Source organism: Atlanticothrix silvestris CENA357 (genome assembly GCF_016056295.1).
GTDB lineage: Bacteria > Cyanobacteriota > Cyanobacteriia > Cyanobacteriales > Nostocaceae > Atlanticothrix > Atlanticothrix silvestris.
Window position 1 is genome coordinate 1 of the sequence record NZ_JAECZB010000005.1, and the last position, 57,671, is coordinate 57,671.

Sequence of the window (57,671 nt, forward strand, 5' to 3'; positions counted from 1 at the left end):
GGGGAAAGGGGAAGGGTTAAAGGGTTGGTTTTTTCATCCTTTACCCTTTACCCCTCTTGATGCTCCCCTGCTCCCCTGCTCCCTTGCTCCCTTGCTTTCTTTACTCCCTACTCCCCAATTATTATGAGTATCACAATTACAGGCACAATCGAACGGCGTGAACTTGGCATGGGCACTTGGGCATTAGTCTCCGATGAGGGCGTTACTTACGAAATCCTCAAAGGTGCTGACAAAAATTTACTTAAAGCCGGACAAAAAGCAAAAGTTAAAGGACAGGTGCGTGAAGATATCATGACAACTGCCATGATTGGCCCTGTCCTAGAAGTCAAATCTTTTGATGTGATTAGTTCTGATTAGCTGCGGAATTTAGAACCTCTTGTAGACGGCTTCTAAATTCTCCTTTGGGATGACCTCCTTTAACTTCACCAATAATCTGAAATTCTCCTTCTGGAGCATCACAGACAATGTAGGTAGGCCATCCCATGTCTGATTTATCGGGATATTGAGTCAGCAATACTTTACGATACTTGCGGTAGGTAGCCGTGTCTTGCATTTTCACATCAATAAATTGCAAACCCAGCTCTTCAGCCACTTTTTGGTCATAAAAAGACATTTTGTGGCAGATGCCGCACTCTTCGGAAGAAAACTTAATGACAGCTAAACTCATCTGGCTCTGCGCCTCTCTTGCATGTAGGCGATATATTTTAGCATGGCTCTTGGGAGCTAATACTTATATTGTTAGAAGTCTAAAATATGGACATTAAGCATTTTAGACGCAAAGATTATAGAAAAAATGAATAACTTGAGCAAATATTTGGGGGAATCATTCCTACATGAGTTTTCTGGTTGATCAGGAAATAAAAATTAATCAGGAATAGACTATGGAAAATTAACCAAAATCAATGATATGATTAGCTGACTTGCAAATTTTATATGGTGTAAACCCTGTAAAACTTCTGAGTAATGCCTACGGCAAATACTCCTTACGATGCAGAAAAACCAATATCTTTAAATAATTAGTGATTTGGCCAATACTACGACTTAAAGAACCTAAACTGATTTCATAGCACCAAGAGTAACCTGAAAAACCTATCGGTGAAGACGATACTTGTGCGAGTTCAAAGCAAAATTGTGTCAGCAAATTGTGACACTGGAAAAATGGTACATTATCTACGCTAGAATATTGTTCTAAACTTGCGCTAGAATATTGCCCTAAGCACCTACCAAGTGGGCAAGACATACAAGCAAAATATTTACCAAAAAAATCCCCCAGAGGGTGTTAGCCAACCAGGGGAGTTAATTATCAGGGTGCATCTACCAATTAATTGTTCTAAGATTAAATGCAATTCTCCGGATTAATCTATACAAACCGAGATTGTTTTTTTCTAGAAATAAAAAATTCCCTAGTGGTGGCAGCCAACCAGGGAAGTTAGTTATAAGGGTGCATCTACTAATTTAATGTTCTAGTTTTGGGCAGCATATTCCGGATAAAATTGTCACAATTAGTGGTGCTGTTTGTTCGGCATAAAAAAATCCCCTAGTGGTGGCAGCCAGCCAGGGGAGTTAGTTATCAGGGTGCATTTATTAATAAATAGTTCTAGGATTGGATAGCATGTTCCGGATAGAATTGTCACAATTAATGGTGCTGTTTGCTCAGCATAAAAAAATCCCCCGGTGGTGGCAGCCGATTCCGATTAGGAGAGTTAATTATCAGGGTTACGTTTATCAGTAATTGATTTGTTAAAGGCGCAATCAGCATCTTCCAGATAGAATTTTTATCAATGGAGTTGCTGTTTGCCCTAAAAAAAATCCCCCAACCAGTGTTAGCCAGTCAGGGGAGTTAGTTATCAGGGTGCATCTACCAATTAAATGTTCACGGTGCAATCATCATTTTCCGGATCAATGTCTGGTAATTGTGGTTTTGGCATTGCATAAATGCGGGATGAATTGCCGGGCTACGCCCCGCTTTGCTAACACGCAGAGGCAAGCCAGTGCGTTGGGCGGTAGTCCAGTGCTGCGGGAGGGTTAGCCCGACCCAGGCAACTGGCAAATCCGAAGGGCTATGCCGACTTGTTCGCGCAGCGTCTCCCCTTGGGAGAAGCAACTGGTGTGCAGAGAAAATAAGGAGTTTTAGATTTCAATACATAAATTTCATCCCTTAATTCAGCAATGCCGTAGTTTTTGGTCAGACTTCACAAAAAAAATCCCCAAACCAGTGTTAGCCAGTTAGGGGAGTTAGTTATCAGGGTGCATCTACCAATTAAATGTTCGCGGCATAATCGTCATTTTCCGGATAAATGTCTGATAATTATGGTTGTTGCTGTTTGCCAATAAAAAACCCCCAGTGGGCATTAGCCGACTAGGGGAATTGAAGATCAAGGTGCATCTACCAATAAAGTGTTCTATGCGGATGCTAACCAATCCGGATAAAGTTGGAGAAGCCCATAAGGCAAAAGAACTTGGTTCAGAAACATTCAGTAACGGGATGCATCTAAATTATCAAAAGGAGCGAAAAATCGACTTGAAACTTTCGCGTTTCAAACTAGATTTAGGAGGCGAACAGGAGAAATTGTGACCCAGGAATTTCATGTTTCTGTAACGCCAGTAGGGCAAAATGACTACTTGGTGCGGACGGAACGAGTCGCGCCTGGGGTGCCATTGGCAGAAGAACTGGTGACATGGCCTGTAGCTGAATGGTTAGCGGCGGCTGGACATTTAATGAATGACCCATTGAAGTCGGTGTTGCAAGGGGACGTGTTCGCCAGAAACTCTGTCAACTTGGTGGCGTTGGGTCAGCAATTTTATAACGCACTGTTTCAAGGCACTCTCAGAGATAGTTGGATTACCGCCCAAGGTATTGCCCAAAATCACCAACAAGTCCTACGCCTGCGTCTGGGGTTAAAAGATATAAGGTTAGCACGTTTGCCGTGGGAAGTCATGCACGCAGGCGATCGCCCCCTAGCTACTGGCCCTTATGTGGCTTTTTCTCGCTACCAAAGTGGGATTTTAGCGGCTTCTCGTTTTCCGTCGAGAAACATTTCAAACACATCTGAAGAAGGTGGCGTAAGAGTTTTGATGGTACTGGCATCACCCCCAGATCAAGTCCGGCTTGACCTGCTTAAACAAGAATCTATTAGATTACAAGCTGAACTGCGCCGACGAATATCACGAACTGCTGAAGGTAACGATCATCTGCCTGAAATTGAACTTACCCTACTTGACCAACCAGGACGGGAAGAATTAACCCAAGCTTTAGAACAAGGAAGATATCAAGTTCTGCACTACTCCGGTCATAGTAGCTTAGGGCCAAACGGCGGCGAAATTTATCTAGTTAGTAGCAGAACTGGCTTAACAGAAACTCTCAGTGGGGACGATTTGGCAGGCTTGCTTGTCAATAATAATATCCAAATGGCAGTGTTTAATTCCTGCTGGGGAACGTACACAGCTACTTCCGATAGTGTTGATGATACAGGTGAACGCAACCTTTCAGAAAGCTTGGTCAAACGCGGTATCAGGGGTGTTTTGGCAATGTCAGAACGGATTCCTGATGAAGTAGCACTAACCCTCACACAATTGTTTTATCGCAATCTTAGCCAGGGATATCCTGTAGATTTGTGTGTGAGTCGAGTGCGTCAGGGATTAATTTCTGCCTATGGTTCTCATCAGATGTATTGGGCGTTACCGATTTTGTATCTCCAGCCAGAGTTTGACGGTTTTCTTTGCCCGGAAATATCTTTAAATGCAAATACGGAATCGCTGAACAATTACAGACCGCCTTTGAAGATAAATCCCAACATGATGTACTCTGCTATGGCAGAGAACGATGAGATGCATTTACCAATCGAGGATATGATCCCCTCTGGTTTGCCTCATGATCCTTCTGGGCTGGATTGGCTGGGTGAAGAAACCTGGGGTGATCTTGTTGATGAAATTGAATATGATGATCCCATTTACACAGATGACCCAAGTTATGCAGAAGATTCTGCTTTAGTTTCAGATTTATTTCGCCAGTTAGATAACCAAAAAGCAACCAATCAGCAACCCCCTGTGAATGGGGAATTTCTGCAACAAGCAAGAGAAAATCATCTTCAGGGAAAAAAAGCTTCTGGGGAAATTGCTTCCCTTAATCAGCAAGTAGGGTCATGGGAAGAAGTGCCAGAAGCCCTAACCGAAACTACCCGGAATTTCGCAGGAAACGGAGAAAATTTCCATATAGCCTCAGCGCAACCAGCCCCATCGAAACCCCGCACCCGTCGTCAACGGCAGGTTATTTTGGGTATTGTAGGCGCAAGTGCGATCGCAGGAGTTATCGGTTTGGGTTGGTGGTGGCAAAATCGCCAGATGTTAATATCGTCTGACATACCGACAATTCCAACTACACAATCTCAACCCACCCAAAATAACCCTAAAATAAACTTACAGAAGGCTCCTACTGAAATTGTTACTGCCACTGCTACGGAAAAATTGAGCCAAGGCGATTTGCAACCTGGGCTTGTAGCTGTGGAAGAACTCCTCAATCGTGGCGCGCTTACTGCTGCTCAAACAGCTCTAAATTTGATTCCGCAAAAGCAAGCCGATGAGCCATCTGTGAACTTTTTCAAAGGGCGATTAGCTTGGCAGTTAGTTCAAACTGGAGACGATAAATACAGTATTGATGATGCCCGCCGTTATTGGGAAAATGCTGTTAAAGCTCAGCCAGACTCCTTTTTGTATAAAAATGCTTTAGGTTTTGCTTATTACGCAGAAGGCAATGTTAATCGAGCCAATGACTCTTGGTTAACAGCGTTGGATTTAGCGCTGAGACAACAAAACACAGCTTCTAACGCAGTTGTATCCTTCAAAGGATCAGTGCCTAGAGATGCTTTAACTTCTTATGCTGGCTTAGCTATTGGTTTGTATAAATCTGCACTGAATCAACCTGCGGCTAAACAAGCACAATATATGAAAGAAGCGATCAAACTACGCCAAATGGTGCTAAAGGATGATCCTGTAAATTTTCAAATCAATAAATTAAGTAACAATTGGTTATGGACAGAAAAGGCAATTGCTGACTGGCGATCGCTTTTACAGGAAAAGAGCTAACACCATTTCACGAAAAATTTGATACAGATATAAACCTTGAAAGGTTTACTGTATCTAAGTTCTTTAATTGCGAATTGCGAATTGCGAATTGCGAATTGTGAATTGGTATCACTTACTGACAAATATAAATCCACGCGTCTTGCCTGAGGTTGTATCAGTGGTTGCCATAGCTTTCCATAAATCTTTCGCTTTGACCCAAACAGGCGGATATTTATAACGAGAAACATCCATAATTAAAAATCTTTCTGTCTGCTCATTGTAGGCAGCTAGGGGGGAGATATGTCCACCTTTTTCTTGACCAATTTCTTTGCGTAAGTAATTAACTACAACATAGTTTCCTGGTTGTTTTAAATTTTCTGCTGTGAGTTTGCGAAACTCTTCAAAATTGGTATCAGCAGCATGATAAATCTTCACTTTGACATCATAGCTGGCGATTAATCCTCCTAACTGTTCTAAAGTCATACCTTGACGAGCAACAGCTTCAGCAGTTAGTACCTTTTTAGTTTGTTCATTACTAAAAAAATTATCTTGGGTAAAAACTCGATAGGGCTTATATTGTGGTACTTCTGGGGCTGGAATTTGCAAACTATTGAGGATCATTACCATACTGGCAACTCCACAATAAGCTTGGTTGTTTTGCGTCACAAACTGTGTGCTGAGAGGAAAAAAATCTTCTCTAGAACGACTTTCAATCAATAAATTTTCACCTTCGTCTGAGTTGAAATTAATTAAGCGAGGAGCAAGAGGTAAAGTTTGAGCTAAAACACTTCCACCAGTCAAACTAACACCAAGCAATAGAAATTTAATAAATGTTTTAATAGTCTTGATTTTGAAATTTTTCATGGTAATATCCCAAAGTTAAGTGATTTTACATAGTGTACCTCGTTATAATTATCTATATAAAAATGTTGCAACCTCTATTCCTAAGATTATTTTTAGTTGGTAGTGCGATCGCCTTTAGTTTCCCACCAATCCAACCACTCTTTGCTTCAACATTACCAAAGCAAAATTCTCAACAACCTTCTAAATCTAGACCTCACAATACAAATCAAGCACAGTTAAAACTCTACGGGGGGCCGAAAACGCGAACCCCAATAGTACAGTGGTACTTGGAAGAATTAAACGTTAACTACGACTATATTTCTCTTGACATAAGTGCTAATGAGCAGCTTAAACCTGAGTTTTTAGCTATTAATCCTACAGGTAAAGTGCCTGCGATTGTGGATGGCGATCTGAAACTGTGGGAATCTGGAGCTATTTTGCTTTATTTGGCAGAAAAATATCAGCAAATGCCTAACTTGCTAGCAGAACGTGCCAAAATTACGCAATGGGTTATTTTTGCCAATGCTACCCTTTCTCCTGCTTTATTTTCACCAGATAAACGCCAGAAAGAAATGCCCGTATTGCTAACGCCAATCAATCAAATTTTGCAAAAACAATCTTTTATTTTAGGTGAAAAATTGAGCGTGGCAGATGTTGCCATTGCTTCGTATTTATACTATGCAAAATCAGTTTTACCACTTGATTTTAGTGAATATCCTGAAGTTGTAAAATATCTGGATAGAATAGCTGCCAGACCAGCTTTTAAAAAGACTATGGATAAGCGTTAATTTTGAATGATAGTGAATCTATAACTATAGATTTTTTGTTTTGCGAAACTCCTGCACAACATCTTTAATCTTACGAAATTCTCCCTCAACTAAATAATTTAATTGCCGCATTTCATCTGCTGAAATCTGCCCAGAAAGTTGGGCGATCGCTGTTTTTAATTGGGGATATTTTTTTAAAGTTTCTTCTCGAACAATTGGTGCTGCTTCATAAGGAGGAAAATACTGTTTGTTATCTTTTAGCACTACCAAACCCAAACGAGAAATTTGCCCATCAGTGGAATTACCCGCTATCATATCTACTTGCTTTTGAACTAAAGCCCTATATATTAAACCTAAATCCATAATTTGGGGTGGTTTAGCAAAACGTAAATTATAGGTTTGAGCTAATCCGGGAAAACCATCGTTGCGTTCTAGAAATTCATAGCCGAAGCCACCGCGCCATTGGGGCGTATATTTAGCAGCTTCTGAAAGAGTTTGAATATTGTAACCCTTAGCATCTTCACCCCGAACAATCATTGCAAATGTATTTTCAAAACCCAAGCTGGGCATTACTTCTAAATTGAATTGTTGAGCATATTCTTGTTTTAATTTCTTATAAAGTACTTGTGGGTCATTAATGACTTTTTGTTTTAAAATACCAGTAAATGCTGTACCAGTATATTCAATATAAGCATCAATTTTGCCAGCTAGAATAGCATTGTGACAGACAAAAGAACCACCCAAACGAGGGCGACGAGTTACTTTTAAATTAGTGGTAGCTTCAATCTGTTGTGCTAAAAGTTCGCCTAAGATATCTTGTTCAGTAAAATCTTTAGAAGCAACAACAATATCACCAACATTACTACTATTTGAATTGAAGTTACAACTAGCGATCGCTACTACCAAGATAAAACCTAGCAAACAAAGTACCAAAAATCTTTTCATGATTTTCCATTAATTTAAATTCTCTATAGTAATCCTAAATGAGTCATGAAAATCTCCGATTACTCTCTCTGCGGTCTCTGAACCTCTGCGGTTAATTTCTTTTTCCAAATGATTTGGAACTGCTATATATATTAGCTTTCATATAAAACTTTTAATTTTTAACCTTTAATTTTTTCTCCAGCCAACCAATTCCTAAATCAGCAATTAACGCAATCACCGCCGCCGGAACAGCCCCAGCTAAAATCAATTGATTATTTACTACAGCGATACCACGAAAAATAAACACTCCTAAACCACCAGCACCAATTGCCGCTGCAATAGTTGCAATCCCAATGGCAATCACTGTGGCTAACCGCACCCCCGCTAAAATCACACTCATTGCTAAGGGAATCTCTACTTGCAACAACAATTGCCTATCTGTCATTCCCATCCCCTTCCCAACTTCTTTGATAGCTGGATCTACACCAATGATCCCGGTATAGGTGTTGCGTATAATCGGCAGGAATGAGTACAAAGTCAGAGCAACAATTGCTGGCACTACACCAATACCGCCAATTATAGGTACTGGTATCAGTAAACCAAACAGTGCCAAACTAGGGATTGTTTGCAGCACATTCGCAATACCTAAAATAGGCTGACGGAGGTTAGGTTTGCGTGTAATTAGTATACCTAATGGGATACCTACAATTATAGCGATTCCAATAGCAATACCTACTAAAAACAAGTGTTCCAGCGTATGTTGGAAAATTTCTGAGGCGTACTTAACGAGGAAAAAGTCTTTCATAAATTGTCTTGCACTGAACGCAGACATTGAAGAAAAGCAATGCTTTCTGGATGCTGGGATTCCACAAATTCATTCTTTGTAGCTAATACAACCAACTCTCCTCCATACATTAAACCAATTCTTGACGCTAAAACAAAAGCTTCTTGAATATCGTGGGTGACAAATACCACTGTCTTGCCTAATTCTTGTTGTAACCGTCGAAACTCTTGTTGCAGTTCTAACCGTGTAATCGGATCAAGTGCGCCAAAAGGTTCATCCATCAATAACATTGGCGGATCTGCTGCTAACGCCCTCGCTACCCCTACCCGTTGTCTTTGTCCTCCCGAAAGTTCATGGGGATAACGTCCAGCGAATTGTGCCGGCTCTAAGCCTACCAAGTGCAACAATTCATAAACCCGTGTTTTAATTTGTTTAGGTTGCCAAGCTTCTAAAGTTGGAACTAAACCTACATTGCGTTCCACAGTGAAATGGGGAAATAAACCAGTTTCTTGAATTACATACCCAATCTTGCGCCGCAGTTTAATTTCATCCCACTGCGTTGTAGAAATGCCGTTAAATAATACTTCACCTTGGGTAGGTGTGAAGAGGCGATTAATTAATTTCATTGTTGTAGTTTTGCCACTTCCACTGCGGCCGAGTAATACCAAGGCTTCTCCCTGGCGGATGGAAAAGTTGAGATTTGATACTAAAGGGCGGCGATCGCGGCTAAATGTGACATCACGAAATTCTACAGTGATTTGCTTATCTTGTTGCATAGTTTACTGGCTAGTACTCTTTGGATTTATTGCAGGTTATGCTTTCAATTTTTTAAATGGTATCGAAATCTTTCCTGTAGTGAGTATTGGCAATCATCTGATTGGCGGACTTTTAGGAGGTATTTCTGGTGCGTTAGGCGCTTACTTTGTTGGTGGTGGTGTAGTGTAGGTTTAACTGTAGGTAGTGGCGATGCCCTGCCTTATCGAATCGCCTGAATCAAGGTAAATATTTGATTGTGGTTAAAGGTACTGACGAACTAATTCGTCAGGCAACTCGTGTGTTGCGCCAATTTGAACCTGAAAATATTCAAGGTTACACAGAACCAACAGGTGCATAGATAACACGATTAATATAGCGATTTTCATAAACATGAAATACACCACTTTCATCTCTAGCCCCTTTTCCCCACCAAAGTGTACTGCACACAACCTAGAAGCGCTATGTTAAACGAGTGTTTTTAACCAAGCATTCCATAATTTAAAAGCTTGAATTTCTAGCCTAGAAGCATAACGTTTTGTATCTAATCTTAGTTGATTGACACTTACATCAGGTGTGGAAGCAATTTCACTAGCATGACCAATGAACCAACGTTCTAAACCACGAGCAGTTACCTCTGGGTGAAACTGTAATGCTAGGCAATGTTTACCCCATGAAAACGCTTGATTTGGATATTTTGAGGTAGAAGCTAAAAGAGTAGAGCCATTTGGCAAGTCGAAAGTATCTCCATGCCAATGCAATACAGATGTTTCATCAGGCGCTAAATGAGCTAGGGGGCTATGTTTACCTGCTTCACTCAAATCTATGGGTGCCCAACCAACTTCTTTACCCTGAGTGCCAGGATAAACTTTTGCACCCAATGCACTCGCTATTAGTTGTCCACCTAAGCAAAGTCCTAGAGTTGGCAAATCTAGATTTAGCCGTGATTCCAAAAAATTTAGCTCGTCCGACAAGAAAGGATAGTCAGATTCATCATATACACCAATTGGCCCTCCTAAAACAACAACAAGATCAGCAACCAAAGGATCAATCTGCATGATATCGTCATAACCCGCTTCAATATAAGTTACAGCATAGTCATGTTGCTTTAGAGCAGGTGCGAGATTTCCTAAATCTTCAAAGGCAATGTGTCGAATAATAATTGCTGTTTTCATATATCACAAATCAAATTTGAATTTACTAACTTTACGCATACTTACGTACTACAACTTCAAAATAATCACATAATTTATTGACCAAATCTTCCATTTCCTTGAAAAAATAATCTCCGACTTTCTGCCGATTTAAGATTTTGTATTTACGGTATATTTTGGCAAAATCATTATAAATTTCATCTTCTAAAACATTTGATTTAATTTTAATCATCAACCGTTTACCCTCATCGCTATTTCGCACATAGTCAAACAAGGCGCTAATTTTTAATTCAAACTCTTGAATACGTTCTCCCTTTAGGTTTTCTTGCTCGTTACGGACTTCAATGATAGCTAAAATATCAAATTGATAGTCATTGCTGCTTGGTTCTTTGCCTTGGGCAACTTTAGTTATTTTCTTTTTCTTCGGTTCTGGCTCTTGGGTTTTGACTTCGATAATACCAATTTGATTATCAAAATAAACCTCGATTGCATCTTTGATATCATCAGTACGGTGCAGCCTATTATAGATTTTATTATTTGCCTTAATATACATCCGGTTATCGATGTTCATGTTTAACATTTTGGAGTCGATTTGGCTGCGGAGTAAGCGATCGACCACAATCATGATTTTGTCATAATGGATAACTGTAGGCTAGATGGGATGGATTTAAAGTTGCGTTAGCGAACTGCAGGTTATCGCTTGGGTGCGTAAGGCATGACTTTTTTACCTCTGGCTGTGGTCGGTGAGGCGGATTATCTGGTGACGGGCGATCGCGATTTACTCAGAGCCTATTTATAAAGTAAGGGTTTGGATTTAGAGATTAAAATAAAGTTAGCAAAGAGAGGGTTTACTTAATTAGAAGGTTCTATGATGACTTTACAAGAAATTATTAATTATATTGAAAGTTTGCCTACAAAAGAACGGGATTATTTGTTTGAGTTTCTCCGTAAAAAAAAGGAGGAATCTAGAGAAGATAATTTTTGGCAAGGATTACAAAAATTTAGAAGTGTAATTCAAAGCGGGGGGATTATCTTTACTGATGATGATAATTAGGGTTTTGCGGAGTTCTTTGAGTTTTTCAATTTGGGTGTTGATGGTTTGGATTATTTGGTCAATTTGGGCGGTTTTGGTGTTGAGGTAGTCTGCGATCGCTTTTTGTTCGGTGAGTGGGGGAAGCTTACCTTCTGTTGCATCCACCCCCAACAGGTCTTTTGTTTCCCCATCAAAACCCCGCAGGTAAACTTCAAAGTCCACCTCAAAGGATTTATCATTTTTGCAGATATCCTTCAAGGTTTGGTTCTTCTCGAAAATATAAACATTATAGCCCTACCCTTTATCCACAATTAGCTCGGTCAAATCTGACGGTGCAATCTTTGCTCATGCCGCTTCGCCAATCTCCGCCTTTAATTCATCAAACATCCTCACCAAGCGGCTTTCAATCATCACCAGGGCAAAAAACGGCATCATACAGGATGGCCATTCCGATTCCTTGATGCCACTACCCCGCAGCAAATCAGCAGTTGCCCAGATAGTTGATTCGTATTGGAGAATATTGTTGACACTCATGCAGCAGTTTTTAGCTCAAGGGTAGAAATCAGTATATCGCGGGTTTCCCTCATAAATGACTGCCGCGCAGAGAGGATAAGGAGTTTTAAATTTCAATACGTACAATTTCATCTCATGATTTAGTAACGCCGAAAAAACTAAATTAGTTGATAGCATTCTAAATGTTTCATGTCTGTAAAAATGAACACAAAAAATTGAATATTATGCATCAATAAAAAATATCCAAATCAAGTCAAGTTTGATAACTGTAATTTTCTAAAACTGTTGTTATTACTAAGACAATAAAGTAATCTATATAGCCTAGACGGTAAGGAAACAGGGGGTTATATCTGTGTTGTTATTGATTATTGATCTCGTAATTTTAATGCGCGATCGCTCTATTTACTTCTACCACTAACTGCAAGACCAATCTGTTTTATAATCTGTAAATGCCCGCATATTTTTTTACTAATCTGTAGCGGTCAACAGCCATGTGTATGAGAAGCTGTGCCTAGGCTGTAATACACTAACGTTGAGGAATGCACAATGTTAAATAGCTCAGGGTTGTATATTCTACTAGTCAGCATTCACGGCTTAATTAGGGGTAAAAATTTAGAATTAGGACGAGATGCCGACACAGGCGGACAAACGAAATATGTGGTAGAACTCGCTCAAGCCTTAGCCGCAAACCCACAAGTAGAACGTGTAGATTTAATAACTCGTTTAGTTAATGATCCAAAAGTTAGCTCCGACTACGCTCAACCTGTAGAAGCTCTTTGTGACAAAGCCCAAATTATTCGCTTGAACTGCGGCCCGCGTCGCTATCTTCGCAAAGAAGTTCTCTGGCCACATTTAGATAACTTTGCAGATGAATTACTTAAGCACCTACGCCTAGTAGGAAAATTACCCCATGTAATTCATAGCCATTACGCCGACGCTGGATATGTAGGTTGTCGGGTTGCTGGCTGGTTAGGTGTACCACTCATACATACTGGTCATTCCCTCGGACGGGTAAAACATCTACGAATGTTAGAGCAGGGAGCCAAACCAGAAACTATTGAAAACAATTTTCATATTAGTACACGAATTGAAGCTGAAGAAACCACTCTCGCAAGTGCAGCGTTAGTCATCGCCAGTACCAATCAAGAAGTAACCCAACAGTACGGCATTTACGATCATTATCAACCACAACGAATGGTTGTAATTCCTCCTGGTGTAGTACTTGAGCGCTTTTACCCAGTCCCTCAAAATTGGCAGGAACCACCAATCTATGAGGAATTAAAACGATTTCTCATAGACCCTCAAAAGCCAATTGTGATGGCCTTATCTCGTCCGGCAATGCGTAAAAATGTCAATACACTTGTCAAAGCATACGGTGAAGACCCACAGTTGCGGCACTTAGCAAACCTAGTTTTAGTGTTAGGCAACCGAGATGACATTACGACGATGGAATCAGGCCCACGTCAGGTACTTACAGAAATCTTTCAGTTAATAGACCGCTACGACCTTTACGGTTACATTGCTTATCCCAAACACCACAGTGCAGATGAGGTTCCTGAACTATATAGATTGCTGGCAAAAACACGGGGAGTCTTTATTAATCCGGCATTAACCGAGCCATTTGGTCTCACTTTAATCGAAGCTACAGCTTGCGGTGTGCCAATTATCGCTACATCTGACGGTGGCCCACGAGATATTCTGGCAGCTTGCCATAATGGGATGCTAATTGACCCTCTCGACATTAAACAAATCCAAGATGCTCTACGAACGGCATTAACTGATACCGAACAATGGCAACGTTGGTCTACAAATGGTTTAAATAACGTCCGACAACATTTTTCTTGGGATAGTCACGTAGAACAATATCTCGAACAGGTGCAGCAGTTGCCGCAACGAAGAGTTCAATCTCTGCTTAGTCCTTTGCCGCAAGCACCATCCAGCCGTTTGCCTGATTGGAACATACCCGAAAAAAACCGCTTACCAACCGCAGATCGTTTTCTTGTTTGCGAAATCGATAACACTTTATTAGGCGACCAAGAAGCCCTGCAAAAATTAATTGAGCGACTGCATAGTGAAGGTCATACAACCGGGGTAGGAATTGCTACTGGACGAAACTTGGCAAGTTCACTACAGATGCTGGAAGAATGGCGGTTTCCAATGCCAGACTTGATGATTGTATCAACAGGTAGCGAAATTTACTATGGGCCTCAAGTAGTCACAGATACAAACTGGCAAAGACACATTAGCTATCGTTGGCAAGTTGATGAGGTTCGCAAAGCTATGGAAGAACTACCAGGAGTAATGCTGCAACCTCCAGAAGTTCAAGGTAAGTTTAAAGTTAGCTACTTTATTGATGAAGAGAAATCTATGAGTTTCAAGGAGATCATGCGTCATTTACGACGGCGGCGGCTCCACGTCAAAGGAATTTATAGCCATAATATGTATCTTGATCTGTTACCAATCCGCGCTTCTAAAGGAGATGCAATTCGTTATTGTGCTTTGAAGTGGGGACTACCAATCAAAAGATTTTTAGTGGCAGGTGCATCGGGTAATGATGAATCAATGCTAGCTGGGAATACGTTAGGTGTGGTTGTGGGCAACTACAGCAAAGAAATTGAAAAATTGCGTGCTTATCCACAAGTTTATTTTTCTGAAGGACAGTATGCCTGGGGAATTTTGGAAGCACTTGATCGTTATGACTTTTTTGGTAATTTATATGCGACAGAAGCGGAAATGATGGCAGTATGAACTTTCAATTTTTAAGTTAAATCTAGGTAAAATTAGTGTTCAGCGAACAATAATAACTGAACACTGATTGACAAGTTTACCAATGCAAAAAGCTCCTGAACCACCTAATCGCCTCACTTGTTGTTTGTTCGTTTGCAATTTGGAGGCGTTGCCGCACAACTTCTGAAACATTAGGAAAATACCTGCTTTCTGTAATTACATAATTTTCACCCTGCAAGCCATAAACTAATAGTTGCTTTTTATGCGAGGTGAACTGCGATCGCCTAGTTGCTGACTCAGCACTTGATAGTCTTGCCAAGATCCCAACATCCTTACGACTGTGCCAGGTGGCAACTCGATTCTTTCAGGTGTAATTACAGTATGCATATTCGCCTGCCTTGAGAAACTTTACTTTGGCTATACCAAAACGGTAGATTATTTTTGGAGTCATCGTACCGAAACAGTTAAAACCGTGTTTGATACTCCACTACTGCACGACTGTCATCCTCTAAATTAGTAGAAGCACGCACACGAACTTGATTGTTGATGCGGTAATTGAGACCCCACTGGAAGGGATCATCTGCTGTTAAAATTTTGATGCTAGAAACAGAAACTTTGGGAGAAAGATCAACTCCCGCTTCTGCTGCTAATTCTAAGGTTGAATTACTCCTGCCTGCTTCAGGATTATCAGAGATGATGGTAGGAAATATCCGAAACTCACTTAAACCAAAGGCATTACCAATTTGGTTAAAAGCTGATTGAAAATTATTGAATACTGCTGAACCTGCGATGTTAATTAAACCTAATGTACTGTCACCACGTCCTTCGTTATCTACAAAACCACCTCCCAACAGAGCCACAATTTCTGTTTCACTCCGTGAAGGACTGCTTGTAAGTTCTAGATTTTCGTTCAGTTTACTGGCAAGACCTTTAACAGTGGCTTCGACTCGAACGCTCTCTAAGGCTCCTAAACCAGCAGTAGTTGACCTACTAATATCAGTACTTTGAACTACATCCACAACTTTAGCAAAAAGCTGAACATCTAAGATGGGATCACGGGGTTGATTAGGCCTAAAAGTTGCCGTATTTTTGCTATTAGCAAGTTTAAATTGGGTAGTAAATAAATTCACTCCACCTTGCTTGAGCCGGATAGTACCATCTGGTATGGGATCAGCAAAAGAACCATTAACTGTGAGGTTTCCAGTTGCTTGGAAGCTGAGAATAGGTGGACGAGTGACTTCTACATTTTTACCTAACTCTATTTCTAAATCATTAAATCTGGCGTTAGCATTATTGTTTTCAGTTTTGTTTTGTTTGTTGGCTGGTGTGGGTATTGAGCCGATATTGCGATCGCTATCTGTCACAGAATTGGTAGATTCTGCCAACAACACTTGACCATTAAATAAATTTACTTTACCGCCAACTATGGGGTTGAGGGCAGAACCAGTAATTTGTAAATTACCACTAGCGCCTCCTTGGTACAGTCCCTTAAGATTCAAAGCTAACTGTTCGGCGTTGACACTCAAAGGATTTTCAATATTTGTTTGCCCATTATTGAATATGGGAATTGCTCCAGCAGCCTCTAATTTACCTTGACTAAATTTACCTTGGAGACTTTCTACAAAGATGCGGTCAAAATCAAAATTAACCTGACCTGTGACATCTGTAAGTTTTCCTGGCACAGCCTGGGCTGAAAAAGTGGCATTATTAACAGTTGCAGTTCCTGTCACTTGCGGCTGTTGTCTTGTCCCACGTACCTTGAGGTCTACTGCTCCTTCACCGTTTTCAAATGCCACTTGGCTAGTAAACAAATTTAACAATCCTAATCCCTGATCTTTGACGTTGACATCCAGACTGATTTGATCGCTTTGGGGCGCTACCGAAGCAAAGGGCAACTGGTAGGGTATGCTGCCTGTAATATTTACAGGTTCCGGCCCAGCAACTGATACGTTACTGCCAAAGTTCAAGCGTCCATCTGCATAACTGAAACTGGCTGTGGCTGACTCTATAGGATTTTGGTTGAGTGTTCCTTCTGTGATTTGCAATTCCCCTTTAGCTTGGGGATTAGCAATGCTACCTGCTAAAGCTGCTGTAGCGTTGAGATTACCTGTAATACCCACTGGCAGTCTAACAAAATTATTCAATAACTCTATGGGAAAATTTCTCACCCGTAACTGACCAGATTGATCATTACCGCCAATATTACCTGCAAAAGCTAGGATGCCATCTTGAGACACAATCCGCAAAGGCCGTAACTGCAAAACGCCGTTTTCAAAGCTGCCTTCAGCAATAATGTTGTTGGCACTATAAAAGCGACTGGGTTCTTCTTCTCTACCCCAGACAAAGTTTTGACCATTCAAATCAAATTGCACTGATAAACCGTTGGCTGTAGCTGTATCCACAGCCACTTCTCCGTTAAAAGTGCCTTGCAGGTCTACTAAATCTGGTATGGGATTAGCATCAATCTGCTGTTGTTCTTGTTGTGCTACCAGGGCTTCAATTTCATAAAAGCGCTGGAGTTGAGTTAATAATGGTTGATCTGGTAAACCTCGACCGTAGGTGGTGAGGTCTGCTGCACTTCCATAGGTTGGTTCGGCTGCACCGCGTTGGAAATCTTGTAATTCAAATATCTGTGCAACCGTCAAAACATCTTGGATATTACCTTGGGTGACGCTTAGCTTACCTTGTAATTGCGGCCCTTGGGAGGTTTGACCAAAATTACCAGCAAAGGCGTAGATACTGTTACCTTTGACAAATTCGCTACTGGTTAGTATGGCTTTACCATTTTCATAACGGAATTGAGCTGCTAAACGATCGCCTCTGATGCGTCCAAATCTCGGATCAGCGATCGCCACATTTCCACTAGCTGCCAATGTCTGCTGATTAATCTGCAAATTCCCAGTTAATAAGCCAGCTACCTTACCACCACCCAAACGCAGATTTGGCGGTGGAGTCAAATTTAAGACTTGCAAGGGTAAGTTTTCTAGTTGCAGCGCTAACTCATTTCCTTGTAATTTACCTGTAGCTAACGCTTGTTGCCAACGAATTAAGAAGGATTCCGGGCGATTATTGGCATCTAAACTCACAGCAATGCGATCTCTGTTACCTGTCAAGTCCAAATTTAAACCTTGTCCCGGCGCTGATTGAATATTTCCACTTAACGAAGGCTCAAAAGCCAAGCCTTGAACTACCAAGCCTTGTAACTTAATTTGTCCGTTGACATTCGGTAAGGGCAGTTTACCAGTCACTTGACCATCAAAATCAACTTTCCCCGCCAAAGCCACCTGATTAGGAAGATTGATTGGTAATTGTGTGAGGTCGTAATTTTGGGCTTGGATATTGAGATTTAACTGGGTGATCTCTGGTAGACCTACTTGGTTAGCATTGGCTAGTATTTCACCACTAACATTTAAACCAGGAGCAGTGGCTTGATTAATAGTTAGTTTTTCACCATTCCAGGCGATCGCTGCCCTCAAAGGTCGCTCAATACCAGCCAGACCTTGAGATAACTGCACCTGACCAGCAGCACGCACATCAGCTAATTGAGCAGATCCTAAAGCGCCAGCCACTTGCAATTGACCACCCAATTGACCCCGTAACTGCTGATTGAGTTGATTTAATGCCACACCACTAGCATCAACTACAGCCTGATAGCGACCATTAGCTAATTGAATATTAGATGCTGCGATCGTCCCTCCAGCAACATTCACCCGTGCTTGACCACTTGCTTGGATCGCTTGCGGTTGAAAAGATTCAACTGAACCAGCTACATTCAATTGACCGTTTAACCTGCCTTGAAACTGTGGCGGTACTGCTGCCAACTGCTGCAAAGGTACTTTATTCGCCTGGACTTGCGCTTGATAACGACCATTAGCTAGTTGAATATTAGATGCTGTAATCGTTCCTCCGGCAACATTCACCCTTGCTTGACCACTAGCTTGGATAGCTTGCGGTTGGAAAGATTCAACTGAACCAGCTACATTCAATTGACCATTTAATCTACCTTGAAACTGGGGTGGTACTGTTGCTAACTGCTGCACAGCAACATTATTGGCTTGGAGTTGTGCCTGATATGCACCATTAGCTAATTGAATATTTTTAGCTGTGACTGTGCCGCCTGCAACCTCAAGTTGTGCTTGACCAGTACCACGTAGAGTTTTTAAACTAAAATTCTCTCTGTTGCCTGCTATTTGGAACGTACCCACTAATGGGTTGTTTAAAGCTGGGGGAGCATTTTTCAATATGCGTCCCAACCGCACACCATTAGCTATTAATTGCGCGGAAAAACCTTCGTCTTGTAATTGAACTTGAGAAATGGCAATTCTACCACCTGCAATTTGCACACCTGCTCCCTCAGTGCGAACAGCAGCAACTTGAAATGGTGCTGTTGTCCCTGAGAGGATGAGACGGCCGTTAAACTCTGCCCCCGCTAAAGAGACATTTTGCAGTTGATTTTGATCTACAAAACGCTGCACCTGAATATCAGAGGCATTGGCAACAGCTTGCCAACGTTCATTAGCATAACTGCCATTAGCTCGTACTATGCCACCGCCGACGTTGAGAGCTACATTGCGGAAAGAGACGGTGCGGTCTGAATTGACAACAACTTCACCAGTACCGGGATAGGTAGCTGCCGGAGCTTGCCACTTGACTACAGTTTTGGCATCGTCGGGAGTGCCTGTCACTTGGGCTGTAGCGGAGAGAGTACCGATTTGGAAGTCAGGTTGAATGTTATAAACTTGAGCGATCGCTCCTCCAGGAACATTCTTCGCAGCAAAATTTAAGTTCACTGCAGGGGTATCCCCTAGTTCGATTGTGCCAGCCCCAGTAATTTCTCCACCAACTGCGGCTTTACCCTGAATATTTCTCAAGGTAATTAAAGAATCACTTGTAGCAAATTCAAACTGACTACTAATACTTTTAAAATCAACTTTGTCAATTTGGGCAGGTTTGATCGTCGCAACTGTGCCAGAGAGAATAGGTTTAGTGGTTGGGCCAACTAGCTGTAAATCAGCTTTTAATTGTCCAGTCACAGGCACAGGTAGTTTCAACTTCAAAGTTTCTTGGGCATTTGCCACACTCATTGCATTGACACGCGCTGCCAATTTAAAGCCTGTTTCAGTATCGATGATTCCCGTAGCCACCAGAGGAATTTTGCCATAACTGGTAGTAGCTTTGTCTAGTTGTATTTCCGTTCCCTGGAAGCGGAGATTGCCTTGGCTATTAAGGAATGGTTGTGTGACGCGGGGAACTTGAATTGTTACCCTTTGGAGGTCAGCACTACCAAATAATAAGGGTGGCTGCTCTTGTGTCAGTTTAATCTGTAAGTTGCCATCAACTCGGCCTGCTTGCAAATTTAGAGGTAACTTGACAAGGCGGGTAACATTAGTAGCTAAAAAGTTTTGTGCTTGTATATGAAAGTTACCTGCTAGTACCTTAGAAAGTGTCTCTCCCTGAATCGCAACATTGCCACCATCATCTGCTTGACCTGCCACTTCAAAGTTAATCACCTGATTGTTTTTCAACAGTTGAGCAGTGCCATTAAGTTGCGAAAATGTCACAGGAGGTAAGTTTACTTCCTCTACTTGCCTTGCCTGCCCTGCCCCCTGCTCCCTGCTCCCTGCCCTCCTCTGGGGTAGTAGTGCCAGCTTGCCATTACGGAAGTGTATTTTGTCCAAATCGGTTTTAATCGGCCCACCTTTACCTGGCGGCGCTATGCTAGTAGTGATCCAGCGCCCTTGTTCATCTTGCTCAATGTAAACGTCTGGGTTAACTAGAGTTACATCTAGCTTTAACTCACGATTAAAAATTAACTGCAATGGGTCAAAAGCTACCTCCACAGCATCGACCACGACCCGGTCTGGATCTGTGGATGTTGCAGGAATGGCTGAAGCCCCAAAACGCACTCCTTTTAGGGAAAAATCTGTCACTTTTCCCAGATTTACCGGACGGTTGAGTGTAGTTGTCAAATTTTGCTGCGCTAGTGGTGTTAAATCTTTTTGTACAAAAGTCCACAACCGCCAAACACCACCAACAACTCCAACTAGCAAAAGTCCGCCCAAGGCAATGCCACCACGACTCAACACCAGTAACCACAGACGCTTACGGGCGGGAGAATTAGAGTGAGGCTCTAGATTAGAAGAGTTAGTCATGGGAGGGGTTCACTTTTAATTGCTGGAGGTAGCTGGCACACTACTGGCACTAACTAGCACATGTATTTATAATGCCAATTCCAGCATACAAACCAATTTAAGATTTTGGATGAATTAGGTGTCTGTTGAAATAGTGTCCCTTGTGTGTGATTTCTCACCTCCCAGCGCAGAAAAGGCATATAAACCCTAAAATCCCCATATAATCTCAAATTGAGTTATGCGATTTGATTCAAAAGCAGAAAAAAAAGCTAGAGAAAATTCCCCCTGCTCCCTTGCCTTTTGACTAGCGCTGTTAGACAAATTTGAATAAAGTGAGAATTGTTGCTACGACTTTCCTTGGTGCATAACCTAGAACTTTAATATGAATAGACTTCAGAACAACAAGGACAGATGATTACACCAATGCGTGTTTTTGTGTTGATTTTTAATGCCCACACCGAAAATGAGGGGATTCACACGATTCGGGTAGGCGATCGCAATAAAATTCTGATGTTTGAGTCAGAAGACGATGCTCTACGCTTTGCCCTCTTGCTAGAAGCTCAAGATTTCCCCGTACCTACAGTAGATGCACTCGATGCTGAGGAAGTCAAGGAGTTTTGCGAAAGTGCTGGTTACGATTGGGAAATCGTCCCGGAAAACAGCGATTTAATTATTCCCCCAGAAATTAACTTGGAAGAAACCGACTGGCAAGCTGATGACCAGAAAGAGGATCTTGATGATTCCTTTCGTTTTAACCAAGTACCATCAGCCGAAGAACCAGAATTATCTGATTCTGAACTCGATAAAATTCGTCGCCAACTAGAAGGATTATTGTAATTAGTCAGTGGTCAGTGGTCAGTGGTCAGTGGTCAGTGGTCAGTGGTAATTAGCAGATGACCATTTGGGTGAAGCTCGTTCCTTGCTCTAAGCGTACCCTGCGCTTAAGCAAGCTACGCGTAAGCGTCTCGTAGAGAAGCTATGCCTACTCATGAGGGAAATCCCCCTACGTACCCGTTACTGGCTCACAACTAACAACTGACAACACTTCGACAAGCGGTAGTTGAGCGCACTTGTACTGAGCGAAGTCGAAGTAGTCGAAACTCAGTGCATTGCTGACAACTGACAACTGACAACTAACAACTAACAACTGACAACTAACTTATGACAAATTTGCAAGAACGCGGACATCTTTTGACCGAGCAAGTAAACCCGAATAGTCTGAACTTAGACCAGTTGAATTCTCTGGAATTAGTAGAGCTGTTTAATAGCGAGGATCAAAAGGCAGTTGAGGCGGTGGTTGCGGCTAAAATTCAGTTGGCCCAAGCAATTGAACGCACTGCGGAGCGTTTGCACCAAGGGGGACGCTTGTTTTATGTTGGTGCGGGAACAAGTGGCAGGTTAGGGGTGTTAGATGCCGCTGAATGTCCACCTACTTTTTGTACACCTCCTGAACTGGTGCAGGGAATAATTGCTGGTGGTGCTGGCGCACTGGTACGCAGTTCTGAGGATTTAGAAGATCGTGCTGAAGATGGAGAGGCGGCGATCGCTCAAAGACACATCACTCAACTAGATGTAGTAGTTGGTATTACTGCTGGCGGGACTACACCTTTTGTCCACGGTGCGCTCAATGCTGCTCGTCAGCGGGGCGCGATTACCATTTTTATTGCTTGTGTTCCAGAAGCACAAGTCAGCTTTGATGCCGATATTGACATTCGTTTGTTGACTGGCCCAGAAATTTTAGCTGGTTCAACTCGCTTGAAAGCTGGTACAGCCACAAAGTTAACTTTAAATATCCTTTCGACTGGAGTGATGGTTAAACTGGGTAAAGTCTATGGCAATCGGATGGTAGATGTAGCGGTAACAAATCAAAAGTTACGCGATCGCGCTTTGGGAATTTTACAAGATCTCACAGGTTTAAGTCGTGAAGCTGCTGGTTTTTTACTAGAACATAGCGGTAAATGGGTCAAACTAGCACTCTTAATGCACTGGACTGGTTTAACAAAAGACGAAGGCGATCGCTTGTTATCAGAACACAAAGGTAATCTCCGAACAGCTGTTGAAAGCTACAAAAACAACAAGCAAACCTAAAACTTTCTGATTACTAGTAGTCTGGCAAATTCATTTTAATGGTTGGCAAGATGCGATAAATCGCCGTCTCTACAGAAAATTTATTGACAGACTACTAACCTCTAACCTCTAGTCCCTAGTCCCTTTTCCTCACCAGAGTGTACTGCATACAACCAAGAAACGCTATAGTCGAACTCCAGCCAAAATTAAATTAATCGCTGCTTGAGTATGCTGTTCAATCATTTCTGGACTCAACAGTTGCAAATCGGGTCTAGTATGTTTGATATTTTCGTAAGCATTGAAGTATAAATTACAAATCCCAATAATATGGAGAGTGGTAAGAAACGGGTCAATTGGACGAAAACAACCCTCTGCCATCCCTCGCTCTAAAATTTTGATCAGATAGGCAAAATTTTCTTGCCAATTCCCCAACTTGAAATACTTTCCCTGATTTTGGTTGGCTTCTTGAAACCAAAGCATTCCTCGGTACGGGTGAGCTGCTTCGTAGGCGATCGCTTCTTTAACTAATATTTTTAAGGCTTCTTCTGGTGGAAACTGATCCAGATTTAGCTGCTCAAAGCCTTCGTGCATTTCCACCGCAGGACGTTGCAGAACAGCTTGATATAGTCCTTCCTTGCTCTCAAAGTAGTAGTAAATCATTGCTGTGGTGACACCTGCACCTTTAGCGATCGCCTCTGTTCGCGCCCCACTCAGTCCATATCTGGCGAACTCTGCTTCTGCTGCATCAAGAATCTGCTTTTTCGTCGCCTCTGCATCGCGCACTTGACGCGGTTTTTTTGATGAGAGTTTTGATTGTGTTGAACGACCCACGTTTTTCCATCATACTAACGAAAACAATCTTAACTAAAAAATTGGTTATAGCGGTTCCCGCATAGGTAAGGTACAAAAAAATAGTTAATCATAAAGAACATACATACTCGTAAAGATACGGTATTTCCGCGTACCTCGTTCAAATGAGAATCACTATAGTAGTTGACATAAAAGAGAAGATTGATTAAATTAATAACTAACTAATTTTTTAGTTAACTCATTTTTACCTAACTTAATAATGTAATGTGCGAAGTTAGCCGAGCAGTAGCTAGGTAGCTTTGCTAATTTCAGCTAGGTGAAATACTTTGAGATATTTCATCAATCAAATAATTTAATTTAGTTCTTTTGGAGTCAAAATGGAATCAATTTTACCAGGTGCGCCTTGGTTAATTGCTCACAAATCAATGCTGGGAGTCAATAAACCCTATAAAATTGCCTTAAATGGTCAAGATTATGTACTTTGGCAAAACCAAAAAGGTGAAATATTTGCTTTGAATAACATCTGTCCACACATGCAAGCACCTTTATCAGCAGGGTGGATTTGTCAAGAAAGAGATACTATTACTTGCCCTTTTCATGCACTAGAATTTGATGGTAAAGGTAGACTTAACCACAAAGATAAAAAAGATAACCAGCCAATTGCTAAACCCCTAGAGGTAATTGTTAGTAATAATTGCATTTGGACTTATGGTGGATTTGAGCCAAGATTACCTATTCCAGATTTACATGATCAAATTGTAGATAACTATGAATTTATTGGAGTAACTGGAGAAAAAAGTATTCAAGGTGATTTTTTAAGTAACCTAATGGTTAATTATGACTATAACCACCAAAATGGCACTCATAAAGAACTGTTTAAAATTACATACTGTAATGTAACTTCTTTTGAAGAAAAAGGATACTACGCCAAAGTCGAACAAGATATCAAACGTTCTGACAACACACTAAAAGAAATTATCACAAATCCTGTTTTAGGCATTTTTCCTAAAAACCTGAATAATACACTTGAATACGCTTTTCCTTCAACTACAGCTTTCTTTGCTAAAACGCCTATTGGTAAGATTGCTCAAGTTCATATCCTCTACCCTGAAACGGAAAAAAGAACTAAGACGTTTATTTTGATGTATGCTCAGGTAGGCAATCCTCTAATGAAGTTTCTGTTTAAAAACTCGGTCTTACAAGCAGCTGCTACAGTTATCGAACAAGATACAAGTGCAGTTGAAAGTTTATATCCTCGGCAAAAACCCCAAATTAAATTACCAAACGAAGAAATTATGTTCTATGCAGAAAAGCTTTACCGTGATTGGTAATTAAGAGGCTCAGATCCCCGATTTCTTAAAGAAGTCGGGGATCTTGTTAGATAATAGATAAATCTCTGATGATGATTTACTATTACCATGACATCTGAAATCTTAGCTGCTAATACAGCTTTTTACCGAGCTTTTGAAAAAAAAGATATTGAGGCCATGAGTGCTATCTGGTCACAAGGAACTGGTAGTTTTTGTATCCATCCAGGACGGAATGTAATACGAGGTTGGAAGGATATTCGTATTTCTTGGGAACAGATATTTAAAAGCACTGCTTACATAGAAATTAACACTGACATAATTACTACGGAAATGAACGATCGCACTGGGTATGTGGTACTTAGAGAAAATCTTTTGCAAGTTATTGGGGGTCAAAAGATGGAAGCACAATCAATGGCTACAAATATATTTCAACTGCTCGGTAGTAAGTGGTATTTAGTTCATCATCATGGCAGTCCAATTATGCGGTAAAGGTGATCGCTGCGATCATACAAAAAATTAGTCAAGTTTTAAAGCATTAACAGGAACTTCATCCCAAGAATTGACTGTCCGCAATTGTGCTACCCAACCAGTTGATTTTTGGTTCTCAGTCAAATTCTGCTGAAAGGATTCATGACAATCTTTGGCTTGAGATTCATTACAACAGGCAATACAGGCATAAATCATGCCAGACGGATCAATTTGCTCATTTACCCAAATGGTCATGGAATATCCTCTAAAAAAGCGATGGATTATTTTAAATATTATTAGCAATAGAAATTGTAGAGCAAATATTTCGGTAATAGGTAACGTAAAAATCAACTACAAATTACTAATTCCTCAATTAGGGTTTTTGAGTAGCGATCGCTAACTTAGCTCCTTGTACCCGACGCAAACGATCCATAACTGCCACTACCTGCCCGTGGTTAACTCGTTCATCAGCATTAATAATTACCAATCCTTCGGAGTTAGAGTCAATTAGTATACGTACCTCTTGTGCCAAATCGTCCAGAGGAACTTGTTTACGGTTGAGGCTGAGTATTCCAGCTTGGTCTAAAGTAACGGTAATTGGTGCAGATGATGCCTGCTGTTGTGCCATCGCTGCTTTAGGTAAATTGACTGGTAAACCTTCCGACCGAGTTAAAAACAGAGTCGACATGATAAAAAATGTCAAAATTGCAAATATCACATCAATCATCGGCACGATATTGATTTGGGCTGGGATATCTGGTTCATCTGGTAGACGCATAGGATTTATATTTTAATAAAGTTCTAGTCATCAGCCCTAGGAATTTTGTTATCTAACTGGAACTACTGAAGGTAGTTCCAAAATATTTGTAACCGCAGTAATTAATTTGTGGGGGTCAACAGGCTTCGATAAATGCTGTTGAAATCCAGATGATAGAATTTGGCGACGGTCTTCTTCTCGTGAGTATGCTGTTAAAGCGATCGCTGGGATACATCCTCCTTTTTCTGGTTCTAAAGAGCGCAATTTCCGAATCAGTGTGTAACCATCTTGTTCTGACATGCCGATGTCGCTAATCAAGACATCTGGTTGTGATTGTTCGAGAACTGCTAAGGCGGCATCAACTGATGCTACCGCAGTGACGATCGCCCCATACTCTTCAAACATAAAGGCGAGAAAGTTACGGGTATCCGCTTCATCATCTACAACCAGCATTTTTAGTCCGGTAAGGGGGGTGGAAGTATCACTAGCAACCGCAGAATTTTCTGCTTCTGCTGCTGCACAATTTCTATTGCCTTTCTCGTCTGGCATCAATGGTAGTTTGACAGTAAAGGTAGCCCCTTGTCCTTCTCCTGGACTTTCTGCAACGATTGTACCGCCGTGTAATTCCACTAAATGACGCACGATCGCAAGTCCCAATCCTAATCCATTGTGCGATCGCGTTGTTGTACTGTCTGCCTGCCGAAAACGCTCAAATACTTTAGGTAAAAAGTCTGACCCAATGCCAATGCCCGTATCAATAACTTGGATTTGAGCGTAATAAGATGTCGCTAAGTCCAGAGTTCCAGCAGTAGAGGAGAGCTTGGTTTCTGAATTGGGAAATATTGCTTGTGTTTGCTCGGTTTCTTGTTTGAGACTTTCTATGCGGACTTCTACCCTACCACCTTGAGGCGTAAACTTAATGGCGTTAGTTAGTAAATTCCAGACAATTTGCTGCAATCGAGCTGGATCGCCACAAACTGTGCCTAAGGTACTATCAAGAATAGTATTTAATTGGATACCTTTTGTATCGGCTAGGGGGCGTACTGCCTCTAAGGCTGCCTCCATTATAGAAACGAGATTGACAGCAGATAAATTTAGCCGTAACTGACCTCGGATTATCCGTGATACATCTAAGATATCTTCAATCAGTTGCACTTGAGTCGTGGCATTGCGTTCGATGGCTTCTAAGGCACGATTAGTGGCTGTTTCGTCTAGTTTTTTGGAACGAAGTATTTTTGACCAGCCCAGCATTGAGGTCAATGGTGTGCGGAGTTCATGAGAAAGAACTGCCAGAAACTCATCTTTCATTCGATTTGCGGCTTCTGCTTCCTGCCTAGCTGTCTGTTCTCGAATGACTTGAGCGCGGACTTCTTCTGCTTGCTTGCGTTCTGTGATGTCTTCGAGAGTGCCTACATACCCTAGTAAGTCACCCTGCCCAGAAAGCATCCGTGAAGTGCGAACTTCTACCCAGCGGATATTGCCATCAGGGGTTTGAAAGCGGAAATCTTCTGAGTATTCACGGCCTTCATTTAGATAAGCTGACCAAGAGGCGATCGCTTGTTCTTGGTCTTCTGGATGTACAGATTCCAACCACTTTCTTGTTAAACTTTCTGTCGCACTCAAGCCACAAATTGCCTGATAACAGGGATTAGTATACCTACAGTAACCTTCAGTATCAGTCTCAAAAATTCCTATAGGCGAGCAGGTACTTAGCGAACGAAATCGTTCTTCACTTTGCTTGAGTTCAGCATTGACAGCTGCGAGTTGGGCTGCTTGTCGTTGGATTGCGAGTGTTTTTTTAAATAATTCAACAAATACCGTAACTTTAGAAGTTAATATATCGCTATCTATGGGTTTAAGTAGATAGTCAACTGCACCTAAGGCATAACCTTTAAACTGCATTTGGTCACTAGTGCTAAAAGCAGTCAGAAAGATGATTGGAGTCTGACGCGATCGCCCACGGCTGCGAATCAAAGTAGCAGTTTCAAAGCCATCCATCCCTGGCATTTGCACATCTAGCAAAATTACCGCAAAGTCTTGATGCAACAGACACCGCAAAGCTTCCTCTCCTGAAGTGGCTCTGACTAGCTTTTCTCCTAGCCTCTCCAAAATAGCCTCTAATGCTAGCAAGTTTTCTAGTTTATCATCCACTAGGAGGATGTTTACTTTGGGTTCCAGCTGCATGAGTTCATTTCCGTATAGAATGACAAAGGTTGACTAGTAGGGGAGCAAGTTCTGAAAGGGACACAATCCAGTCTACTGCAACAGCAGAAATTGCAGCTTTGGGCATAATTGAACTTTCAGCTGTAGTTGGCTCTTGAACAATGGTAATTCCTCCCCGTGCTTTCACTTTTTTAAGACCTTGCTTACCATCTTCATTTGCTCCTGTCAATATTACACCAATGACTTGCTCGGCATAGATGTCTGCCGCCGACTCAAATAGCACATCAATAGATGGACGGGCATAAGAAACAGGCTCATCAGTAGAAAGAGCAAAATAATCTGGTTCTATTAACAAATGATAATCTGGGGGCGCTAAGTAGATCTGTCCTGGTAAAATTTTCTCTTTATCTTCCACCTCCCGGATGGGCAACAGTGTGTATTCTTGCAATAATTCTTGGAGTGTTTTGCCAGAATCTTTGTGACGATGTTGTACGATCGCGATTGGTGTGAGAAAGTCTGTTGGTAAGTTGATTAAGATTTTTTTGAGTGCTGATAACCCTCCCAATGAAGTTCCAATAACTATAATTTTAAAGGACATTAGTTTAGCCTCCGGTACAGTTTTTCACCCTGAGCTACCTCTTCGTAATAGCTTTCATAAGGAGAAAATCTGATCGATTCTTGCTTTCCTAAACCCAAGATCCCAAATGTGCATAGACTGTTATAAAACAGCGTGTGTACCCGCTTTTGTAGTACTTGATTAAAGTAAATGAGGACATTACGACAAAGGATGACATTAAATTCATTAAAAGAACTATCAGTTGCCAGATTATGCTGGGCAAAGATCACGTTTTCTCTCAAAGATGCTCGAAAAATGGCGTTGTCATAAGCTGCGGTGTAATATTCTGAAAAAGACTTTTGACCACCTGCTTTCAGGTAAAGCTGAGTATATTCTTGCATTAGTCTTAAAGAAAAAATACCATTTTTGGCATTTTGTAATACCCTTTCGTTAGTGTCGGTGGCGTAGATTCGACAACGGTGGTAAAGTTTTTCTTCTTGGAGTAATATTGCCATTGAGTATACTTCTTCTCCTGTCGAGCATCCAGCGTGCCAGATGCGAATAAAAGGATAGGTTCGCAATAGGGGAATTACCTGCTGTCTGAAAGCAAGATAAAAGCTGGGGTCACGAAACATTGATGTTACATTAACTGTCAGACTCAGCAAAAACCGATCTAGACAGGGGCGATTATGCAGCAGTCGCTCTTGCAATGCAGAAATATTGGTTAATCCCTCCAAATGCATAAAACTCTGAACGCGACGTTTGAGTGAAGAAAGAGCATAATTGCGGAAGTCATAACCGTAATACTGGTAAACTCCTTCCAAGAGCAACTGTATTTCGATATCCTCCAAACTGGATTTGGGCAGATCCATAGTCTATAAATTTGGGAGAGATGCTGAGATAATTATGGACTTCGGATGACCACAAAATCTGCATTTTCTTGCACCTTAAAAAATATCCCTAAAATTGCCTGGGAATATCGTCTAGGTAATCTTTGTGCGCTACTGTGGATTTTAGATCAATACAAAGAAAAGAAACCTAAAGATCCTACTATTGCTGAAAAATTTAACACCTACCGCTTCGCAGATTACAAAGAACAAATCATAGATTTACTGCCACGAGTCTGCACTGTCAGCGTTGAAACAATGCAAATTATTCAACAGATGCAAGCGTAACACAGTAAATAATTAAAAGTTTGTCGCTAATAATGTTATCTCGGTGTAGTAGATTCACGATTTTTTGGAAACAGACTAATTAATGTGCGTAAAGCTTGATTGACAGCTTCCGCATCTGGAAAATATTCTCTTACATCAGGATCAAGAATAACTGCTCCATTTTCAACTGTAAACTGCTGTACAACAGTCGTGCCATCAGCCTGATGAATATTAACAGTATGCCCGCGCCTATAAGCTTGGTAATGCTTTCCACGTACACTATCTGTGAAATCATATTCGGGGAGCATATCTTTATCTGTCATTCAAATCCCAATTCCATAGAATTTAGTCCTTTCAGCAACCTATTAGTAACATTGTAAGTTTTTTTTGAATCAGTAAAGCTAGGATCAGCAGTCTGCAACAAGAAATGATGCATCATGATTAATGGTGCCTCTATCTGTTTTAATCCCCATGCAACAGCTATTTCCCGGAGAAGTATTTGCTGATACTGCTGATTTTGACAGCGGTATTCGCCAGTTATTACCCCGATATGATGAGATGCTAGAGGTCATTACCCGTTGTCTGCCTTCTACAACTCGTCGTATTTTAGACTTAGGTTGCGGTACAGGCGAAGTTAGCCTCAAAATACTCAACCGCTTTCCAGATGCTCAAGTAATTGCCCTAGATTACTCACCCCGAATGCTGCAATTTGCCCAAGATAAAATTACAGCCGCTGGATATCAAAAACAGTGGACTGGCGTACAAGCAGACTTTGGGGACTGGGCAAACAATCCAGAAAAATTAAATATTGGCAGCAAATTTGATGCCTGTGTGTCATCTTTGGCGATTCACCATCTCCAGCATGAGATGAAATTACAATTATTTCAGCGTATTGCTGTCAGTCTCAACCAAGAAGGTTGTTTTTGGAATGCAGACCCTGTCTTGCCAGAATCACCTACCTTAGCAGAGGTTTATCAGGTGGCGCGAGAAGAATGGGCAGCCCAACAAGGAACTAATTTAACAGAAGTTCGCGCTAAACTCGGTACTAGTACTACTCAAGGACACTCCAGTCAAGACCAACTTGCTACCTTAGATGCTCAGTTACAAATGCTGACAACAGCCGGATTTAATATAGTGGCAGTACCTTGGAAGTATTACGGTTTAGCTGTATTTGGTGGCTGGCTGTGAAAATTATTGCTCCCATCAATTTATATAACAAAACGGTAACAAATAGCACAATCATCATAGACAGGAATTATTATATAAACCCATTGAGTTTGTAAAAGAAGACTTGGCGACTAATGCAAAAATTGAAACTGAAACTTGCATATCCCAACTTGACTAATGTTCCAACATTTAATTAACCCTCATGGGTACTGTCCACTGTCAACAGACATATCCGACAATAAAGAGTAGAACGTATCTTCAAAAGACCAATCAGGGACATGCCTTTTGCATTAGTTTTTTTGCTTCTTTCCACAGTGGAGTTAATGGCGCTGTCTGCCATCACTTAGTTTCCAAAGGAGAATATCTTGGATGGCTCGAAATAAAAAAAAATCGTCTGGGTTTAAGTGTGAGCATCCACTGAACAATAGATGCCCTATTTGTTGTATAGTCCCGCCACACATGCTAGAAAATGTCGTGGTGAATGGCAACCCCCAGCAGCGTGCTTGGGCTTTTCGGACATTAAATGTTTCGGCGCAATTTCGTGGACGGCGAGATATTATAGGTGGTGTTTCGTTTGCCCCCTCTCCTGGCCAGAAGCGCCGAACTATTTATGATGCTAAGAATGGCCAACAACTTCCTGGTACTATCGTGCGTGGTGAGGGTGATCCTCCCAGCAGTGATGAATGTGTGAATGAAGCCTACGATGCTGCTGGTGCGACTTATGAGTTATTTTATGAAATATTTGATCGCAATTCTATTGATGATAAAGGATTGCGTTTAGATTCTACTGTACATTACGGTGTCAAGTATGACAATGCCTTTTGGAATGGCGACCAAATGGTTTATGGCGATGGCGACGGAGAACTTTTTCAACGCTTCACCACGTCAATTGATGTTATTGGACATGAGCTAACTCATGGCATAACTCAGTATGAAGCTGGCTTACAGTATTACGGTGAACCTGGGGCATTAAATGAATCTATGTCTGATGTTTTCGGTTGTTTGGTAAAACAAAAGGTAAAAAACCAGAAAGCAGAAGATGCAGATTGGATTATTGGGGAAGGTTTGTTAGGGCCGAATGTCAAGGGTGTAGGCATCCGTTCTATGAAAGCACCAGGAACAGCATACGATGATGCTGTATTGGGAAAAGACCCACAGCCAGGGCACATGCAAGATAAATATACTGGTGAAGAGGATAATGCTGGGGTGCATATCAACTCAGGTATTCCTAACTATGCTTTTTATCTAGCAGCAGTTGAGATTGGTGGCTATAGCTGGGAAAAAGCTGGCAAAATCTGGTATATTGCTTTACGCGATCGCCTGCGTGCCAAATCAGACTTTAAAAAAGCTGCTAATGTGACTATTCAAATTGCTGGCGAACTCTACGGTATCAGCAGTCATGAGCAAAAAGCAGTGCAAAACGCTTGGCAGAAGGTAGGAGTTCTTTAACAGTTAACTGTTGTCTTTAGTTGTTGCTAAACTGGGAGGTGAAAGTTTTCATCTCCCAGTCTTTTTATTTCTCCCCTTTTGACAATAACGGAGAGCAAAAATGCGGATCTCGTTTGAACGCACGGGCGGCTTTGCTGGGATCAGTAAGAGAACAACACTTGACACGGCTACTTTGCCGCCCAAAGAAGCTAACGAACTGCCTCGACTGGTCAAAGCTGCTGATTTATTTAAGTTACCAGAACAAATTAGTTCTCCTCATCCCCAGAGCGATCGCTTTCAGTATAAGTTGACAGTGGAAGACAACGGTAAGCAGCATACGGTAACTGTAAGCGAGACAGCCTTACCAGAGACTTTAAGACCTCTAATTGAATGGCTCAATCATGCAGCACAGAAAAAATCATAGAGTTTTTGACTCTTAACTCAACTTTACAAAGGTTCCCAAGCAGTTCCTTTGTAACCATAATCAAAAATCTCTGGATGCAAAATTTCTGCCAAAATTTCTAAGGAATCTGCTAGTCGAGGCCCTGGGCGGTTAAAGTAAGCATTGCCATCTGTAATGTAGACTCTCCCAGATTGGGCAGCATGGAGTTTTTGCCAGTCTGGGCGTTGAGTTAATAACTTAGCTTCTTGACGAGTGCGATTTAAATCAAAACCGCAAGGCATAAAAATAATCACATCTGGATTGGTGATTATTAATGTTTCCCACTCCAACTGAGGAGATGACTGACCTACCACGCTAAAAAGTGACTGTCCACCTGCTAAATTGACTAATTCAGGAATCCAATTTGCAGCTGCCATTAAAGGATCAGTCCATTCAATACAGGCGACTGCGGGAAGTTCGTTTAAAGAAAGTCCTTGGATTTTTTTCTGACAAATTTTGACGCGAGCTTCTAAATTTTCGATTACTTTTACTGAGTCTACACCGAAAGCATTACCTACTCGCTCAAGATCAGCCCAAACATCCTGGAGAACATTGGGTTGTAAGGAAATAACCTGGGGTGAACTATGGATGAGACTAGCAACTGCTTTTTCAACTTCTTGGAAGCTAACAGCACAGACATCACACTGGTCTTGAGTGATTATGTGGGTGGGTTGTAATTGCTCTAAAACATCTGTTTTGATTTGATAAATACTGAGAGCAGATTGTAATAAATTGTTGACCTCACCGTGAATTTCGCCACTAAGAGCATTACTATTCAACCGTGCTTGGGTACAAATAGGGCGATCCTGGATTTCTGGAGGATAATCACATTCGTGCGATCGCCCGACAATTGCACCAGTCAACCCCAGCGTAGCTAAAATCTCTGTTCCACTGGGAATTAAAGAGACGATTCTCACACTACTATTTGTCATTACTCCACCTCTGCAACAGTTGTTACCCTAATTTTTACAAACTTCGGCTCTTAGGGTATCTTTCTCTAGGGGAATGCACAGATTTTTTAATCGCAGTATTTACAATGTAGCTGTTATTAATTGGGAATCCTACGTAATCAATTCAGTAATTAAAACCAAATTCTTACAGATTTTATACTTTTTGTTTCTGCTTATAGTTGAATGTATTTTTTCAAGCTTCTCGATTGCCTAAAATTTATCATGTTTAGTTCAGGATCTGGTATTCGGTTAATTTTTACCTTTTTTGCCTACTTATTTTTTTAGTTGCGTGTGTTTGATGTGCAAGTCTCTAAAGCTATTGCGTAGATTGCAAGTATAACATGTAAAATAATCAACGTTGTTCTGTTTTGTTGTAATCACGCAGAAGTTAAAGCATTAGCCCCAAATTTATTCTTCAGGAGTGATGCAAACTTGGTATCTTCTATGTTATCTGATGTAAGCATAAACGACGCTACCTCTTAATCCATAGTTTGAAATAATTTAGACCCAGGAATTTAGAAGGTACGTAGACTTTGGGTACACGATTTATAGATTTAGTTATATTCAATTTATTATTGAGAGATGATAAAGATTTAACATTTGTTTCCCATTTACGTAGACGGTTAACTACGATTCAGGAGCGATCGCTTGCTCTTGATGTGGCAATTCAAGCGATGAGCGAGTTGTAATATGAAGTTTACGCTTTACCAGGGTTGAGGATGGGAATACAAGAATATTTACTTATTAATACAGCCAATTACTACGTGTCATAGAACGACAAAATTATCTACTTACAGCACAAAATATTTTTTCCGTCAAATATTACCAGCAACAGCTTAAATTTTTATCTGATGACCAGCTTGAGAGTATTACACCACAGGATAGCGGAATTATTTTAGACAATAATCATACTCTGGACAACATGACTAACTATGAAGTTGCAGAACTAATTTCCCCCAATAGCTTTGAACTTACCACCCTCGAATCACAAGATTTGATGAATAAAAAGATACCTTCCGGTTGTGAAAAACCCAGTGAAGTAATTGTAGTTAGAAAAGATGGTTCTACTTTTCCTGTAGAGCTGCAAGGTAAAGTGATTTCTTCCCAGGGGCAGAAAATGCAGATAATGGTGGTTAAAGATATTACAGAACATCAGCAAGCCCAAGAGGCTTTGCAAATTAAAGAAAACGAACAGCGAAAACAAAGTCAGACATTAGTGCAATTGGCCAGGAATAAGAAGTTTCAACAAGGCAACTTGCATACAACATTAAGAGAAATCACAGAAGCTGCGGCTCGGACACTCTCAGTAAAGCGAGTTGGCGTGTGGTTATACAACGAAGATCGTTCTGCTATTGAATGCATTGATTTATACGATGTAATCACAAAAGAGCATACCTGTGGTAGGTCTTTTTTAAAAGTTAACTATCCTGCATATTTCCAGGCTTTAGAAATGGAACGCAGCATTGCTATACATGATGCCATCAACGACAAAAGAACCCAAGAGTTATCTGCATCTTATCTTTCAGTATTTGGCATTACTTCTTTGCTAGAAGCACCAATTTGGTTAGGTGGTCGTTTGATAGGAGTAGTATGCCATGAACACTTTGGCAAAATTCGCCACTGGACTCTAGAAGAAGAGAATTTTGCTGGATCGATCGCAGATTTTGTGACTTTGGCGATTGAAGCAAGCGATCGCAATGCTGCACAAGAAGCACTACGAAAGAGTGAAGCTCAATTTCGAGCAATTTTTGAGCGTTCCTCTATCGGTATTGGACTTTGTGACATGAAAGCACAGATAGTGGATATCAATCCAGCGCTGTGTCAGATTTTGGGTTATCAGCGCGAAGAACTATGCGGTAAACGCTTCATAGATTATGTTTCACACCAAAGAGGAGATTTAGAACTTTACAAACAACTAATTTCAGCAACTCACGTCAAAGGGGAGCGGTCTGTAAGCAAACATCACATTGAGATGGAGAGAAAGCTCCTGCATAAAGATGGTGGCTTAGTTTGGACTCACCTATCTGTTTCGATGATTCCCGGCTCTAATGGTGAACCGGAGTTTTTCTTGGCGATTATCGAGGATATTACTGAGCGCAAGCAAACAGAGTTAAAACTACTTGCTTCTCAAGCAGCAGCAGAAGCTGGTAGTCGAGCTAAAAGTGAATTTTTAGCAACGATGAGTCATGAACTGCGAACACCCCTAAACGCAATTATGGGCTTATCTCAATTATTGCAACAAGAAATGGTTGGTTCTCTTAACGAAAAACAGCAAGAATATATAACTTGTATATATAACAGTGGTGAACATCTGCTAGCGGTGATTAACGACATTTTAGATTTATCTAAGGTAGAAGCAGGTAAAGAAGAACTGTCTTTATTGCCTTTGTCAGTGCCAGAGTTATGTAATTATGCCTTATCGACAGTAAGCGATCGCGCCCAAGAACAAGGATTGGAACTTACAAGTGTAATTGATCCAGAAGCGGATATATGCATTGCCGATGCACGACGCATGAAGCAAATGTTACTCAATCTCCTTACCAACGCAGTTAAATTCACTCCAGAGGGAAAGGTTTCTTTGGAAGTGAAAAAAGTCTCTGGAGGCATAAATTTTACGGTCTCAGACACTGGTATTGGTATTGATGCCAATCAGTTTCAGTTTCTATTTGAACCTTTTAAACAGTTAGACAGTAGGCTAAATCGTCAGTATGAAGGCACTGGTTTGGGTTTAGCTCTAACCCGCAAATTAGCGCGACTGCATGGTGGTGATGTAACAGTTGTATCAACCTTAGGAGAAGGTAGTCAGTTCACTATATTTTTGCCAAATCAAACAGATGAAGGAGATGGAAAAGTAATAACATTGTCTCCTATTTCTACTACCAAAAAACGTATTTTACTTGTAGAGCCAGAGGAAAATATTGCTATATTTTTGCAAGATTATCTGCACATACTTGGCTACCAAGTAGATTGGATATACAACAGTAATAACTTTGCACCAGAAGTGCGAACTCTAAAACCAGATTTAATTTTGTTGGATGAACAATTAATAGGAGATATCAGCGGTTGGGATTTACTACAAATCATCAAAGAAGAGCCAAATTTGCAAGATTTGGTGGTGGTGATGATGAGTGATAACGAACCTGTTTTAGAAAAATCCAGTGGTTTCAAAACTGGAGCTAACGATTATCTTCTCAAGCCAATTCGTATAGTACAACTAGAGACTATACTCAAGCGGTATTTAAAATAAATACTAAATTTTGAATAAGCAAGTTTTTAATATCTCACCTATCAAAATAATTTTAGAATTTTTTCCTCATTTCTATATGCCAAATACCAGCCTCTGCAAACATTTTTCCTACTTCCACAAAATTTAATTGCTTGTATAAATCTTTGATATATGCTTGGGCATGAATTACTACTTCGGGAATATTTTTATTTGCTATAACTTCTAATGCTAATTCCGTAATTTTCTTACCTATACCCTGTCCTCTAGCTATAGATAAAACAGCTAATCTTTCTATTTTGGCTGTGTTTTCATCTAAATATCTAATTCTGGCAGTACCCACAGCTTTTTCATTTAAATAAGCAATCAGATGTTCACATATCTCATCTTGTCCATCAAACTCCAAAGCAGGATCTACTTTTTGTTCTTCTTGAAAAACTGATTTTCTAATTGCTGCGATCGCCGGAAACTCTTCAGGTAATTGAGCTATTTTTATAATTAAATTGGTCATTAAAATTTCTCTGCACTCTACGTAATATCAATTCGTAATTCGTAATACTTCGGTTGCGCTCAGTACGAGTTCGTAATTCGTAATTAAGAAACTCAGACTCTATGAGGGTTTCCAGGTTTGTATCTGTCGCATTCTTTTTTAAAATTGGTGTAACTGTGCGGTTCGATTATAAAATAAGTAGGGCTTATGCCCTACCTATAACTAGTAGTACGCCAAGGGAACTTGGCGGGGTAAAGGGTAAGGGGGAAGGGGGAAAGGGTTTAAATCCCTTACCCTTTTCCCTTTCCCCTTTCCCCAGCCCTCACAAGCGCATTTTTGGGTTGGCAGACCACTAGTGGCCTGTCCCATTAATTTTGACGGTTGGAGAGACGCGATAAATCGCCGTCTCTACAGCAAATCTATTCGTCAATTATTTCTTGACACACTACTAGTTTTAATCTGCGCCTTCAATTGGTGCAAAACCTTGGCGCTGAATATTTTCCGTCACCGTGCGCGGTTCCAAGAATTGCAGCAGATAATCAGGGCCTCCTGCCTTAGAACCCACACCAGAGAGTTTAAATCCACCAAAGGGTTGCCGCGCCACGATCGCACCTGTAATATTGCGGTTAATGTACAAATTCCCGACTTCAAAATCTGTTTGCGCCTGTTGAATATGGGAAGGCGTTCTAGAATAAAGTCCCCCAGTCAAGGCGTAATTAGTGCCATTGGCGACTGCTAAAGCTTCGGCAAAATCTCTCACCCGAATTACCGCCAGTACAGGGCCAAAAATTTCTTGTTGGGCGACTATACCATCTGGCAGTACTTCACTAAAAATGACAGGCCCAACGAAATAACCTTGTTCCGGTGCTGGTAATTCTAAAGCTACTTGTGCTTCTGCCTTACCCTTCTCAATATACTCACGGATGCGATCGCGGGCATTAGCATCAATTACTGGCCCTACTTGCGTACTAGGTAACTCAGTTTCCCCAATATTTAAAGATTTTGTCGCTTCTACCAACCGTTGCACAAAAGCATCATAAATTGGTTGCACCACAATCACCCTAGAGGCGGCAGAACATTTTTGGCCACTGTAACCAAATGCCGACTGTACCACACCCACAACAGCTTGGTCTAAATCAGCACTTTCATCAATGATGATGGCATTCTTCCCTCCCATCTCCGCAATTACTCGCTTCAAATGCTTTTGCCCAGGCTTCAGAATTGCCGCCTCTGCATAAATTCGACAGCCAACTTCCTGAGAACCAGTAAAAGCAATTACATGAGTATCAGCATGATTTACCAAATAAGCGCCGACTTGTGAACCCTTTCCAGGCACGTATTGAAAAACACCTTGAGGTATACCAGCCTCAACCAAAATTTCCGTGAATTTGGCAGTAATCACAGAAGATGTTTCAGCAGGTTTGAGCAAAGTACAATTACCCGTAACCAAAGCGGCAACAGTCATTCCACAAGCGATCGCCAACGGGAAATTCCAAGGAGAAATCACCACCGCAATTCCTCGTGGCTGGTAAATATAACGATTCATCTCACCAGCAACGTCATAAATCACACCTTGATCTAGACGTTCCATCTCATCAGCATAGTAAAGACAAAAATCTATCGCCTCAGAAACCTCTGCATCTGCCTCCTTAACTGGTTTCCCAACCTCCAAAACAATCCAAGCAGCAAGTTCAGCGCGGCGTTGTTCCATCAAATCAGCAGCCTGACGCAAAATACCAGCACGTTGCTTCGCTGGTGTTTTCCTCCACCCAGGAAACGCTGCCTTCGCCGCCTGCATCGCTTGTTCAGCCTGTTCTACACTAATCAGCCCAACCTTCCCAATCACCTCACTAAAATTAGAAGGATTCAAAGAATCAATCACTTCCGCAGTATTAACATACTCACCATTAATCAACGGTAGATAACTTCTTCCCAACTGCTGACGAACAGATTGAAAAGCTTCAGCAGACATCCTTCTTTCTTCCTCCTCGGCATAATCTACATCAGCAGCACCAACAAACTTTCCGTCTTCTTCTTTGCGCCTTTGCGCCTTTGCGTGAGAAATTTCCACCCCCGGCGCTGCCAACAACTCCTCAATCGGTCTATTTTCCAAATTCTGCCGTAAAAAAGAACTATTAGCCGTATTTTCCAACAATCGCCGAATCAGATAAGCCATCCCCGGCAATAACTCACCATAAGGACAGTAAACTCTAACTCTGTAACCCCGATCAACCAAAGCCTTCGCCAATTTATCACCCATCCCATACAGGACTTGCATTTCAAAACACCGCCGAGGCACATTTAAACTTTCGGCTATGGCTATAGCACGAGCTTGCGATCGCACATTATGGCTACCAATGGCAGCATAGAGATATTGATGATTTTCTAGCAATAACTGAGTGATGGTTTCAAAATTAGCATCTGTTGCCGCCTTATCGTTGTAAACTGGCTGTGGCCAATGCTTTTGTTCTGCCTTGATAGTTTCTTGATCCCAATATGCGCCTTTTACCAAACGAATTGTCAAAGGATAACCGCGCTGTTTTAACCAGTTAATTAAATCTTTGGCATCTTCTTCGCTATCACGCAGATAAGCTTGGATTGTCATCCCAATATCTGTCCGTTGCCGAAACTCTGATTCCAGCAGTAATTTTTTGAGAATATTTAAAGTTAAATTTTTATACGCATACTGTTCCATATCAAAATGCACAGCTGCGCCTAACTCTTGGGCACGACGTAAAAGAGTACGAATGCGATCGCTAACTCGCTCTTCACTACCCTTCGCATCTAATGGATCAAATTGCGAATAAAACGCCGTTAATTTCACCGAAACTTGAACTTTTGGCAGAGATTCACCATCAGCCTCATCAATGGCAGGAATCGTTGTCCAATTCTTCGATGCTTCCACCAATTGTTGCATCAATTCCAGATAACGTTCTAAATAAGACTGCGCTTCTGTTTCAGTAATTACAGCCTCACCTAGTAAGTCAATGGTGAAAGCCATTTTTTCTTTTCGCAGCCGTTCAACTGTCTTGATGACCTGTTTAATATTTTCCCCAGAAATATATTTGTGAGCCAGAGTTTCTACTGCTGTACCAACGGTTGTAGCTGCAACTTGCCCCGGCATGGAATCAGGGTTAGCAAAGTTGAGCATTCCCTTCAGGGCTGCTGGTAGTTCTACAGATTCATCTCCTAAATATTCTTGTAAATGGGCAGCAACTTCCGATTTACTATGCAACGCCGGAAGTGTATCGATAAAGCGAAATAACTGCACCCGTAAACCCGGATTACTCATTGCCCAAGCTAGTAATTTGTCATCCCAGCGCATTTGATCACGTAGGGAAGCAAAAAAAGAGCGATTTTCTTGGGTTGCTGTAAGTAGTTGTTTAGCAATTTCTTGAGTTTTATTTTCGTAGGTGCTTGTTTTTACTTGTAATACCACTGATAATAATCTCCTTAATTTTGGGGACTGGTAAAGAAGCAGGGGAGAATAACTTTTCCTCATGCCCTTAAAGTTAGGACTTACGCAAAAAACCTCTCAAACTCTCATTCCTCCGTGTCCTCTGTGTCTATGTGGTTCGTTTTTCCATGACCCTTGCGTAAGTCCTGAAAGTCTGTGTCTTCTATTTTGACGCTTTCATCTTACTGTCACCATAAGTAGAACGGAGTCTAGTTAAGTTTTTTCTAGAGAATTTTTGTACAAGGTGTAAAACAGTATTACAGTGATGCCGACACACTAACCAACGCTAGTTTGTACACCTCTTTAAGAAGTAATTTTGAATGACGATTTGTAAAAAATTTAGCTTTAGTAGCTATTATTTGCCTAGAAGGTTGCACAAACCAACCCATGAACAGCGATCGCGCCTCACTATTGACGTTTTTGTATTACGCATGTTACAAATATTTAATCATGGAAAGTGTAATTGTGTAAATTTTGCTGTAAAAAATTGATCTAGCAATTAGCATGGTCGTTATCTACTAACTCCCCATCTAGATAAATTTAAATCTGAGCCGCGAATTTAGATATAAAGCTATGTAATAATTAACCAACTCAGTTGTGATATCAATCAACTACTGCTGTATAAGTAAAAATATGGAATTTGATTATTTTAGAAGTAACGAAAATAATGCTGTAAATAACAAAAGTCAAAATTTAATTGCCAGTGGCTGGCGACCATTTCAACGAGATTTAGACTGGGAATTTTTATGGCGGTTGTGGTGCAATGACACACATGAATTAACTCAAAAATCCTTTAACTTAGTTAGTAACTTCGCTGAAGTATTGGGACGAAATAATTATACTTGGTGGGCTAATTTATTAAGCGTCGCATCTGATAATACCCGCTATGAAATTGAAAAATTTTGGAACTACATTACACCTGATCCACAATCCCCAGATCATCGCTACAAGGATGTTTTGAGTACAGAAACGCCTATTGTTCAATTTGTTAGTCGTAGTAGTATTCCTATTGATTATGTGCTGAATCGACTGCAAGAAATCACGGTATTACGAGTTTTACACCTATTAGAACGTCCAGATATTATTACTCAATATTATTTAGAAAGAGATTTTTACCTTCCTGTAGATAAATTTGTCAGTTGGGAGCGTCTAGAAGTGATCAATACAGTTTATGCTTACTGGTCAAAGCATGACATTTGGCTACAAATTGAATCTTATGATCGCGGCCGACGGCAATATACTTTAATGTCCAAAAATATATCATCACTAATTAACAAAGCGACTTACGATTTAGCAGTAATGCTCAGTGGATATCAAAGCCGTGTAGGTAAAGTTCATAGTCAATTTCCCATTCGGACTTTTCCAGGGGAAATTCAAGACTTTACTGACTCATTACAGCAGGCGGTGCTGAATCAAAACCAGTTAGCAGTTGTAGTACACGGAAAACCAGGTACAGGCAAAACTGCGTGGACACAAGCAGTAGCAAAAGAAATTCTTGTACCTTTAGGTTATGTAATTTTTATTCTAGATCATGATGCGATCGCTAACTTTGTCCCACCAACTTACTTAGAGCGTATTTGTATTATCATCAACGAAGCCGATAATTTAGCACAAAATCGTGCTTTTGAAGTAGCGCAATACAATAACAAAACAGAACATATTTTGAGTTTGCTAGATGGAACCTTATACCAAAGCGTAATTGATGACTCTGGGATTCAAATCAAGCAGCGATTAGTTGTTTTAATGACTTGTAATACTACCGAAAGATTAGATCCCGCAATGTTACGCAAAGGAAGAGTAGATTTGATGTGTGAGTTTACGCAACTATTTGTATAAATCAAGCTTAAAACTAAAACTCCTTATCTTCTCCGCGCCTTTGCGCCTCTGCGTGAAATAAATTCTTCTTTCTCTACACCTCTGCACAGTTTACAAACTAAATTCCGCTGCATCATCTTCATCTAAACTTGCATCTTTACCCACAACAGTAGGTTTAAATTTAGAGTCATGAATTAATTCATTAAAACTCATTCCCGGATTTTGGTGGAGGATATTCAGCACACTAATAAAATCCCGGACAATTTCCCCTGGTGTCAATAATGCTTCAGCACCCAAGCGACTGACAATTTCTTGAACAAATGCTTGTAACTCACGATTTGTCAAAGCCTTTTCATACCCAAAATTGAGCGTATGAATCTCAGATATGCGTTGCAAAAGCGTAAGAATTTCTCCCTCACTCAAAGGATTTAGCCGGATAACTGGCCCTAAATATTCTTGAACATCAGCTTGTGTAGCGAAACGGCTTTCTTTAGTGCGTCTTCGCCAAGCTTGGTCGGCGAAAAGTCCTCGGTTTGGGTCTTCCAAAAATTTTGTTGTACCACCAATGAAAATGCCCAGATTTTCTGCTTTACATTGCATGGTGTCATTAAACATTGCTAGAAGTCTGTTGTAGTTTTTTTCACGAGTGACCGTAGTGGGTATTTGATATAAATTTACAGCTTCATCAACTAAAACTAACAGTCCTTTATAGCCAATTTCAGCGACAAATTTAGCGAATAGCTTAATATAATCGTACCAACTATTATCATCAATAATAACGCGCACACCTAAAGCTGCTTTCGCCTCAGTTTTGGTATTAAACTCTCCACGTAACCAACGCATTGAGGCGTTCTTTAATTCATCATCATCTAATCGATAACCACGCCAGTAAGCAATAATAACATTACCAAAATCAAATCCATGAACTAAATCTTCAATATACTGAACTACTTCCCTAATTTTTGCTTCCACTTGGTCATCAAAACCATCGTCATTGGGACGCAAACTAGTTTCTTGTACTACTGTTTGTTGAATTTTATTAATCCATCCTTCCAAAATTGAAACTAAAGCACCACCATCAGGACGAGTTTTTGTAGCCAAGTGGCTCATTAATTCTCTATATGTTGCTAAACCTTCGTTATTACTTCCTGCTAATCGACGTTCTGAAGATAAATCAGCATCAGCGACTACAAAACCCTGCTCCATAGCACGGTTACGAATTAGTTGGAGAATGAAGCTTTTTCCAGAACCATAGTTACCAATTATAAAGCGAAACGCGGCAACACCTTCTGCAATGTCATCGAGATTTTGTGATAGGCTTTTAAGTTCTTTTTCTCGACCAACTGCTATATGTTCAACTCCCATTCTGGGAACTACTCCTGCACCTAGGGAATTTATTAAAGCAGTGGAAATTTTTTTCGAGATCTTGAGCTTTGCCATGTAGTTCACTTTACTGGATTTTTAATGCAGAGGCGCAAATAAGAGGGGAAAGGATAAAAATTTTCAAGCTTTTGTTATCTTCCCTTTGTATCTAAAATCTAGATATGAGGTTTATACCTAAATTATCAATAATTTTACAACAGTCCAAAAGAATTTAAGTTGGTGAAGTCTGTCTAGTCTTCAGATTTTCGTACATAGAAAGCATTTTTTTGACGTTAATTATATGCTCTTGATAAACTTCTGGAATATCTACACTCGGCTCAATAATTAATTCTCCAATAGTATCATTTGCACATTCGTTAATCGAGTCGATTAACAGATTAGGCATTGTAATATTTGCTTCGGCAATTTGTTTAATCACCGTATGAGGATTATCTTGTTCTACTATTGCTTTTAATACCTGGATTTCATGACTGGGTAGCTTTTTGAGAAAATTATTCCATTCTTCAGGTAAAGTTTCAAATGAAGCTAACGGTTCAATTAAGTCTGATAAAGTAAACAATTCATTTTTTTCTTGTTCAGTATTTTCAGGCAAAAAATCTTGATTGAGTGTTTCTGTTTGTTGGAGTAATTCCCAAACTTGACTTTGCAATAAATCACGTTCTTCTTGTAACAATGAGACTTCGCTTTTTAATTGCTGTAGCTCAGTTTGTTCTTCTCCTATTTGCTTTTGTAACAAATTAAGACTAGCTGCTATATTGTCTTTTTCTGTGGCTGTATCTACAAGTAATTTACTTTGCTGATTAACTTCGGTTTCTAGTTCTTGAAGTGTAATTCTTAATTCGTAAAGTTTTTCTTCTAATTGTGGTTTTAATCTACCTAATAAAGTTAAATTACTCTCTATTTCTTGCTTTTCTTTTTGGAGTTCGCAAATTTGATTTTGTGTCTGACTAATTTCAGAACGATATGCATTACAGTGCAATTCTAGACGGCGTTTTTCTGCTGTAAGACTGGTAAAGGAATGATTCAGTTCTACTTTATTCTTTTCAAGGATGTGAAGTTCAGTTTTTAAACTGCTAGATTCGTCTTCTAATTGCTTTTTCTGCCCAGCAAAATTGCCTAACTCCCTATGCAGGCTATCTCTTTGGTTGCGGCATTCTAATATTTGATTTTGAATCTGTTGTGACTCTTTATACAATAAATTTCGATGCGTTTCTATTTGGTTGATTTCTCTAACAATCCGAGACTTCAATCCCTCCATGTCTTTAATTCGCCTATGGAGCGAACCTAAAACTAACATTTCATGATTTTTATGTCGCTGATCCACAAATAAGGCTGCTGTGTAAGTAGCAAGCACAGTGATTATACCTGTGATCAAGGATTGATTAAAATTCCAGTTAGGGACGAGACTCAAACCAAAACTCACACTAAAGGCAATTATGCCTAAGATCAATCGATTACTTACCATTAATGATTGCATATTGCTGGGTTTTAGCGTAGTTAAGTTGTTAGAAGTAGTAGTTCTTAAGGACATTACCCCTCACATTGTGGTGCGGGTATCTCCAGTTGTAAGTGTTTGTGTATAACATTGTTCTAGAAGTAATAAAAAAGTGCAATCAATAGCAAATTAATTTGAAAATTACGTAGCAGATGTATTTTTATTTTTAGCAAAAAATGCTAATTCGGCTTTTAAAAAATCGATAAATTGACGTGCTGTGCGTCCAGAACGTCCGTTGTGGCGGGTTGCCCACTGTAATGCTTGATATTCTAAATCTTCTTGGCTAAGATTAATTCCGGTTTGGGCGGCTAGATGCCTAACTATTTGTAAATAGGTTTTTTGATCTGCGGCCTCAAAGGTTAAGGTTAACCCAAAGCGATCGCTAAATGAAAGTTTCTCCTGCATCGTATCCCAAGCGTGGATTTCTGTATTATCTTTGGGTGTGGGTCTGTCTGCAAAAAACTCCCGAATCAAGTGGCGACGGTTAGAAGTAGCATAAACTACTACATTTTGTGGCCGTGCAGTTAAATTGCCTTCTAAAACTACTTTGAGCGCTTTAAAAGCATCATCATCTTCCTCAAAAGACAAATCATCAACAAAGATAATAAATTTTTGGGGTACACCACGCAAATGTTCCACAATTTTTGGTAAATCTTGCAAGTCCGATTTGGCTACTTCTAGCAAACGAAGATTGCAGTTGTCATACTCATTCAATAAGGCTTTTACTAAAGAAGATTTTCCTGACCCCCGACTGCCGTAAAGTAATACATGTAATGCTGCCTCTCCTGATAAGAGAAATTCTGTATTTTTTAACAAAGCATCTCGCTGGGACTCATAACCCACAAGTGCATTCAGCTTGACTGGGTCAGGATAGCGAATCCCAATAAACTGACCTGCTTGCCAGCGTAAGGCGCGATATTCGGCAAACAAACCCGTACCAAATTGCCGATAATAAACCGCTAATTCCTCTACAGCGTCAGCCCAATTTTCTGAATGTTGCCAAGACGCAATATTAGTCATCTCTGGATGCTGCTTCATCAATCCCGTCCCTATTCCCGTTCCGCCTTGCTCCTGGTACCACACAACAGGAGAAACAGGTAAATGGGCTACAGTTTGTACCCACTCGCTCAAAACAGCGCTACTACATTCGTAAAGACTCTGCAACACCTGTAAATCATGTTGAACTGCTGCTATTAAAGCCCTTGGCAAATCCTCAAATTCTCGTTGTTGAGCAAGCCTACTAAAAGGATTTTCAGAAATCAGAATTTGAGTAATTAAGTAGTCCTCCCAATTTTGATTTTTAGCAGCCAACGCATGGAAGTAATTGCCGTAGGCTTGGAGGCAGCCCTTAGCGTCGGCATCAGTATAACGTATCGCTTGCAACAGGTCAATAAATGCGATCCCCACTTCGCTCTGGAGGACAGATTGGTACAGTAAAAGTGATGCTGCTTGGCGCTGGAGGAATTGAACTTGAGCATAGTATGAAGTACTTGCTGTTGGCATTGTTTGATTATCCATCAATCAACAAAGGTGATGTAGCTAAACAGCTATGGTAAATTGTCTGCTGACCCTGGCAGCAAAATCAAAATCTACATAGGTTGTAACAATGAATTCAAGTATAATTGCTGCTCTAGCCTACGGCATCTTAGCGATTATTGGTGGCGTTATTGGTTACAGGCAAGCTAATAGTCAAGTTTCACTAATCAGTGGTAGCATTAGCGGTTTATTACTAATTGTTGCTGCCTACTTTCAATTTCAGGGACAAACCTGGGCTTCAATTCTAGCCGTTGGCGTTACTGCTGTTTTAGTAGCTTTTTTTGCTTTTAGGTTGGCTAAGACCCGTAAGTTTATGCCTGCGGGATTAATGATTCTTTTAGGAACACTGGCGCTAGCTGTGATGGTAAATCAATTTGTTAGCTTTCGCTAAAAATTACCCTCCTGCTGTTTTTGTATAGATGACTCCCCCTGTATTCAGGTCATTTTATATAGTACATATATATTACCGGATAGTGAATCGGGTGAATAAATAAGCAGGGGAGCATAAACAAACAAACCTGCCTTCCCCTTATTATCAATGCCCTTCTGCGCCCTGCACTCTGCCCCAATTCCTCTTCTTTTTGCTCCATGCATCATATAGATTATTAATATTTGGTCAAAAATAAATTAACTATTGCCTCTCTAAAATCTCCGGTTTTTTTCAGTTTGTGATGATAAATAAAAATAATGACATAAATTAGGGGTTGCTGAAAAAGTCCTTTAGTGTGGGTAGGGAACAGGGAACAGGGAACAGTTTCACCCTTATTGTTTCCAGTTTTTTGAAGTCCAAAAAATTGTCAATGCAAGGTTTTTAAAGCTTCTACCTGTATTCTTTTGCACTTTTTTCTCCAAAAATAGCCTGGAAAGCTTACAACATAAGAGTTTTAAAGCTATTCAGCAGACCCTAAATTATGTTGATTCTGTATTTGATGACATCATCTCAAAATCAGCAAAAATTCTCATTAAGTGATGAATACTTAGAGTCTCCAAGCATCTATCCACAGATAGTATTTGGAAGTTGGTAGTTCATTTGACTAAACCTAGATTTTTAGTCTAAAAATGGTCAATAACTATAGTTAAATTATTCAAAATTAACTAATTAGATATTTTTAAAGATTTGATAGATTTAACAGCATAATTTAAAGCAAAAATAAAGGTAATATTGCCATTTTGGCAGGTTCTGATAAGAGATATGAGATATTAATAGATTGGAGAAATTATAAATGATAGTCGCGCATCTGTTGCCATTCTACCGAAACTGCTAAAGCCAAATCAATTCCGACATTAGGTGATTTTTCAGCAATTTTCCGAAGTAGGACATAATACATGTTATTACCAATGTCTTCTCAAAACGTCATCCAGTATCTGCAAGAAGCAGGTCTGTGTAGCTCAGAAAATACCACACTAGATCAAACTGAGTTGCCAGAAAGGAACAAGAAAAATTACAATTTACTGGTGACTCTAGCAGATAATCGTAAACTGCTGATTAAACAAGAATGCAGCCTTGAAAATCATGAAACTTCTCATGAGTTGTTTAATGAGTGGCTGTTTCACCAATTGCTTCAACAGTTTCCAGTTATCGGCAATATTTCGGCGATCGCACCATTAGTGCTACATTTTGATGAGGAAAATTCCATCCTCGTCCGTAACTACTTCAGTGAATATTTAGAACTAGAGGGATTTTACCGTCACAACGATATCTTCCCCACAGAGATTGCCACTGTAATTGGCACTACCTTAGCAGAACTACATCGTGCTACCTTCCAACGCCGAGAATATCGTGATTTTATGGCAACTGCTCCCGAAGGACAGTTTCGCTATCACTTTTACAATCCAGCGCAAGGTATAGATTCAATTAGCCCAGAGATTTTTGGTACAGTTCCTACTGAGGCACTGAAATTCTATGCTCTCTATCAACGTTATGAAAGTTTAGAATCTGCGATCGCAGACTTGGCTTATGAATGGAATCCTTGTTGCTTGACTCACAACGATCTGAAGTTAGACAATATATTAATTCATTCTCGCTGGAATCAACTAGACAATTGCCTAGTACGACTGATCGACTGGAAAGCTTGTGCTTGGGGAGATCCAGCTTTTGATTTGGGAACTCTACTAGCAAGCTATTTAAGAATTTGGCTTTCCAGTTTAGTAGTAGATCCTACTATTGAATTAGAAGAATCTCTACATCTGGCAATGACACCACTAGAAGTTATTCAACCTTCATTGCTAGCTCTCATTCGAGCTTACCTGGATGCTTTTTCGATGATTTTAGAGGAGCGTCAAGACTTTATAGTGCGAATTATCCAGTTTGCTGGATTAGCACTAATTCATCAAATTCAAGAAACAATTAAGTATCAAAAATACTTTGATAATTCTAACCTTTGTATGCTCCAGATCGCTAAAAATCTTCTCACTATACCTGAGCAATCTGTAATGAATATTTTTGGTGTCTGTGAGTCAGAAATTATTAGCCCTTTGGCGAAACTTCATAAACTTACTCAGCCTGAAAAAGAGCAACAATTAATACGTCTTTATTACGAAAAAACTCGCCTCCGCGGTTGTTAATAATAATCTGAAAAATTCAAAAAGCAAAATTATCTATAGTATTTTGAATTTTGAATTTGTCATCATCTTATTTACCCATACTTAATTTTCGCTTAACTGAAATAGAATATTTATCACTTAGTGGTTGTCTGGCTTTTTATTCCAAATTTTGAGTTTTGAATTGAGTAATGCTAAATTCTTCTACTAATACCCTTTTAACTTCTCTGTTTGACATTGCTGCTAATATCCAAATCGAGCCAAATTTCTGTATTCACCACCCCAATTATCAGCCTTTTGCTTTACCAACTAAAGTAGCAGATAGGTTTCAGCAAAATTCTACTGCTTTACAACATAAATATCTCACCCTATTACTGCGAAATTTCCTCTACGGTATTTATTACAACGGTTCGCTGCAAAGTGTTTTGGCAGTTAATACCGATACTACTAATTGCTTACCACATCACAATTTAGAAAATAATTCTGTTTTAGATATTGATTGGAAATTTTATGAACAACTGCACACTAGCAATCACGGTAGAGGTTATTTTGACCCTAGTTGGCAGGTGTTGCGCCAGGAACCTGATGGTAGTATGGCGGTAACTAAAGATGGTTTGACACTATATATTGAGCCAGATTGCCACCTCAAGCCTAGCTCAAAATCGGCTAAGGCTGGTGAATCAGTTGCTATCTGGATGCCCAAAAATCGGCTACAAAATGGCTGTTACCTAGCAGTGAGCAATGTCGGACAGGAAAGACAGTGTGGCCCAGATGCTGATTTAGGCACAGGACGAATCTATTTTAATTTCACTGCATCCGGTGCGATCGCACTAATGGATAGCTTAACGCAACAGTTAAATGCAGATACAATTCCTTTTACTTTTCAAGTTCTCTACAATCCCTCTGCATACGGACGTTATGACTCAGGGTTACTCTACTTTAAACGCCACAACTACCCAGCAATTCGCAAAATTCTTCAGGCTGTTTACACACAGCATCAAGCTCATTTTCAGTCCGAAATACCCTTGTTTACCAAGTTTTTAGCACCAGGGTTAGGCTTAGCCGAGGAACCAACCAAAAAATTTGCAGCCCAGGAAACTTTTGGCATGAACCGTTGCCAAATTGTAGCTAATGCTTTATTAGAAGCTTGGCAAAAAGGTAAAAATGCGATTGAGGAAAAAATGAAGGTGATTGATCAACATTTTACGCGCCATTTAATTGATTTGCAGCGCCCTTACCTCAATCCCACTTCCGAGGATATATATCACCCTTTAAAATAATTATTATTGTCGTTACTGTAAAATAATGTTGTAGAGCAGGCTTGGAGCTTGCTTTTTTAATTCTTATTTTTTAAAGATGCCTTTTACTTATAATCGCACCATTCGTTTTCATGATACTGATGCCGCGGGGGTAGTTTATTTTGCTAATGTTTTAAGTATCTGTCATGAAGCTTACGAAGAATCTTTAGCAGCATCAGGTATTAATCTCAAAGGTTTTTTCACTAATGCGTCTGTGGGTTTTCCTATTGTTCATGCTAATGCGGATTTTTTACGTCCAATGTATTGTGGTGAAAATTTAACAATTAGCTTAATTCCTCAAAAACTCAGTGTTGATAAGTTTGAAATTAATTACGAAGTTACTAATACTGATGTGTTAGTTGCTAAGGCAATTACTAGACACGTTTGTATTGATGTGAGTAGTAGAAGTAAGCAAGAATTACCTGATGAAATGATCGAATGGTTGGAACTTAACCGCAGAGACGCTGAGGGCGCGGAGAGAAGAAAGTCAAGAGAGGTTATGTAGGAATTTTTTGGCTATTTGCTGTAGCTGTTGACGATTGATTTTACCTTGGGAGTTACGAGGTAAGTTTTGCTGAGGAATCCAGTATTTAGGTATTTTAAATTTGCTGAGTTTGTTTTTGAGTAGGGTTTGAATTTCTAAATTAGATGTGTTGGAATTTTGGGGAATGTAAAGGGCTGTTAATACTTGTCCCCAGTGTTGATCTGGTACACCAATTACACAAACATCAGCAACCATTTGAGTTGATCTGATAGCTGATTCAATTTCTATAGGGTAAATGTTTTCTCCACCTGTGATGATTTTGTCGCTGTTACGCCCGATTATATTTAAGTAACCTTGGTCGTCTAAAAAACCCAAATCATCTACGGAGAAATAATCTTGATTTTCCTCGATTTGAGGATAATAACCAAGGGCTAAAGATTTAGCCTTAATTATGATGTTGCCGATTTGATGGGAACTTAAAATTTTGCCTTGTTGATTGCGGATTGTTACTTGGGCGTGAGGCAGAATTTGACCACTGCCAATTTTACCATTGAGAAAATCATCAGGTTTGAGGGTAGCAATTTGAGAGGCAGTTTCTGTCATGCCATAAGTAGGCGCTAATCGAATTTGATGAAATTTTGCTTTTTCTAATAGTTCTGACCAAGCTGGTGCGCCTCCTAAAAGTACAGTTTGAAATTGGGCTAACCATTCTGTTAATTGTGGATTTTGTAAGCAACGTTGTAATTGTGTTGGTACTAAAGATATGAAAAAATCTGAAGGATTTATTTGGTATTTTTGACCAGATTCTATGGTTTTAAATGAGGTAATAGCTAGTTTTCCTTCAGTAGTGAAGGAGCGCATAAATTGCATCAATCCGCTGACGTGATATAACGGCAGTACACAAAAAGAATTGACTTGCTTTAGCTCAAAATATTCGGTAAATCCTTGTACAGATGCCATTAAAGTTTCCCAAGTGTGGATGGCAAATTTAATTTGTCCTGATGAACCGCCTGTGGGAATCATGATGTGATTGGGCATAGGGCATTGATTGTTATTCTCATGCCCCCTTCGGGTTCGCAGTCGCCTGCGGAGGGAAACCCTCCCCGAAGTTGCCACAACGCGGGGAACCCGCGCAAGGCACTTCTCTTTGCAGCGCTGTCTCACCATGTCCCATGCCCTATGCCCCATGCCCCAAATAATATCAGGCTGGACTAAATTAAATACTTGTTGCCATTCTTGCTTTCCCCAATCAGGGTTACAAAGAAATACTGGACAACCAGCAGCACAAGCAGCGATGAAACTTGCTAAAAATCTCACTGGTTCACGTTCAGCTAAGATGATTTTTGGTGGTGTTTTATTGGCTAATAACGGGGTTAATTCTAAATATAATTGTGCGGTTAGTTCCTGAAATTGACGGCTATTGTAACCAATCAGCCAATCATATTCAGTATAGTTATTGAGATATGCTAAAGGTCTTTGCATAGATTTTGCAGCCAGGTTTCTTCTTTTGCAAAAAAGTGGTTAATACCAAAACCAACAGCCCTATTTTGTCGAGATAATGCTGCTGCTAGTTGGAGGGCGGCTTGTCTACCGATCGCAGTTTCAAAGACTGATGAAAATACAGCATCAATTTCATGTTCTTGGCAAAACTTACACAGGCGGGAGGGTGAACCTACTATCCCCGGTTTAATCACAAAAATTTCTCGCCAGCCTTTTGCATAACAGTTGGTGAGTTGCTTAAGTGTGGCGACAGATTCATCTAAGGCGATCGCAGTCGCATAAAATACACTCAATTCCAACATTTTGTGAAATTGCTCAACAGGTAAAGGCTGTTCAATAAATTCAATATTTGCCTGGAGGCGATCGCAAGTCCCTAGCCATAAATTCGCTTCCTCATAGCTAAGTCCACCATTGGCATCTAATCGCAGTTTGGCAGAACTTGGTAATCTGTGGACAAGTAATTTCAAAATTTCCAATTCTTGAGCGATCGCATCCACGCCAATTTTCCATTTAAACGTGCGATATCCTTGCTGCCACAACGTTTCCCATTGTTCTAACGCCGCTTCCCCAGCTGGTAACAAGGCGCTGTAAGTTAAATATGTCTCCCCCTGCTCCCTGCTCCCTGCTCCCTGCTCCCCTACTTCCCCCATCGCTGACTCAAACCCAAATTGACAAGCAGGTAACTCGTCTGAGATAGAAAAAATCATTTCATCTGTAATTTCTGTTGGTAATTGATGACAAAAATTCAAGGCTTGCTCTAAGGTTTCGGAACCAAACCAACTAATGGGGGCAATTTCTCCCCAACCGACTTTACCTGTTTCATCGGTAAGACGAAGGATAATCCCTTCACGAATATCCCAATTACCATGACTGGTAGTAAGCGATCGCACGAATTTTCGTTGATAAGAACGAAATTTAAATTTATAATCCGCCACACAAAAATCAAGCTAAATCATTAAGTCTACTGACCACTGACCACTGACAACTAACAACTGACCACTGACAACTGACTAAACCATAAATCCCAAGCCAAACAATAAGCAGCTCCAAAAATGCATTTTGACGGCGATGAACTTACAGTTACTAACTTTTTCTGGTAGGTGATGATTTTGCTGGACATGGCGGCATAACTTAACGGCATAAGGCAAACTCAGCCAACTCAACAATGTCCATTTTGGGAAAATGCCGAATAACACAAACAGCAAGGTGAAGGGATAAATACTGCCAGTGAACCAATATAAAAGTTGAGCAGCTTTTGCTGTACCTAACCGAACAACAGGCGATCGCTTACCTGCGGCTATGTCATCCTTAACTTGATGAAAGTGAGAGCAAAATAAAATTAAAGTTGTGGGAATGCCTACAATTACCGAAGCTGCTAAACTCGTCATTGACCAAGCTTGGGTTTGGCTGTAATATGCTGCCGTTACTGCTAAAGGCCCAAAAGCAAAAAAGCAAATAATCTCCCCTAAACCCTGGTATCCTAAGCGAAAGGGCGGCCCTTGATAAATGTAGCCTAAACCACAACACAGTAGAATTATCCCGATGACAGTGGGGTCTTTTTGCCAAGTAGCGATCGCTATTATTCCCAATAAACCAGAAACTAAACTTAAATTTCCTAACCAGAATATTAATCGCTTATTGCCAGTTAAATTCACCAAAGAATGGTGTTTATTTTGATCGATTCCTGTTTCAGAATCGAAAACATCATTACTGATGTTTTCCCACGCAAGTATTAAAATTGCCGCAGCTACAAAACTAGAAAATACTACTAAATTAAAAACTCTGGTTTCTGCAAAAGCAACCGCTGTTCCTACCCAAATGGGCATAATCGCAACGCTGTACATTGGCGGTTTAATTGCCGCCATCCATAACTTAGTTTTAGGATGTGAAACCTGCTTTGTAGTCATCAGTCGTGATTAATTAATTACCAGCAATTTACTTAATATGTGAAATTTTACAATTTTCAGAGACACTAGATGTTGTTTAGGTACAAAATCTTATAGTTTTTGCTGTGACTGGTTAAACTTCCTTTGATAACATGCAACCCAAAATTGGGCTTGGCTTGGCAGCGTCTGAGAACACCACAAACAAGGCAAACCATACTCTGGTGAAATGGCAACTTAATATGTTACCTGTAGAAATACGACCACGTTTAATTACACTTTAGGAAGATAACTTAAAAAAAGTTTACTATTGCTAGATCCATGACAGTTTCACCATGTCGCAACAACTTCTTTGCCAAACACAAAGATTTATATCAATTTCTGTTATCCGTTCAGAAAAATTGTCTCAACAGTGATTGCAAGCAAATTGTCAGTATTTCGTTGAATATTGACTGGGTAGCTCCTTTAGTTGTATTAGATCAACTTACGCAAGCAAATGAAATAAATTTTTACTTTGAGAATAAAGGCAAAGAAGAAGCGATCGCGGCCATTGATGCAGTAGCAAAATTGCAAGTTGATGGACAAGAACGTTTTATTCAAGCTGAAGATTTTATCAAATCTTGTCTAAAAAATATAATTAATTTTGGTAATACTAATCAACCCTTTGCTGGTTCTCACTTTTTTTGTTATTTTAGTTTTTTTGATCAAAACTCCCAAGTAAATTATCCATTTCCATCGGCTACTATTTTTTTGCCCCGTTGGCAAATAGCTGTCAAGAATCAGCACTGTGTATTAGTAAATAATATAATTGTCAATGCTAGAGTAGATGTGCAAAAAATCATTCAAAATTTGCAGAACAAACTCAAATTTTTAGATTCTTTAGAATATTATTCGCCAAAGCTTGATTATTTTCCAACAAAATTTCGTAAAAAACCTGTCACTAATTCTGCTCAATTTAAACGCTCTGTTATATCTGCTCTAGAAAAAATTAAGTCTAGTCATTTAAGTAAGATTGTGCTGGCTGATGCATTAGATGTCAAATCAAATAATCATTTTAACTTATTTAAATCTTTAAATAATCTCCGGCAAATACATCCTAACTGTTATGTTTTTTCTACCAGCAACGGTAAGGGACAAAACTTTATTGGAGCTAGTCCAGAAAGATTAATTAGTATTCATAGCCAACAGTTAATTACTGATGCTTTGGCGGGTTCTGCACCCAGAGGTAAAACTCCGGCCGAAGATGCCGCTAATGCTAATCGTCTACTTAATAGTGAAAAAGAAAGACATGAACATTTGCTGGTGATTGATTTTATTACGCAACGCTTATCACAGTTAGGCTTGTTACCTCAATTACTAGCACCACGCCTGCGACAATTATCTAATATTCAACATTTATGGACACCAATTAGCGCCATAGTGCCTGCTAACGTACATCCATTAAAAATTGTCTCCCAACTGCATCCTACACCAGCCGTTGCCGGTGCGGCTAGAGATGTAGCCTGTGCGGAAATTCGTCGTTACGAAAGCTTTGAGAGGGGTTTATATGCTGCACCTTTGGGTTGGATAGATTCTGAAGGGAATTGTGAATTTATAGTTGGTATTCGTTCAGCATTGATAGATGGCGATCGCGCTAGATTGTATGCTGGTGCTGGGATAGTTGCTGGCTCCGATCCTGAAAAAGAGTTTGCAGAGGTACAACTTAAGCTTCAGGCGTTACTCAAAGCGTTAGTATGAAGCTGTCAATTAAGTTTAGGTAGTAGAAAGTAATCTCATAGATTTCTCACTTATGGCAGTTGTTATTTATTGCTGCTAATGCCAAAGTTAGGTGTTAGCACAATAAAAAATAAATTTTATATATTATGTTTTCACCTTGGCAACTTCCAGTCCCATTGGGAGAACATACAACAATTCGTGTCACAGTCTACTTTTTTTGGGATAGCCAGTGGGTTCCAATAAAGTTTTGTACCTTAGATAAAGCAGTTCAACTTTCCTATAAAGCATTATCTTTAGGTAAGGAAATTTTTTTATTTCCTGTTGACTTAGATCCCAACGATTTCTATAGCAGTCGTGAGGTAGCTTAGTAACCGGTGAGGAATCAGGAGTTTTCTAAACTCCTGGTTTCTAATTTTTTCAGTTAAAAATTTGAGATTTTTTATACAAAATCCTGATGAGTAAATGCCTTCGCATTAGCTCCAGCATAAGTTGCCACAATATGACCATCACCTGTCATTTGATACTTGTATGTCACCAATCCTTCTAAACCGACGGGCCCACGAGGAGGCATTTGTTGGGTACTAATCCCTACTTCTGCACCAAAACCGTAGCGGAAACCATCAGCGAAGCGAGTAGAACAGTTGTGGAAAACATTGGCTGAATTGACAGTCCCAAAGAAAGTTTCTACAGCCGCAGTATCTTCTGTGACGATCGCATCGGTATGACGAGAACCATAATCATTGATATGAGCGATCGCATCTTCTATAGAATCTACGATTTTAATCGACAAAATATAATCGCTGTATTCTGTCTCCCAGTCTATTGCTGTAGCAGCCACAATATTAGGCAAAATCGCCAAGGTGCGGGTATCACCTCTTAATTCTACAT

At 40.2% G+C, this 57,671-nt stretch carries 50 protein-coding genes and 1 pseudogene (1 of these 51 running past the window's edge); 23 read left to right on the top strand and 28 right to left on the bottom strand.

The genetic code is table 11. The annotated features are described in order from the left end of the window. The first annotated feature begins 123 nt into the window (after positions 1 to 123). Positions 124 to 357, top strand: a complete 234-nt coding sequence (locus tag I8751_RS03855) for a hypothetical protein (RefSeq protein ID WP_214437842.1) — start codon at positions 124 to 126, stop codon at positions 355 to 357. Here I8751_RS03855 and I8751_RS03860 read toward each other — a convergent pair. After that, positions 344 to 667 (bottom strand): thioredoxin family protein, encoded by a 324-nt coding sequence (locus I8751_RS03860; protein WP_214437843.1) that lies wholly within the window; start codon positions 665 to 667, stop codon positions 344 to 346. The two genes, I8751_RS03855 and I8751_RS03860, sit on opposite strands and share 14 nt — an antisense overlap. Positions 668 to 2,410: 1,743 nt before the next feature. Between I8751_RS03860 and I8751_RS03865 the strand changes: the two genes are divergently transcribed. Beyond that, positions 2,411 to 2,575, top strand: a complete 165-nt coding sequence (locus I8751_RS03865) for a hypothetical protein (RefSeq protein WP_214437844.1) — start codon at positions 2,411 to 2,413, stop codon at positions 2,573 to 2,575. Continuing rightward, complete coding sequence (gene hetF, locus I8751_RS03870; protein ID WP_214437845.1) at positions 2,572 to 5,082, top strand: cell division protein HetF; 2,511 nt, start codon at positions 2,572 to 2,574, stop codon at positions 5,080 to 5,082. The genes I8751_RS03865 and hetF overlap by 4 nt, the downstream gene beginning before the upstream one ends. Positions 5,083 to 5,190: 108 nt before the next feature. Here hetF and I8751_RS03875 read toward each other — a convergent pair whose 3' ends face one another. Continuing rightward, positions 5,191 to 5,925 (bottom strand): phytochelatin synthase family protein, encoded by a 735-nt coding sequence (locus I8751_RS03875; RefSeq protein WP_214437846.1) that lies wholly within the window; start codon positions 5,923 to 5,925, stop codon positions 5,191 to 5,193. A gap of 62 nt (positions 5,926 to 5,987) precedes the next feature. On the opposite strand from I8751_RS03875, the gene I8751_RS03880 reads away from it, so the two are divergent. Further along, positions 5,988 to 6,692 carry a glutathione S-transferase family protein gene (locus tag I8751_RS03880; RefSeq protein ID WP_214437847.1) on the top strand — a complete coding sequence of 235 codons (705 nt, stop codon included), beginning with the start codon at positions 5,988 to 5,990 and terminating at the stop codon, positions 6,690 to 6,692. A gap of 24 nt (positions 6,693 to 6,716) precedes the next feature. Here I8751_RS03880 and I8751_RS03885 read toward each other — a convergent pair whose 3' ends face one another. The 3 genes from I8751_RS03885 to I8751_RS03895 form a co-directional block, all read right to left on the bottom strand. Beyond that, entirely contained in the window at positions 6,717 to 7,616 is a 900-nt protein-coding gene (locus tag I8751_RS03885; protein ID WP_214437848.1) for a glycine betaine ABC transporter substrate-binding protein, read from the bottom strand. A 151-nt stretch (positions 7,617 to 7,767) separates the two neighbouring features. After that, complete coding sequence (locus I8751_RS03890) at positions 7,768 to 8,400, bottom strand: ABC transporter permease (protein WP_214437849.1); 633 nt, start codon at positions 8,398 to 8,400, stop codon at positions 7,768 to 7,770. Continuing rightward, on the bottom strand, positions 8,397 to 9,155 hold the full coding sequence (locus I8751_RS03895; RefSeq protein WP_214437850.1) for an ATP-binding cassette domain-containing protein: 759 nt from the start codon (positions 9,153 to 9,155) through the stop codon (positions 8,397 to 8,399). The genes I8751_RS03890 and I8751_RS03895 overlap by 4 nt, the downstream gene beginning before the upstream one ends. A 7-nt stretch (positions 9,156 to 9,162) precedes the next feature. On the opposite strand from I8751_RS03895, the pseudogene I8751_RS03900 reads away from it, so the two are divergent. Next, positions 9,163 to 9,493: pseudogene (locus I8751_RS03900) on the top strand (hypothetical protein); the annotation flags it as partial. A 106-nt stretch (positions 9,494 to 9,599) separates the two neighbouring features. Here I8751_RS03900 and I8751_RS03905 read toward each other — a convergent pair. The 4 genes from I8751_RS03905 to I8751_RS03920 form a co-directional block, all read right to left on the bottom strand. Beyond that, the gene (locus I8751_RS03905) at positions 9,600 to 10,307 is read right to left on the bottom strand and encodes a glutamine amidotransferase (protein ID WP_214437851.1); all 708 of its coding nucleotides are present in this window, start codon (positions 10,305 to 10,307) and stop codon (positions 9,600 to 9,602) included. A gap of 31 nt (positions 10,308 to 10,338) precedes the next feature. Beyond that, on the bottom strand, positions 10,339 to 10,911 hold the full coding sequence (locus I8751_RS03910; RefSeq protein WP_214437852.1) for a hypothetical protein: 573 nt from the start codon (positions 10,909 to 10,911) through the stop codon (positions 10,339 to 10,341). A 366-nt stretch (positions 10,912 to 11,277) separates the two neighbouring features. Beyond that, positions 11,278 to 11,577, bottom strand: coding sequence for a restriction endonuclease subunit S domain-containing protein (locus I8751_RS03915; protein ID WP_214437853.1), 300 nt, complete (start codon positions 11,575 to 11,577; stop codon positions 11,278 to 11,280). Positions 11,578 to 11,664: 87 nt separating this feature from the next. Beyond that, positions 11,665 to 11,853, bottom strand: a complete 189-nt coding sequence (locus tag I8751_RS03920) for a hypothetical protein (RefSeq protein WP_214437854.1) — start codon at positions 11,851 to 11,853, stop codon at positions 11,665 to 11,667. Positions 11,854 to 12,378: 525 nt separating this feature from the next. On the opposite strand from I8751_RS03920, the gene I8751_RS03925 reads away from it, so the two are divergent. Next, on the top strand, positions 12,379 to 14,580 hold the full coding sequence (locus I8751_RS03925) for an HAD-IIB family hydrolase (protein WP_214437855.1): 2,202 nt from the start codon (positions 12,379 to 12,381) through the stop codon (positions 14,578 to 14,580). 225 nt (positions 14,581 to 14,805) lie between these two features. Here the strand turns inward: I8751_RS03925 and I8751_RS29450 are convergent, their stop codons facing one another. Further along, the gene (locus I8751_RS29450) at positions 14,806 to 14,946 is read right to left on the bottom strand and encodes a hypothetical protein (protein ID WP_225893946.1); all 141 of its coding nucleotides are present in this window, start codon (positions 14,944 to 14,946) and stop codon (positions 14,806 to 14,808) included. Between the two features lie 77 nt (positions 14,947 to 15,023). Beyond that, positions 15,024 to 20,711, bottom strand: a complete 5,688-nt coding sequence (locus I8751_RS03935; protein ID WP_214437856.1) for a translocation/assembly module TamB — start codon at positions 20,709 to 20,711, stop codon at positions 15,024 to 15,026. A gap of 390 nt (positions 20,712 to 21,101) precedes the next feature. Here I8751_RS03935 and I8751_RS03940 point away from each other — a divergent pair, with 390 nt between their 5' ends. Together I8751_RS03940 and murQ are read left to right on the top strand one after the other, a co-directional pair. After that, positions 21,102 to 21,527 (top strand): DUF3110 domain-containing protein, encoded by a 426-nt coding sequence (locus I8751_RS03940; RefSeq protein WP_214437857.1) that lies wholly within the window; start codon positions 21,102 to 21,104, stop codon positions 21,525 to 21,527. A 324-nt stretch (positions 21,528 to 21,851) separates the two neighbouring features. Then, positions 21,852 to 22,778 carry an N-acetylmuramic acid 6-phosphate etherase gene (murQ, locus tag I8751_RS03945; protein WP_214437858.1) on the top strand — a complete coding sequence of 309 codons (927 nt, stop codon included), beginning with the start codon at positions 21,852 to 21,854 and terminating at the stop codon, positions 22,776 to 22,778. A 162-nt stretch (positions 22,779 to 22,940) separates the two neighbouring features. On the opposite strand, the gene I8751_RS03950 is transcribed toward murQ, so the two are convergent. Next, on the bottom strand, positions 22,941 to 23,588 hold the full coding sequence (locus tag I8751_RS03950) for a TetR family transcriptional regulator (protein ID WP_214437859.1): 648 nt from the start codon (positions 23,586 to 23,588) through the stop codon (positions 22,941 to 22,943). 356 nt (positions 23,589 to 23,944) lie between these two features. Here I8751_RS03950 and I8751_RS03955 point away from each other — a divergent pair, with 356 nt between their 5' ends. Next, a complete protein-coding gene (locus I8751_RS03955) occupies positions 23,945 to 24,898 on the top strand; it encodes a Rieske 2Fe-2S domain-containing protein (protein ID WP_214437860.1) in 954 nt (317 codons plus the stop codon). Between the two features lie 81 nt (positions 24,899 to 24,979). Further along, the gene (locus I8751_RS03960) at positions 24,980 to 25,366 is read left to right on the top strand and encodes a nuclear transport factor 2 family protein (RefSeq protein ID WP_214437982.1); all 387 of its coding nucleotides are present in this window, start codon (positions 24,980 to 24,982) and stop codon (positions 25,364 to 25,366) included. A 27-nt stretch (positions 25,367 to 25,393) separates the two neighbouring features. Here the strand turns inward: I8751_RS03960 and I8751_RS03965 are convergent, their stop codons facing one another. The 5 genes from I8751_RS03965 to I8751_RS03985 all read right to left on the bottom strand — a co-directional run bounded on the left by I8751_RS03965 (position 25,394) and on the right by I8751_RS03985 (position 29,693). Next, positions 25,394 to 25,600 carry a glycogen debranching protein gene (locus tag I8751_RS03965; RefSeq protein WP_214437861.1) on the bottom strand — a complete coding sequence of 69 codons (207 nt, stop codon included), beginning with the start codon at positions 25,598 to 25,600 and terminating at the stop codon, positions 25,394 to 25,396. Positions 25,601 to 25,718: 118 nt separating this feature from the next. After that, positions 25,719 to 26,123 (bottom strand): ExbD/TolR family protein, encoded by a 405-nt coding sequence (locus I8751_RS03970; RefSeq protein ID WP_214437862.1) that lies wholly within the window; start codon positions 26,121 to 26,123, stop codon positions 25,719 to 25,721. Positions 26,124 to 26,171: 48 nt separating this feature from the next. After that, positions 26,172 to 28,286, bottom strand: coding sequence for a hybrid sensor histidine kinase/response regulator (locus I8751_RS03975; RefSeq protein WP_214437863.1), 2,115 nt, complete (start codon positions 28,284 to 28,286; stop codon positions 26,172 to 26,174). A 4-nt stretch (positions 28,287 to 28,290) separates the two neighbouring features. Continuing rightward, a complete protein-coding gene (locus I8751_RS03980; RefSeq protein ID WP_214437864.1) occupies positions 28,291 to 28,863 on the bottom strand; it encodes a chemotaxis protein CheB in 573 nt (190 codons plus the stop codon). Then, positions 28,863 to 29,693 carry a CheR family methyltransferase gene (locus I8751_RS03985; protein WP_214437865.1) on the bottom strand — a complete coding sequence of 277 codons (831 nt, stop codon included), beginning with the start codon at positions 29,691 to 29,693 and terminating at the stop codon, positions 28,863 to 28,865. The genes I8751_RS03980 and I8751_RS03985 overlap by 1 nt, the downstream gene beginning before the upstream one ends. A 45-nt stretch (positions 29,694 to 29,738) precedes the next feature. On the opposite strand from I8751_RS03985, the gene I8751_RS03990 reads away from it, so the two are divergent. Next, positions 29,739 to 29,996, top strand: coding sequence for a type ISP restriction/modification enzyme (locus I8751_RS03990; protein ID WP_225893948.1), 258 nt, complete (start codon positions 29,739 to 29,741; stop codon positions 29,994 to 29,996). A 35-nt stretch (positions 29,997 to 30,031) separates the two neighbouring features. Here the strand turns inward: I8751_RS03990 and I8751_RS03995 are convergent, their stop codons facing one another. Then, positions 30,032 to 30,298, bottom strand: coding sequence for a hypothetical protein (locus I8751_RS03995; RefSeq protein ID WP_214437866.1), 267 nt, complete (start codon positions 30,296 to 30,298; stop codon positions 30,032 to 30,034). 148 nt (positions 30,299 to 30,446) lie between these two features. Here I8751_RS03995 and I8751_RS04000 point away from each other — a divergent pair, with 148 nt between their 5' ends. From I8751_RS04000 to I8751_RS04010, 3 genes are all read left to right on the top strand, one after another. Beyond that, positions 30,447 to 31,163: a class I SAM-dependent methyltransferase gene (locus tag I8751_RS04000; RefSeq protein ID WP_214437983.1), complete on the top strand. Its 717-nt coding sequence runs from the start codon at positions 30,447 to 30,449 to the stop codon at positions 31,161 to 31,163. Between the two features lie 348 nt (positions 31,164 to 31,511). Then, complete coding sequence (locus I8751_RS04005; RefSeq protein WP_214437867.1) at positions 31,512 to 32,591, top strand: M4 family metallopeptidase; 1,080 nt, start codon at positions 31,512 to 31,514, stop codon at positions 32,589 to 32,591. A gap of 100 nt (positions 32,592 to 32,691) precedes the next feature. Next, positions 32,692 to 32,994, top strand: a complete 303-nt coding sequence (locus I8751_RS04010; RefSeq protein ID WP_214437868.1) for a protealysin inhibitor emfourin — start codon at positions 32,692 to 32,694, stop codon at positions 32,992 to 32,994. A 23-nt stretch (positions 32,995 to 33,017) separates the two neighbouring features. Here the strand turns inward: I8751_RS04010 and I8751_RS04015 are convergent, their stop codons facing one another. After that, positions 33,018 to 33,944, bottom strand: a complete 927-nt coding sequence (locus I8751_RS04015) for a cobalamin-binding protein (protein ID WP_214437869.1) — start codon at positions 33,942 to 33,944, stop codon at positions 33,018 to 33,020. A 551-nt stretch (positions 33,945 to 34,495) separates the two neighbouring features. Here I8751_RS04015 and I8751_RS04020 point away from each other — a divergent pair. Both I8751_RS04020 and I8751_RS04030 read left to right on the top strand, forming a co-directional pair. Continuing rightward, complete coding sequence (locus tag I8751_RS04020) at positions 34,496 to 34,651, top strand: hypothetical protein (protein ID WP_214437870.1); 156 nt, start codon at positions 34,496 to 34,498, stop codon at positions 34,649 to 34,651. An 80-nt stretch (positions 34,652 to 34,731) separates the two neighbouring features. Then, positions 34,732 to 37,209 carry a PAS domain S-box protein gene (locus tag I8751_RS04030; protein ID WP_404800416.1) on the top strand — a complete coding sequence of 826 codons (2,478 nt, stop codon included), beginning with the start codon at positions 34,732 to 34,734 and terminating at the stop codon, positions 37,207 to 37,209. Positions 37,210 to 37,261: 52 nt separating this feature from the next. Here I8751_RS04030 and I8751_RS04035 read toward each other — a convergent pair whose 3' ends face one another. Both I8751_RS04035 and pruA read right to left on the bottom strand, forming a co-directional pair. After that, positions 37,262 to 37,696 (bottom strand): GNAT family N-acetyltransferase, encoded by a 435-nt coding sequence (locus I8751_RS04035; RefSeq protein WP_214437871.1) that lies wholly within the window; start codon positions 37,694 to 37,696, stop codon positions 37,262 to 37,264. A 433-nt stretch (positions 37,697 to 38,129) separates the two neighbouring features. Continuing rightward, on the bottom strand, positions 38,130 to 41,114 hold the full coding sequence (gene pruA, locus I8751_RS04040; RefSeq protein ID WP_214437872.1) for an L-glutamate gamma-semialdehyde dehydrogenase: 2,985 nt from the start codon (positions 41,112 to 41,114) through the stop codon (positions 38,130 to 38,132). Positions 41,115 to 41,765: 651 nt separating this feature from the next. Here pruA and I8751_RS04045 point away from each other — a divergent pair. Next, positions 41,766 to 42,968 (top strand): AAA family ATPase, encoded by a 1,203-nt coding sequence (locus I8751_RS04045; RefSeq protein WP_214437873.1) that lies wholly within the window; start codon positions 41,766 to 41,768, stop codon positions 42,966 to 42,968. 90 nt (positions 42,969 to 43,058) lie between these two features. Here I8751_RS04045 and I8751_RS04050 read toward each other — a convergent pair whose 3' ends face one another. From I8751_RS04050 to I8751_RS04060, 3 genes are all read right to left on the bottom strand, one after another. Next, positions 43,059 to 44,387, bottom strand: a complete 1,329-nt coding sequence (locus tag I8751_RS04050) for an ATP-binding protein (protein WP_214437874.1) — start codon at positions 44,385 to 44,387, stop codon at positions 43,059 to 43,061. A 154-nt stretch (positions 44,388 to 44,541) separates the two neighbouring features. Then, a complete protein-coding gene (locus I8751_RS04055; RefSeq protein WP_404800415.1) occupies positions 44,542 to 45,861 on the bottom strand; it encodes a tellurite resistance TerB C-terminal domain-containing protein in 1,320 nt (439 codons plus the stop codon). A gap of 105 nt (positions 45,862 to 45,966) precedes the next feature. Beyond that, positions 45,967 to 47,343, bottom strand: coding sequence for an ATP-binding protein (locus I8751_RS04060; protein WP_214437875.1), 1,377 nt, complete (start codon positions 47,341 to 47,343; stop codon positions 45,967 to 45,969). Positions 47,344 to 47,431: 88 nt separating this feature from the next. Here I8751_RS04060 and I8751_RS04065 point away from each other — a divergent pair, with 88 nt between their 5' ends. The 4 genes from I8751_RS04065 to I8751_RS04080 all read left to right on the top strand — a co-directional run bounded on the left by I8751_RS04065 (position 47,432) and on the right by I8751_RS04080 (position 51,705). After that, the gene (locus tag I8751_RS04065; RefSeq protein ID WP_214437876.1) at positions 47,432 to 47,752 is read left to right on the top strand and encodes a TMEM14 family protein; all 321 of its coding nucleotides are present in this window, start codon (positions 47,432 to 47,434) and stop codon (positions 47,750 to 47,752) included. Positions 47,753 to 48,687: 935 nt separating this feature from the next. Beyond that, positions 48,688 to 49,926, top strand: coding sequence for a phosphotransferase family protein (locus tag I8751_RS04070; RefSeq protein WP_214437877.1), 1,239 nt, complete (start codon positions 48,688 to 48,690; stop codon positions 49,924 to 49,926). Between the two features lie 167 nt (positions 49,927 to 50,093). Then, a complete protein-coding gene (locus tag I8751_RS04075; RefSeq protein WP_214437878.1) occupies positions 50,094 to 51,182 on the top strand; it encodes a T3SS effector HopA1 family protein in 1,089 nt (362 codons plus the stop codon). A 76-nt stretch (positions 51,183 to 51,258) separates the two neighbouring features. Continuing rightward, positions 51,259 to 51,705, top strand: a complete 447-nt coding sequence (locus I8751_RS04080) for an acyl-CoA thioesterase (protein ID WP_214437879.1) — start codon at positions 51,259 to 51,261, stop codon at positions 51,703 to 51,705. Here I8751_RS04080 and I8751_RS04085 read toward each other — a convergent pair. From I8751_RS04085 to menA, 3 genes are all read right to left on the bottom strand, one after another. Further along, positions 51,688 to 53,166 carry a 2-succinylbenzoate--CoA ligase gene (locus I8751_RS04085; RefSeq protein WP_214437880.1) on the bottom strand — a complete coding sequence of 493 codons (1,479 nt, stop codon included), beginning with the start codon at positions 53,164 to 53,166 and terminating at the stop codon, positions 51,688 to 51,690. The two genes, I8751_RS04080 and I8751_RS04085, sit on opposite strands and share 18 nt — an antisense overlap. Then, the gene (locus I8751_RS04090) at positions 53,151 to 54,119 is read right to left on the bottom strand and encodes an o-succinylbenzoate synthase (protein ID WP_214437881.1); all 969 of its coding nucleotides are present in this window, start codon (positions 54,117 to 54,119) and stop codon (positions 53,151 to 53,153) included. The genes I8751_RS04085 and I8751_RS04090 overlap by 16 nt, the downstream gene beginning before the upstream one ends. 75 nt (positions 54,120 to 54,194) lie before the next feature. Beyond that, positions 54,195 to 55,091 carry a 2-carboxy-1,4-naphthoquinone phytyltransferase gene (gene menA, locus I8751_RS04095; RefSeq protein ID WP_214437882.1) on the bottom strand — a complete coding sequence of 299 codons (897 nt, stop codon included), beginning with the start codon at positions 55,089 to 55,091 and terminating at the stop codon, positions 54,195 to 54,197. A gap of 297 nt (positions 55,092 to 55,388) precedes the next feature. On the opposite strand from menA, the gene I8751_RS04100 reads away from it, so the two are divergent. Next, a complete protein-coding gene (locus tag I8751_RS04100) occupies positions 55,389 to 56,804 on the top strand; it encodes an isochorismate synthase (protein ID WP_214437883.1) in 1,416 nt (471 codons plus the stop codon). A gap of 125 nt (positions 56,805 to 56,929) precedes the next feature. Beyond that, on the top strand, positions 56,930 to 57,151 hold the full coding sequence (locus tag I8751_RS04105; RefSeq protein WP_214437884.1) for a hypothetical protein: 222 nt from the start codon (positions 56,930 to 56,932) through the stop codon (positions 57,149 to 57,151). Positions 57,152 to 57,222: 71 nt separating this feature from the next. Here I8751_RS04105 and I8751_RS04110 read toward each other — a convergent pair whose 3' ends face one another. Continuing rightward, positions 57,223 to 57,671: the end of a glutamate-5-semialdehyde dehydrogenase gene (locus I8751_RS04110; RefSeq protein ID WP_214437885.1), read on the bottom strand. Its footprint extends 856 nt past the window's final position; only the last 449 of its 1,305 coding nucleotides appear in the window; its start codon lies beyond the right edge, outside the window — the gene reads right to left on this strand; it ends in the stop codon at positions 57,223 to 57,225.

What these genes read in the sequence shown, in the direction of transcription:
- I8751_RS03855 (WP_214437842.1), top strand. Translation starts at nt 124, where the DNA reads ATGAGTATCACAATTACAGGCACAATCGAACGGCGTGAACTTGGCATG.
- I8751_RS03860 (WP_214437843.1), bottom strand. Translation starts at nt 667, where the DNA reads ATGAGTTTAGCTGTCATTAAGTTTTCTTCCGAAGAGTGCGGCATCTGC.
- I8751_RS03865 (WP_214437844.1), top strand. Translation starts at nt 2,411, where the DNA reads ATGCTAACCAATCCGGATAAAGTTGGAGAAGCCCATAAGGCAAAAGAA.
- I8751_RS03875 (WP_214437846.1), bottom strand. Translation starts at nt 5,925, where the DNA reads ATGAAAAATTTCAAAATCAAGACTATTAAAACATTTATTAAATTTCTA.
- I8751_RS03880 (WP_214437847.1), top strand. Translation starts at nt 5,988, where the DNA reads ATGTTGCAACCTCTATTCCTAAGATTATTTTTAGTTGGTAGTGCGATC.
- I8751_RS03885 (WP_214437848.1), bottom strand. Translation starts at nt 7,616, where the DNA reads ATGAAAAGATTTTTGGTACTTTGTTTGCTAGGTTTTATCTTGGTAGTA.
- I8751_RS03890 (WP_214437849.1), bottom strand. Translation starts at nt 8,400, where the DNA reads ATGAAAGACTTTTTCCTCGTTAAGTACGCCTCAGAAATTTTCCAACAT.
- I8751_RS03895 (WP_214437850.1), bottom strand. Translation starts at nt 9,155, where the DNA reads ATGCAACAAGATAAGCAAATCACTGTAGAATTTCGTGATGTCACATTT.
- I8751_RS03905 (WP_214437851.1), bottom strand. Translation starts at nt 10,307, where the DNA reads ATGAAAACAGCAATTATTATTCGACACATTGCCTTTGAAGATTTAGGA.
- I8751_RS03910 (WP_214437852.1), bottom strand. Translation starts at nt 10,911, where the DNA reads ATGATTGTGGTCGATCGCTTACTCCGCAGCCAAATCGACTCCAAAATG.
- I8751_RS03920 (WP_214437854.1), bottom strand. Translation starts at nt 11,853, where the DNA reads ATGAGTGTCAACAATATTCTCCAATACGAATCAACTATCTGGGCAACT.
- I8751_RS03925 (WP_214437855.1), top strand. Translation starts at nt 12,379, where the DNA reads ATGTTAAATAGCTCAGGGTTGTATATTCTACTAGTCAGCATTCACGGC.
- I8751_RS29450 (WP_225893946.1), bottom strand. Translation starts at nt 14,946, where the DNA reads ATGCATACTGTAATTACACCTGAAAGAATCGAGTTGCCACCTGGCACA.
- I8751_RS03935 (WP_214437856.1), bottom strand. Translation starts at nt 20,711, where the DNA reads ATGACTAACTCTTCTAATCTAGAGCCTCACTCTAATTCTCCCGCCCGT.
- I8751_RS03940 (WP_214437857.1), top strand. Translation starts at nt 21,102, where the DNA reads ATGATTACACCAATGCGTGTTTTTGTGTTGATTTTTAATGCCCACACC.
- murQ (WP_214437858.1), top strand. Translation starts at nt 21,852, where the DNA reads ATGACAAATTTGCAAGAACGCGGACATCTTTTGACCGAGCAAGTAAAC.
- I8751_RS03955 (WP_214437860.1), top strand. Translation starts at nt 23,945, where the DNA reads ATGGAATCAATTTTACCAGGTGCGCCTTGGTTAATTGCTCACAAATCA.
- I8751_RS03965 (WP_214437861.1), bottom strand. Translation starts at nt 25,600, where the DNA reads ATGACCATTTGGGTAAATGAGCAAATTGATCCGTCTGGCATGATTTAT.
- I8751_RS03970 (WP_214437862.1), bottom strand. Translation starts at nt 26,123, where the DNA reads ATGCGTCTACCAGATGAACCAGATATCCCAGCCCAAATCAATATCGTG.
- I8751_RS03975 (WP_214437863.1), bottom strand. Translation starts at nt 28,286, where the DNA reads ATGCAGCTGGAACCCAAAGTAAACATCCTCCTAGTGGATGATAAACTA.
- I8751_RS03980 (WP_214437864.1), bottom strand. Translation starts at nt 28,863, where the DNA reads ATGTCCTTTAAAATTATAGTTATTGGAACTTCATTGGGAGGGTTATCA.
- I8751_RS03985 (WP_214437865.1), bottom strand. Translation starts at nt 29,693, where the DNA reads ATGGATCTGCCCAAATCCAGTTTGGAGGATATCGAAATACAGTTGCTC.
- I8751_RS03990 (WP_225893948.1), top strand. Translation starts at nt 29,739, where the DNA reads ATGACCACAAAATCTGCATTTTCTTGCACCTTAAAAAATATCCCTAAA.
- I8751_RS03995 (WP_214437866.1), bottom strand. Translation starts at nt 30,298, where the DNA reads ATGACAGATAAAGATATGCTCCCCGAATATGATTTCACAGATAGTGTA.
- I8751_RS04000 (WP_214437983.1), top strand. Translation starts at nt 30,447, where the DNA reads ATGCAACAGCTATTTCCCGGAGAAGTATTTGCTGATACTGCTGATTTT.
- I8751_RS04005 (WP_214437867.1), top strand. Translation starts at nt 31,512, where the DNA reads ATGGCTCGAAATAAAAAAAAATCGTCTGGGTTTAAGTGTGAGCATCCA.
- I8751_RS04010 (WP_214437868.1), top strand. Translation starts at nt 32,692, where the DNA reads ATGCGGATCTCGTTTGAACGCACGGGCGGCTTTGCTGGGATCAGTAAG.
- I8751_RS04015 (WP_214437869.1), bottom strand. Translation starts at nt 33,944, where the DNA reads ATGACAAATAGTAGTGTGAGAATCGTCTCTTTAATTCCCAGTGGAACA.
- I8751_RS04035 (WP_214437871.1), bottom strand. Translation starts at nt 37,696, where the DNA reads ATGACCAATTTAATTATAAAAATAGCTCAATTACCTGAAGAGTTTCCG.
- I8751_RS04045 (WP_214437873.1), top strand. Translation starts at nt 41,766, where the DNA reads ATGGAATTTGATTATTTTAGAAGTAACGAAAATAATGCTGTAAATAAC.
- I8751_RS04050 (WP_214437874.1), bottom strand. Translation starts at nt 44,387, where the DNA reads ATGGCAAAGCTCAAGATCTCGAAAAAAATTTCCACTGCTTTAATAAAT.
- I8751_RS04055 (WP_404800415.1), bottom strand. Translation starts at nt 45,861, where the DNA reads ATGTCCTTAAGAACTACTACTTCTAACAACTTAACTACGCTAAAACCC.
- I8751_RS04060 (WP_214437875.1), bottom strand. Translation starts at nt 47,343, where the DNA reads ATGGATAATCAAACAATGCCAACAGCAAGTACTTCATACTATGCTCAA.
- I8751_RS04065 (WP_214437876.1), top strand. Translation starts at nt 47,432, where the DNA reads ATGAATTCAAGTATAATTGCTGCTCTAGCCTACGGCATCTTAGCGATT.
- I8751_RS04070 (WP_214437877.1), top strand. Translation starts at nt 48,688, where the DNA reads ATGTTATTACCAATGTCTTCTCAAAACGTCATCCAGTATCTGCAAGAA.
- I8751_RS04075 (WP_214437878.1), top strand. Translation starts at nt 50,094, where the DNA reads ATGCTAAATTCTTCTACTAATACCCTTTTAACTTCTCTGTTTGACATT.
- I8751_RS04080 (WP_214437879.1), top strand. Translation starts at nt 51,259, where the DNA reads ATGCCTTTTACTTATAATCGCACCATTCGTTTTCATGATACTGATGCC.
- I8751_RS04085 (WP_214437880.1), bottom strand. Translation starts at nt 53,166, where the DNA reads ATGCAAAGACCTTTAGCATATCTCAATAACTATACTGAATATGATTGG.
- menA (WP_214437882.1), bottom strand. Translation starts at nt 55,091, where the DNA reads ATGACTACAAAGCAGGTTTCACATCCTAAAACTAAGTTATGGATGGCG.
- I8751_RS04100 (WP_214437883.1), top strand. Translation starts at nt 55,389, where the DNA reads ATGACAGTTTCACCATGTCGCAACAACTTCTTTGCCAAACACAAAGAT.
- I8751_RS04105 (WP_214437884.1), top strand. Translation starts at nt 56,930, where the DNA reads ATGTTTTCACCTTGGCAACTTCCAGTCCCATTGGGAGAACATACAACA.